The organism is Blastocatellia bacterium, assembly GCA_035573895.1.
GTDB lineage: Bacteria > Acidobacteriota > Blastocatellia > HR10 > HR10 > DATLZR01.
The window spans coordinates 1-42,619 of sequence record DATLZR010000041.1 but is presented as its reverse complement, the minus strand read 5'-3'; the positions used below and the strand labels follow the sequence as shown (position 1 = coordinate 42,619).

Here is a 42,619-nt window from a genome sequence, read left to right as displayed (position 1 = left end):
CACAGCAAACACCCCCCCCGCTAACCCACTCTTGCTCCTTCTATCGAATTCCGCTATAGTTTCAGCCCCTATGACAAATCCCGCCCAAGGACAGGACAAAGAAGGCATGGGGATACTGACAAGAGAACAACTGCTTGAGATTTACTACTACATGAAACTCACCCGAACGATTGAGGAGAGGCTCACACACCTTTACCGCCAGGGGAAGATCGTCGGTGGGCTTTATCGCAGTCTTGGACAGGAAGGCGAATCCGTCGCAAGCGCATATGCCCTTGAACCCGGAGACTTCATCGCCCCGATGATTCGCAATCTCGGGTCACTTCTGGTTCGTGGCGTCAAGCCCTGGGAGATATTCACGCAATATATGGCGCGGGGGACGAGTCCGACACGAGGTAAGGATTCAGTGGTTCACTTCGGCAGTGTGGAACGGGGGATCATTCCCCCCATCAGCCACCTTGGGGACCTCATTCCCGTCATGGCTGGTATTGCTCTTGCCTCGAAAATGAAACGCCTCCGATCGGTTGCACTGACTTACATTGGCGACGGTGGAACGAGTACCGGAGTGTTCCACGAGGGTCTGAACTTCGCGGCGGTTTTCAAACTACCCTTGATTGTAGTCGCAGAAGATAACGGGTACGCGTATTCCACGCCCAAGCACAAGCAAATGGCCATCGAGAATATCGCTGATCGGGCCATCGGTTACGGTATCTTCGGCGAGACTGTTGATGGCAATGATGTAGAGGCTGTTTACGCAGCAACGCGCCGAGCCGTTGAAAGGGCGCGCCAGGGACTTGGTCCAACACTTCTGGAGGTCAAGACATTCCGCATGCGCGGTCATGCCGAGCACGACGATGCCCGGTATGTGCCGGCCGAACTTTTCGAGCACTGGCGGCAAAAGGATCCCATTGATCGCCTCGTCCGCTATCTCAGGGAGAACAATTTGGCTTCAGAAGATGATCTCGCTGGGATTGACTCACGAATTGACGCCGAGGTGGAGCACGACCTCCGGTACGCCGAACAGTCCCCGATGCCTGATCCCTCAATCGCACTCCAGGATGTTTACTATGAGGGGGTTGGTTCTTTTCCCCCATCGCTTGAACGCGAACCAACATACCGGAGGACATAACTGATGGCGGTTCTCACGTATCTGGAAGCGATTCGTCAAGGGCTATGGGAAGAGATGGAACGGGACGAACGGGTATTTCTCCTCGGCGAGGATATTGGGGTCTACGGTGGTGCGTTCAAGGTGACCGAGGGATTCCTTGAGCATTTTGGAGAGGAACGGGTCATAGACACGCCCATCTCGGAAGCTGCCATCGTCGGAGCTGCCATTGGCGCAGCTCTTCTCGGAATGCGTCCTGTTGCGGAGATGCAATTCATTGACTTTATTTCCTGCGCCTTCGATCAGATTACCAACATGGCGGCGAAGTCACGCTACCGTTGGGGTGCTGGTGTTCCCATCGTTGTCCGCGGTCCCTGCGGTGGTGGCGTCCATGGGGGTCCCTTTCACTCGCAGAACGTGGAAGCCTATTTCTTCCATACGCCTGGCCTGAAGATTGTTGAACCGGCGACGGCGTATGATGCAAAGGGTTTGATCAAGGCGGCCATCCGGGATGAAGATCCCGTCCTTTACTTTGAGCACAAATACCTCTACCGAAGGATCAAAGAAGAGGTTCCCGAAGAGGACTATATCGTCCCGATCGGTAAAGCGGCGATTCGGAGGCCGGGAAAGGACCTGACGATCATCAGCTACGGCTGGATGCTCCACAAATCATTGGACGCGGCCCATCAGCTTGCTGCTGAGGGAATAGATGCAGAAGTCATTGATCTCAGAACGCTCCTTCCTTTGGATGACGAAACCATCCTGTCATCGGCAGCGAAGACGGGAAAGGTTCTCATTGTCCATGAAGACACACGAACCGGCGGCATTGCTGGAGAGATTGCCCTACGCATCACGGAGCGCGTATTCGAGTATCTTGATGGCCCTATTCTCCGCGTCACCGCTCCGGATACTCCCGTTCCGTACAGCCCTCCGTTGGAGGAGTTCTTCCTTCCTCAGGTGGAGGAAATCGTGGCGGCAGCCCGGTGGCTGGCGCTCTACTGACAGGCGATCATGCCAGGACATTGTGAGAATTCCGTACTGGACGGGGTCCGACTGACGCGGATCGGCCTTGTGGTCCATGCTAATCTCTATCCATAACCGGAGGGGACTGTGAGAGTAGACGTCATCATGCCCCAGATGGGGGAAAGTATCGCGGAAGGAACCATTACGAAGTGGTTCAAGAAACCCGGCGAACGGGTAAAGCGGGACGAACCGCTATTTGAGATCTCCACAGACAAAGTCGACGCGGAGATCCCATCGCCGGCGGAAGGGATTCTGGCGGAGATTCTCGTGGCAGAGGGAGAAACCGTCCCAATCAAGACAGTCGTGGCCAGACTGGAGACGGAAGCTGAGGTGTCATCAGCAGCAGGTCCCCCTACTGCTTCTTCGATACCGAGACCTGAGCCAAGCACGCATACCGCCGCTACGTTGCCCTCGTCCCCTTCCCTGTCAGCAACGCCGCCCAAACGAGAAACACCAGAGCGCAGGCTCACGCTTGAACCTTATCCCTGGGAGAAGCAGAAAAAGCCAATTACAATTTCCGTCCCGGAACAACCAGCTCCGGTTGGTGTTTCTGCGCCTGGGTTGCGTGCCTCTCCTGTGGTCCGCAAACTCGCACGAGAGTATAACATTGATCTCTCGCACATCCAGGGAACGGGAATGGGGGGCCGCATTACCAAACGAGATGTCTTGAGCTACATCGAAAACCGGAGGGCTTCTGTCAGCCCAGTTCCCGCCGAACCTATCGAGCCTGAGCGGCCTGCTGTGAGCGGGGTGACCTTTGAAGGTGAGCGCGTCGAGGTCGTTCCCATGACCGTCATGCGCAAAAAGATCGCCGAGCACATGATCCTGAGCCAGCGCACCTCAGCCCACGTGACGACGGTCTTTGAGATTGACATGACCCGGGTCGAAGAGCTTCGCCGCCAGTTGCGCGAGGAATTCCAGAAGCGACACGGGATTCATCTAACCTACCTCCCGTTTATCACCCGCGCCACCGTTGACGCGCTCAAGGCCTTCCCCATTCTCAACGCATCGGTCGCCGAGGACAAGATCATCTATCGAAAGGACATCAACATCGGCATCGCCGTCGCTCTGGATTGGGGACTGATCGTTCCCGTCATCAAAAACGCGGATGAAAAAAGTCTCGTGGGCTTGGCCAAAGCCATTTCCGATCTCGCCACACGAGCCCGAGCTAAGCAACTCAAACCGGAGGACGTTCAAGGAGGAACATTCACCATCACCAATCCCGGTCTTTTCGGCTCGCTTTTCGGAACTCCCATCATTAACCAGCCTCAAGTCGCCATCCTCGGTGTTGGTCAGATTGCCAAGCGTCCTGTAGTTATCGAGACGGACAGGGGCGATGCTCTTGCCATTCGTCCCACGGCGTACTTTGCGCTGACGTTTGATCACCGCCTCATTGATGGAGCTGTTGCCGACCAGTTTATGTCTCATATCAAGCGCTTCCTGGAGACTTTCGACATCAGCCGGGAGTAATCGTGGGCATGTGGGATGAAGACGGTCTTCTGGCTGTTCGGAGACTGGGGTTGGTTGAGTACGAAGACGGTTTACTCATTCAACGGCTTGTCGAACAGGAGCGTCAGCGTGGAGCCGTACCCGATACAATCCTGCTCCTTGAGCATCCTCCGGTGATCACAGTGGGCAGAAGTGCCGCTCAGAAGGCATCCCGGCAGATTCTCTGTCCACTTGAGAGGCTGCGCGAACTCGGGATAGATGTAGTTCAAACGGATCGGGGGGGAGCTGTAACATACCACGGGCCGGGTCAGCTCGTTGCCTATCCCATCCTCCAACTTCGGGGCGCGGAGCGGGACGTCCATCATTATCTGCGCTTATTGGAAGAGGTCATCATCCGCACATTGGCGGATTTTGGTATCGAGGCCCATCGAGAGGCAGGTCGAACGGGCGTCTGGGTCCGAGGAGAAAAAATCGCCTCCATCGGAGTTCACCTCAGCCGCTGGATCACGCGACACGGTTTGGCTCTGAATGTTGCCAATGACCTTTCACCCTTTGACCTGATTGTCCCCTGCGGGCTGAGCGGAGTTCGCATGACCTCGATGGAAAGGGTCTGCGGGCAGCACGTCTCCTTCGACCAGGTCGAGTCAGCTCTTATCGGCCACTTCGGCCAGGTATTCAATCGTAGGCCCTTCGTGAAACCGATTGATCGTGAATCTGTCATGGTAATCCTTCGCTCGCTGCCGGATAACCGTTATCTTCTTTTCAAACGGCGTGCTGAAGCGGGAGGATTCTGGCAACCAGTGACCGGATTCATTGAACCGGGGGAATCGCCACCGGCAGCCGCCATCCGTGAAGTTGCCGAAGAAACCGGCCTGAAGGACCAGTGCCCGCCCCTTCATCGGCTGCCCTACATTCATGCTTTTGCCATTGCACCAGAACTTCTGCCGGATTTGTCACTTCCCCAACCGGTTATCGTCCGCGAGCACACGTTTGCGGCGGAGCTCCCGGGTGAGCCAGGAAAAATCGAGCTTGATCCTCGGGAACACACCGAGTACGAGTTTGTACCCTACGACCAGGCCCTCACGCGCGTGGTATGGGCGGGAACGCGACGAGCGCTGAAGCTCGCCGAACAGACGCTCAACCAGCTTTCCGTCCTCAAGCGTCTCCGCACGGGAGCCGACCTTTAGCCCTGCTATGCTTCGCCTCATTGACCGTTCGATCCTCCGGGAGGTCACGTCGTACCTCATTCTGGCAGTCATCATCTCAATGGCCATTCTGCTTGCTGCCCAGATCGCTGATTTCGGCGAGTTATTCATCAAGCGGAACGTTCCTCCGGGGATGATCCGTACGCTGTTAGCCTCGCTCGTACCCCGCGTGTTGGTCATTACGATCCCTCTTTCTCTGCTGGTGGGAGTGATGACGGGTCTTGGTCGAATGACGGCCGATCACGAGACGACAGCTCTTTTCGCAGCGGGCGTCAGCCGAAGCCGGATCGTTCTTCCATTGATCCTGCTCGGTGGGTTGCTGTCGCTCATACTTCTGATACTCCTCGGAGAGGTCTTGCCCCGATCCTACCGCCAATTCCAGCGTATTCGGGCTGAGCTGTTGGTCCAGGGACTGCGAACTCAGATGAAGGCGCGCGTTTTCGACGATCGCTTCGTCAACAAGGTCCTCTACATCGGGGATATTGACCGCCGTTCTGACCGATGGAGCCGCCTTCTTCTCATCATGCGGGAGGGTTCCGAATCTTCTCCGCTTCTGATCACAGCAAAGACGGGTATTCTCCAGCTTGGTGACGTCCCTGAGACGTCGTTGCTCAGGCTGGAGGATGGTATGATCCACCGGCGGACGCTGGAGAACGGGCATGAGCAGTACGAGATCGAGACATTCGACCGTCTCTTTCTCCGATTCGATGCGAAATCCCGTGAGGCCATAAGGAGTAGCGGGCAACCGCCGTCAGTTCGAACCCGCCTCCAACAGATGACCCTGGGAGAGCTGCTCCGTCCCCAAAAAGAAGATCCGGCACTGTCTCAGCGTCGGCAGATTGAACTTCATAAACGACTCGCGTTGTCGCTCTCACCGGTGATCTTCGGTCTTCTGGGCTCGGTCCTTGGGTTGAGACTGCGACGGATGACGCGCGGAGCCGGGTTGACGACGGCCTTGCTTCTTGCTTGCGTTTACTATCTCCTGCTGCTTGCTGGCGAGAATCTATCACGAGCGGGCACGCTCCCACCGGCCCTCGGTCTCTGGATGGCGAATGGAATTTTCCTCGCCCTGGCAACCAGAGTCTATCGGCGCGGTGACGTGCTTCCGGGAGTTCTCATTCGTCTGGTCGAGATAATTGGCGAGTTGCGCTCCAGGGTCCAACACCTCTCCTTTCGGCTGTCGCGCAGGGCACCTCTCCCCCACTCCGTACAAGGGCCTCCCCGAGCGGCTCCTCTCATTCTCGATCGTTACCTCGCCGGGAGGTTTCTCTCGTCTCTTCTTCCCGCACTGGTCGGTCTATGGGTGCTCTTTCTCGTTTTCACGCTCTTTGAGCTGGCCTCAGATATTATCGCCCATCGCATCCCGGCCCATATCGTGGCCGAATACTGTCTCTATCTCACCCCTGTCGTCGGGGTGTATTTACTGCCTCCTGCGGCGCTCCTGGCAACGATGGTGTGCTTCAGCCTACTCAGTCGAACATCCGAGCTGGTGGCTTTTAAAGCATCAGGGATCTCGATCTACCGCACCACGGCACCGGTCATCGCGATCTGCTGCCTTCTCACGGCAGCTGTTTTTCTTGGAGAGAATTCCTTCCTCCCACGGGCTTATGCCCGACAGGATGCGCTGCGATTTTACATCAAGCAGGGTCGCTCGCCGCAGCATGTAGAACTAGCTCCTGCAGGAAGTTCCTGGATCATGTCCGCCGAACCCTGGCAGCAGACCGATCTGGTCCCCCCGACGACATATCGCGTCTATCACTTCCGCTCGTTCGACCGGTGGGCTCAGCGCCTTGATTTCCCCTTTATCGTTGAACTCGATCCGCTCACCTTCGCTCCCCGCGCGCGAATTGAGGCCCGATCTGCCCGCTGGGATAGAGAGTCACAACAATGGATTTTCTCCGAAGGGCGGCGCTGGCAATTTGACGGAAGCCACGTAACCTCTCAGCAATCGTTCTCCTCGCTCGCCTTGCGGCTGCCGGAGCAACCCGAGTACTTCACCCGGGAGCCGCTCAAGCCCGACGCTCTGACAATCTCACAACTGACCCGCTATATTCGCTATCTCGCTCAAACAGGTACCGATACCACTGAGCTTGAAGTTACCCTTCACCGCAAGAGCGCACTGGCAGTTGCATGTCTTGTCATGGGCCTTTTCGGGATTCCCTTCGGCATTGCCACGGGTCGGCATGGTGCCCTCCAAGCCGTGGGCCTGGGTATCGGTCTCGGCCTCACTTACTGGCTCTTACTGGACATTTTCTCCCAGATGGGGAAGTACGGCTACTTCTCTCCGGCGGTGGCAGCCTGGGCTCCCTGTGGATTGCTCGGCGCAGGGGGACTCTATGCGCTCTTTCGCCTCCGAAGTTGATCCCCACGTGCACCCCGATCCACACTGGCCCTGCCAGGGGACGATCTCCCCAGTGCCAGCAAGGCAACGCCCCATTACAATCTCCTATTTGGCGCGCTCCAGGTAAGTCCCATCACTTGTATTGATCCGAACGACATCACCTACCTCGACAAACGGAGGGACCTGTACGACAAGCCCCGTCTCAAGCCGGGCTGGTTTATTCACGGCGCTGACCGTCGCGCCCTTCAACCCCGGTTCCGTCTCCACGACCTTCAAATCGACAGTGGGCGGCAGCTCAATGCCTATCGGGGCACCCTGGTAATACTGCACCCGGATATGCATCTCGGGGAGCAGGTAGAGAACGGCGTCCCCCAGTGCTTCCTGATCCATCGAGATTTGCTCGAATGTCTCCACATCCATGAAGTGGTACATCTCTCCCTCTTGATAGAGATAGATGAACTCTCGCTCATCCAGCACAGCGCGCTCGACCGTGTCGGTGGAGCGGAACCGATGTTCGAAGGAAACCCCCGTCCGCAAATTCCGAAGTTTCGTTTGAACCATCGCCCGCCAGTTCCCCGGCGTCACGTGGCGAAAGTCGAGAACCCGACATGGGTCCCCCTCATGAACGATAATCATTCCCTTGCGAATCTGCGTCGCTTGAATCATCGCTTTGAATCCTCCCTCTCAACCATCAGAACCAAAAACCATAGTATATCCACATGGACGAGGTCAATCATCCCGGCTATAATCCCGCCTTAAAAGTAAGATCCTCACAGATACAGAGAGGACGATGAGTGGCCTGACAGCAGAAGAGTATCAACGTGTTACAGCCCTTCTCGGACGTGAGCCGAACGAGGTGGAGCGCGGGATGTTTTCCGCCCTTTGGTCGGAGCACTGCTCCTATAAGTCATCTAAAATTCATCTCAGGCGCCTCCCCACAACCGGACCGATGGTTCTTCAGGGGCCCGGTGAAAATGCCGGGATCATTGATGTGGGAGATGGGTGGTGCCTGGCCTTTAAGATCGAGTCTCACAATCACCCCAGTTTTATCGAGCCGTATCAGGGAGCGGCAACAGGGGTTGGCGGGATTCTCCGGGATATTTTCACCATGGGAGCGCGCCCGATCGCGCTATTGGATTCCCTTCGGTTCGGACCCCTGGACGACCCTCGGAATCGTTCCTTGCTTCGCGGAGTCGTGAAGGGGATTGGCGATTACGGTAACTGCGTGGGGATACCCACCGTCGGAGGAGAAGTCTTTTTCGCCGATTGCTACTCGACGAATCCTTTAGTGAATGTCATGGCGATCGGCCTGGGCCGAAAGGACCACATCTTCTTGGGCCGCGCAACGGGTCCCGGCAACACAGTCATCTACGTTGGGGCGAAGACGGGACGCGACGGGATTCACGGAGCCGTCATGGCGTCGGCCCAGTTCGACCGGGCACACGCGGCCAATCGTCCGGCCGTGCAGATCGGCGATCCGTTCATGGAAAAACTCCTGCTGGAGGCCTGCCTGGAAGCGATTCGCACCGGGGCTGTCGTCGGCATCCAGGATATGGGGGCTGCCGGTCTGACATGCGCCTGCGCCGAGATGGGAGCGCGCGCGGGAACCGGGATGGAGATATACCTGGACCGCGTTCCTCAACGGGATCCTGCCATGACCCCCTACGAAATCCTCCTCTCGGAATCCCAGGAGCGAATGCTTCTCGTTGTCCGGTCGGGTCGCGAACGCGAGGTCATCGAGACATTCGCTCGATGGGGCCTGGAGGCGTGCGAAATCGGGCGGGTGACCCCTGACGGACACCTGCGCGTGCTCCATCAGGGCCAGATCGTTGCTGATGTTCCCAACCGAGCCCTGGTTGAGGATGCGCCCGTCTACAGGCGCCCCATGCGGAGGCCATCGTCTATTCCGGAGCTCTCCGACATTCCTGAAAGCCCGTACTCCTTGGACGTGACTCTCCGCCGGCTTCTTGCTTCTCCCAACATAGCGTCGAAGGAGTGGATCTATTCGCAATACGACCACATGGTCCGCACGAATACTATCGTCCTGCCTGGAGCCGATGCTGCCGTCCTTCGAATCAAGGAGACGCGCAAAGGCATCGCTCTCACCCTTGACGGCAACGGTCGTTACTGCTGGCTCAATCCTCGCGAGGGTGCTCGGCTGGCCGTGGCTGAAGCTTGTCGAAATCTCGTTGTCACAGGGGCGCGCCCGATCGCCTGCACGAACTGCCTGAATTTTCCCTCCCCGGAACACCCGGAAGTTATGTGGCAGTTCAGCGAGGTTATTGACGGAATGGCCGAGGCCTGTCGCGCCTTTGAGACTCCCATCACGGGAGGAAATGTGAGCTTCTATAACGAAACGGAAGGCCGGGGGATTTATCCAACTCCGGTCATCGGGATGGTTGGGCTGATCGCCGACATCGCGCCCCCGTCAGCGAATAATCATGGCGGCCTGCCCCGGCACGTGGTCACCGCCGGTTTCAAGGCCGAAGGAGATGTCATCTACCTGCTTGGTGAGACGCGAGACCATCTAGGTGGAAGCGAATATCTTGCCTGGATTCACGGGATTGTTGCGGGACCTGTTCCCACTCTCGATCTGGAGCTCGAGCGTCGCGTCCAACAAGCGTGCTTGGAAATGATTCATGCCAACCTGTTGCACTCGGCCCACGACTGTTCCGACGGAGGATTGGCCATCGCTCTCGCCGAATCCTGTTTCTCCAGCCACAAACGACCTGCTATAGGAGCAGTGCTCTCGCTGACGACAGAAGGAGTGCGTTCTCCAACATCCCTTCTATTTAGCGAAACGCCATCTCGGATCGTCGTCACTGTCGCTCCAGGAGACACACGCGAGGTGGAGAAGATTGCAAACGCTTACGGGATTCCTTACCAGCGGATCGGTTATGTCGGCGGGACTCGCCTGCACATCCTGATTGATGGTCACGTCGCTATTGATGATCCGGTTCAGGAACTGGAGCTTATATGGCGCACGGCACTTTCTACTCAAATTGAATCTCAGAAATGACCCGCCATGACACACTGAGGCGGATGGTGATCTCCGGAGCAGCTCATGAGGGGAAATCGTTGGTGGCCAGGGACGGAATTGAACCGCCGACACAAGGATTTTCAGTCCTCTGCTCTACCGACTGAGCTACCTGGCCACACGAGGTCATTAGCCTAATGCCTCGCGGGCATTTTGTCAACACGCAATCTGCAGAGAGCGCAGCCAGGGAATCTTATGCCGCTTAGGGAGAGCGACGCCTTTGTCCTCATCACATATCCTATGGGCGAAGCCGATAAAGTTGCCGTGATGTTTACCCGAGAGTTCGGGAAAATTCGTGCCGTCGCACGAGGGGCGCGGCGACCGAAAAGCCTCTTTGGGGCGAGCTTGGAGCCGTTGAGCGAAGTCCACGTGTCCTTCTTCGAAAAGGAAACACGAGAACTCGTCTCCCTTCGCCGGTGCGAGCTTCTGATGTCTCCCTTTGAGCGCGCTTGCACTCCAGAAGGGGAACTCTTCCTTCACCACATCGGCGAAGTAACCGATCGCTTTCAGCCTCTGTCAGAACCCAACGACCGCATCTATCGCCTTCTCAAAGCCATTGTCGAAACTTTTCGCTCAGCTCCTGACCTCAACCGGCTAAGTGCCTATTTCGACATCTGGATGCTTAAGCTCAGCGGCTTCCTCGGACACTGGGATAGATGCCTCCGCTGTCAGCACCCCTATCGAACAAAAGAAGAAATTCTCGTTGGCGCTGATGGGACGACCTTCTGCCAGAAGTGCCCTCCACCGGTACAGTACCTGACTGTTGGCGAGGATGTGCGGCAGGCCATTGAGCAAATTTCTCGCCTCGATCCGTTGAGCTGGACCGAACAGGAAGTGAGTCCAACGGCGATGCAGAAGATCAAGCAACTCGCCCACCTTTTGATCACCACGATTCTTGAGCATCACCTGAGGACTGAGATAATATTCATTGCTTATCATCGAAACGAGAGGAGAATGGAGAGATGAAAAAGTATGTTTATTTCTTTGGCGACGGAAAAGCCGAGGGATCTGCTCGGTTGCGCGACCTATTGGGGGGAAAGGGAGCAGGCCTGGCGGAGATGACAAACGCCGGCCTCCCGGTTCCACCAGGATTTACGATCACAACCGAGGCATGCCGTGTCTATTATGAGAGAGGGGGTAACCTGACGGACGAGATTGAGCATCAGATGCGTGAAGCCCTTCAACGCCTCGAACAACTGCGCGGTGAACGGCTGGGAGATTCGGAGAGACCCCTACTGGTATCGGTCCGGTCGGGGGCAAAGTTCAGCATGCCGGGAATGATGGATACCATCCTGAACCTCGGCCTCAATGACGAGACCGTGGAGGCCCTGGCGCGGAGAACTTCTGACCGCCGCTTCGCCTTCGATTGCTATCGCCGTTTCATTCAAATGTTCGGTAACGTGGTGATGGGGATAGATAAACAGGCGTTCGAGCATTTGCTCCAAAATCAGAAGGAGAAGCGCGGCGCGATCCAGGACGTTGATTTATCGGCTGACGACCTGCATGAGCTGACTATTGCCTTTAAAAAGCTCGTGGAGGAAAGGACGGGCCGACCTTTCCCACAGGATCCTTACATACAGCTCAAAGAAGCCAGGGATGCCGTCTTCCGATCCTGGAACAACGAACGGGCTGTTACATACCGCCAAATCCACCACATCCCCCATGATCTCGGCACCGCAGTGACAGTCCAGGCGATGGTCTTCGGTAACATGGGTGAGCGCAGCGGCTCGGGTGTGGGATTCACACGAAATCCCGCGACGGGTGAAAAGGCCCTGTTCGGCGAGTTTCTGTTTAATGCTCAAGGCGAGGATGTCGTCGCCGGTATCAGGACTCCCCTTCCCCTTTCTGAACTCAAAACGCGAATGCCCGACGTTTATGACCAGCTTCAGGAGATTGCCGAGCGACTGGAACGTCACTATCACGATATGCAGGACTTTGAATTCACCGTTCAAGAAGGACAGCTCTTCATGCTACAAACCCGAAGCGGTAAGAGGACGGGTTACGCGGCTGTCCGCATTGCTTGTGAGTTTATTGAGGAGGGACTGGTTTCTGAGGAGGAGGCGCTTCGGTTGATCGAGGCTCAGTCGTTGAACCAGTTGCTGCACCCGGCATTTGAGAGGTCGGCGAGGGTTTCGGCTAAGGTTATCGGACGCGGATTACCGTCATCCCCTGGCGCTGCTGCTGGCCGAATTGCTCTCACGGCCAATCAAGCCCTTCGCTTCCGCCGGGATGGCTTCCCCGTTATCCTCGTTCGCACTGAAACATCCCCCGACGATATCGCGGGAATGCAAGCTGCTGAAGGCTTCCTCACCGCCCGTGGGGGAGCAACCTCACATGCTGCCGTCGTCGGTCGCCAGATGGGTAAGCCCGCTGTCGTTGGATGCGCTGATCTTGTCGTGGACGAAACCAATAGAGTAATTCGCCTCAAAGAGACCCTCCTCCACGAAGGAGATGTGATCTCTCTCGACGGGACAACCGGTGAGGTTCTACTGGGCGAAATTCGTAAATCGGATTCGGAAATCCTCCAGGTCATCCGAGGTCAGCTCGACCCCGCATCCTCCCCTCTCTATCAATACTTCAATCGAATCATGACCATCTCAAAAAGAGTCAAGAAACTCGGCGTCCGTGCCAACGCCGATACTCCCGAAGATGCTCGCCTGGCCCGCGCTCTCGGGGCCGAAGGGATTGGCCTCTGTCGTACGGAACACATGTTCTTTGGACCTGACCGGCTCCCCTGGATGCAGTCCATGATCCTGGCCACAACCCCCGCGCAGCGCCGTGAGGCTCTTCAACACCTTTTGCCGATGCAGCGATCCGATTTCGCTGCCATTTTCAGAGAAATGGATGGACTGCCCGTGACGATTCGCCTCCTCGATCCTCCTTTACACGAATTCCTCCCACGGCGAGAGCAGCTTCTCTCCGATATCGCATCTGCTCGATCCAAGGGAGAAACGACCGTCGTCTCCCACCTGGAGAGGATTCTCAGCCGCGTCGAAGAACTACATGAGTTCAATCCCATGCTTGGCCTGCGGGGATGCCGATTGGGCATCCTTTACCCAGAAGTCACCGAAATGCAGGCTCGGGCTATCTTTGAGGCCGCCTGTCAAGTCACTAAAGAGGGTGCTCACCCCATCGTGGAGATAATGGTTCCCCTCGTCAGCACGGCGGGCGAACTCCAACGCCAGAGGGAGATCATTCAGCGGGTCGCTCATGACGTATTCGCCGAGCAAGGAATAACGCTGCCCTACCTCGTCGGGACAATGATCGAACTACCACGAGCTTCTCTGCTCGCCGATGAGATCGCCCGGAGCGCAGAGTTCTTCAGCTTTGGAACGAACGATCTGACGCAAACGACCTTCGGCCTTTCCCGCGATGATACGACGGCCGTCATCGAACACTATTTGAAGATCGGTATCCTCGAATCAGATCCTTTCTCAACGCTCGACTCGAAGGGAGTGGGTGAGCTGATTAAAATCGGAGTCGAACGAGGTCGTCGTACTCGTGCCGATCTCAAAACCGGGATCTGCGGAGAACATGGTGGTGATCCGAAAAGTATCGAACTTTGCCACCACATCGGTCTCGATTATGTGAGCTGCTCTCCCTACCGAATTCCCATCGCTATCCTTGCTGCCGCACAGGCGTCTGTGACCGAGCTTGCTGCCGTCGTCGAGTAGTGCCAGATGATCTTTTGGCTCTACAGCGCGCTCCTTACGTGTGCTGCGGTGCTTCTGGCTCCCCGGGCGCTGCTTCGAGCCCAGCGCCGGAAGGACGCCCTTCCGGATCTTCGTCACCGGCTGGGATTTCTCCCCCCACTCGGGCCCGGGGCCCCAACGATCTGGATCCACGCCGTCTCCGTCGGCGAGGTCCTATCCACGCAGCCGCTTGTGGAAAAGCTTCGCGCCAACCTCAGTCCCCTGCGGCTTGTCATCTCCACCGTAACAGCCACCGGCCAGCAAATCGCACGCAATCTCTACAGCCAGGACGCCATCACCGTCTACTTCCCTTTCGATTGGGCATTCTCTGTCCGACGTGCTCTGGATCGCATTAATCCGGATCTCGTCCTCATCATGGAAACGGAAATATGGCCGCGGTTCCTCCACGAATGCCGACAGCGCGGCATTTCCGTGATCCTGATCAACGGGAGGATCTCTCAGCGTTCATTCAACGGGTACCGCCGGCTCGGGCGGTTTGCGGCGCGGATCCTGAACGACTTCTCCTACCTGCTCATGCAATCTGAAGAAGATGCCAGCCGAGTTCTCGCCTTGGGCGCCGATCCGAAACGGGTGGTCGTCGTCGGCAATATGAAATGGGATGTGTCCGTTTCGCCTGAGGAGGAGAAAAAGCTCGGCGAACTCTCTCACCTCTTCTCCCTCTCTGAACAATCCTCAGTCATCGTCGCGGCCAGCACAGCCGAAGGGGAAGAGGAAATCATTCTCTCGGCCTTCAAGAAGCTCCTGGAGAACTCATCGTCTCTTCGCACTTCACGACTCGTGATTGCGCCACGGCGGCCCGAACGGTTCGACCACGTTGGACGGATCATTCGGGCATCCGGCCTCTCCTTTGCCCGTCGGACTCGCACAACCTCCCCTTCTCCTGATACGACCGTAATTCTCCTCGATACACTGGGAGAGTTACCCGCCTTCTACCACATCGCCTCGGTTGCCGTTCTTGGTGGCTCGCTCCTCGGCTCCGCCCGTCATAACATCGCAGAACCCTTGCTCCGAGGATGCCCCGTCATCGTCGGACCGGGATTTCCAGAATCTGCTATTCCGAAATGGCCGGAGACAGCAGGAGATCTTCCGCCCGTTACCCGACTCGCTCCCGCCAGCCGGTCTCGATCTGAGGATCTCGCAAGCGCGCTCGCAACAGCAATATCTCTCTATTTCCCCGCCTCGAGGAATGGACCGCTCCATCAACTGGCCTGGTTCGCACGGAGGTACTACCAGGGAGCTACGGAAAGATGCCTTGCTTATATAACCGCCGCCCTCACTTCCCGACACCCTTCCGGAATGAATCGCTATAGCTCCGAACCAATGACCAGAGGCTGAAGATGCTCACTACAAAATGTCCCTCACCCATTAACCGACACCTGTCGAGAGAGCAACATGGAAAACGATGCCGGCTCGCCACATTTCGTGCCACTTAATCCTCACCGGTCAGGATCGCTGCTGAACCGTCGTGGACTGCCAGGAGAGCGCGTCGGATGAAGCAGGACAAAGGCCCTGGAGGGAAAATACACCGCTCAAAGAGAGTGCAGAACACGCCGTCACCTCTGCCTTCATTTCAGATGATGGACACCTGGGCACGGTATCAATCCCTCGTCCCAAAGCCAATTCGTGTCTTGCTTTCCCGCCTCTATCAAATAGCCGCGTGCACCCGGCTCAGCCTCTATCAACAGGGGTACCTCAAGTCCAAGCGAGTATCTAAACCTGTTGTCAGTGTCGGCAATCTGACTCTCGGAGGGACGGGTAAGACTCCCTTTGTGGAATACCTTGCACGGTTGTTGCAACAGGCAGGGTACCGAACTGCCGTTATCAGTCGCGGATATGGACGCCAGGGTTCCCACCCCCTGCTCGTCTCCGACGGCTCCCACATTCTCCACCCCGATCCCAATATAAGCGGCGATGAACCCCTGCTCCTCGCCCAGCACCTGCACGGCTCCGTGATCGCCGTCGGGTCAAGCCGCTATCAGACGATCCAGCTTGTTGAAGCTACTTCTCCCTGCGACATCTATCTCCTCGACGATGGTTTCCAGCACCTCCAAATCGAGCGCACTGCTGACATTGTTTTAGTTGATGCCACCAACCCCTTCGGTGACTTCGCTTTTCCGCCACAGGGAACACTCCGGGAGCCAGTCCACAGCCTTGCCCGAGCTAGTGCCGTTGTCATTACCCGCGCCGACAGACCCTTTGACCAATTCAGCCTTGAGCATACAATTCGGACTATCGCCCCTGCTGCCCCCATCTTCTATAGCTACCATGAAATGACAGACGTTTACGATCCGCTTACCGGAAATCGCCTCCCTCCCCAGAAGCTCTCCGGTCTTACCGTCCTCGCCGTTTGTTCAATTGGAAATCCATTCCTGTTTTACGAAGACCTCTGTCACTTTCAAGCTCGCGTCATTCGCTTCGTTTCCTTTCGTGACCATCACCGGTACACTCCGGGTGACGTCAAACATCTTCTACAGGAGGCGGAACGATCTCGCTGTCAAATGATTGTTACAACGGAAAAGGATTGGATTCGTCTCCGACAGGTCATTTCCACACCAGTCCAAGTACCGATTTATGTCAGCCGAATCCAAGCCCACCTTGACGATGAAGCCCGGTTCCGACAGTTCCTGCTGTCCCACCTTCACTCATCAACCAACCTTTTCTCAGTCTGACGACCCGTGTTTCAACGGCAGACATTCCCGGCAAAATGGGTTCAACCTGCAGGTTCTCAACCGAAAAACTTACTACAGGTTTCCCCTTCCCCCTATGAGTATCCTTTCCAGCTGGTCAAGGAAACTAACCTGACCTTTTACGATTTTCCGCCGAGCAACATCGAGCGTGAACCATTCGGCCCTGTCTATCTCGGGAAATTCTGCTATCTTTCCAGACTTCGGTGGCCATTCCATCGTGAAGGTGTTGCTCTTGACTCTCGAGGGCTCCAAATCCATTTCGACAGCCCAGGCATAAACCAGTTTTCCTCCCGGCAGGCGGACCGGTTCCAACGCGATCATGTCTCCGACGACCATACCCCCTACCTCCTCTTCGAACTCACGCCTTGCTGCAACCTGAGGGTCCTCATTACCTTCAATCTCACCCTTGGGAATGGACCACGCGCCTTCGTCCTTCTTCACCCAGAACGGACCCCCAGGATGAACCAACAGTACCTCAATGGTCCCAGAAACTTTCCGGAAAGGAAGTAACCCCGCGCTCCTTTTCTTTGTCGCCATGCCCTTGCCCCGCTTTTTCATCTTCCGCACCCAGATCACACTCGTTCGTTTGCTGAAATGCAAGTAGCATCTACTATCCCTCGAACGCAAGGCATTACCCAACCCAAGATTTCATTATTCCTCCGGCCAGTAGGATTCCGCCACGCAATCCAGAACCACGGAATCTTGGGAACCAATCTGATCCATAACACGATCGTAAGCTCCTTAAGACACGCATATCAAATCCCAGCGGGAGTCGTACTCCCCCACTTTTTGAAAAACCCGAAAGAACTAGCGATAACTCGCTGATCGCCTGACGCTTGTTAATCGGAAGTGCATCCTTAAAGGTCCGCTATTTAGTCAACATTTGAAAATGCTGGAAGTTATCAGACGCACGTCACAATTCCACCAACGAATCATCCAACACGACCACCTGGGGCAAAGCTTCCCTCTTGCTGACCCTGAACGTAGCTTTGCGTAATATGAGAGATTCTCGGGCGCGAGGTTGGTGATGACCCCCATTTTACCCCCCTCATTACATAACCTCGAATAAAATCTCGGCATGACTTCCCCTGTTCTATGAGGAGTGCTTTCCACACGGGACAACCGCTGACTTAAGTCAGCCGCCACCCTTTCCTTCTTCAGCGGAAACCTTCACTTTGAACGAATAATCTCCAGGGCTCTCTTAAGTTGAATATCTTCTGCCTGAGCCGATGGCTGCCGGGGTAAACGTTGCTCCGAAGGAGGCAGTTCCTCACGTTCTTCCAGCTCTTCCGGGCTCATCCCACGATCGGGACGTCGAACTTCGATCGTCGGCTGAACTCCACTTGTCGCCGATGTGGCACCCATGATCGGTCGCCCGGTAGGAGATGCGTACTTAACGGTGGTAATGTAGAGGGCACCTCCATCCCGCAATCGAAAGAGCTCTTGTTCTCCACCGATGCCAAAGGTTCGTTCTCCAACAAGTTCCCCTCTTTTGTTTTCCCCAATGGCTGCAGCCAGAACTTCAGCCGGTCCCGCTGTGCTTCGATCAATGAGAACAATAAGGGGCTTGCGGAAAATGACCTGATGTGGATCTGCCTCGATCGTCTCACGAACACGCCCTTCACGACCAACCATTTTCACCAACACCCCACTTCCCACAAAGAAATTCGCAATTCTCACAGCCTCTGACAGCTTCCCCGTAGCCACACCTCGAACATCTAAAATTAGCCGATCCACGCCACGAGCCTGAAGCGCCATAAGCTCTGACTTGATCAAATCGGCTTCTCCTTCCTCTAGCGATCCAAGCCTCAGATACCCGACGCCGGCCTCCAGAACCTTTCCTTCAGGTCGTCTTGGTCGAAGAGCTTCAAGTTTGAGTTTAAAAGTTTCCGACCGCCCCCCCCGGAAAGCCCTGAGTTCAACCTCAGTCCCCACTGGACCGACAAGCAGATCCTTCGCTTCATAGAGGCTTAAGTCACGAGTTGCTTTTCCGGCAACGAACTCGATGACATCTCCGGCCGATAGCCCAATAGTTGCCGCTGGTGATCCCGGAATCACAGAGACGACGTAGAGATAGCCAGCCACTTTAGACACGATCAAACCACTCTCTCCTTCCCCCGCAGGGACACCGGACGTCATCCGCTTCACCTGAGCGGGAGATAGATAGGCACTGTAGGGATCAAGTCCCTCTGCAAGACCACGCAACGCTCCCAACCGGACCTTCTCCAGATCGGGCTCGTCAACGTAATCGCTCACAATCCGACTCAAAACCTCCTGGAATATCGTGAGCTGAGAGTAGGGATCATTGTTGCTCGCAATCACACCATAGCGCGGCAGTAACCCACCCACGATGATGTAGAATGCCACAATGACGGAAATCACCAGCACGCTGATTTTAATTCTCATCGCCATGTCCTTCGCTCCCTCGCTCTTGGCGCCTTTACGCTTGTCTCATGATCCACCTTCGCGGACTATGTTACACCACTGGTCATCCCCACGCAACCAGCCTCTGTCAGGTATATGGCATCGAAAAGCCACAAACTCGGCCGGAGGCTCACCGGCGCCGTTGCTGAGGTGTGGCTGGTGCGAATATACTTTTCCGTCTTTAATAAAGATGCGTGAGGAGGCGACGCAATGGCCGTGAAGATGAGTCAGTCTGGAACATCACACTCAAGCCGACAGCCTAAGATGTCGCTCGAGACTTTGAACTCCCTCTCCTTCCCTGCCTCTCGAAAGGTCTATATTGAGGGTTCCCTTCACAAGGTCCGCGTGCCGCTCAGAGAGATCCGCCTCACGTCCGGTGCTTCCCGCGGAGGTGAGCATGAGAGTCCTGTCCTACGCGTCTATGATACAACCGGACCCTATACCGATCCGGACTATGTCGTCAATCCCGGTCGGGGACTCAACCCCATCCGCCTTCCCTGGATCATGGAGCGGGATGATGTTATCACTCTCGAAAGGCGTTCCCGCAAGGATTTTGATCCACACCATTACCCCGAGGGCTCCCGTCGTCCTCCCCTGCGGGCAAAGCCCGGAGCACGCGTAACGCAGATGTACTACGCCCGCCGCGGCATCATCACACCAGAAATGGAATTCGTTGCCCTCAGGGAAAACGCCCTGCGCGAGGAGTGGGAGAGACATCCCTTTCGTCGCCGCTCCCATCAAGGAGAATCCTTTGGCGCCATCATCCCTGAAAGAATCACTCCAGAATTCGTACGTGAAGAGGTGGCCCGTGGCCGTGCCATCATCCCCGCCAATATCAATCACCCCGAACTGGAACCCATGATCATCGGCCGAAACTTTCTGGTTAAGGTCAACGCCAACATCGGCAACTCCATCATTCGTTCGTCCATCGAGGAGGAACTCGATAAGTTGCTCTGGGCCATTCGGTGGGGGGCGGACACTGTCATGGATCTCTCGACGGGGAAGGATATTTATGCCACGCGGGAATGGATTCTGCGTAATTCCCCTGTCCCTATTGGGACCGTCCCCATTTACGAGGCTCTGGAAAAAGTCGGCGGTCTCCCCGAAGAGTTGACCTGGGAAATCTATCGGGACACCCTCATTGAGCAAGCTGAGCAGGGGGTGGACTACTTCACGATTCACGCCGGTGTTCGCCTCGCTCACATTCCACTCACAGCCAGTCGGGTGACCGGCATCGTTTCTCGCGGTGGTTCAATCATCGCCAAATGGTGCCTTGCCCACCACCAGGAGAATTTCCTCTACACTCATTTCCGTGAAATCTGCGAGATCGTGGCCGCCTATGATGTCTCGTTATCCCTCGGCGACGGACTACGTCCAGGCTCCATCGCAGATGCTAACGACGCGGCCCAGTTCGCTGAACTGGAGACTCTCGGCGAGCTGACGAAGATCGCCTGGGAGATGGACTGCCAGGTCATGATCGAGGGACCCGGCCACATTCCCATGCATTTGATCAAGGAAAACGTTGACCGTGAGCTTGCCATCTGCCAGGAGGCTCCCTTCTATACCCTTGGGCCTCTTGTGACGGACATCGCCCCGGGATACGACCACATCACCAGCGCTATTGGAGCAGCCATGATCGGCTGGTATGGGGCCGCCATGTTATGCTACGTCACACCCAAAGAGCATCTCGGCCTGCCCGATAAGGAGGATGTTCGTGATGGTGTGATTGCCTATCGCATCGCCGCACACGCCGCCGATCTCGCCAAAGGTCATCCCGGGGCTCAACTGCGCGATGACGTTCTCTCAAAGGCGCGCTTCGAATTCCGCTGGAACGATCAGTTTAACCTTGCGCTGGACCCCGAACGAGCGCGTCAGTTCCACGACGAAACTCTCCCCTCGGAAGCCGCCAAGCTAGCCCATTTTTGCTCGATGTGCGGCCCGAAATTCTGCTCCATGCAAATTACCCAGGAACTTCGTGAATATGCCGCGCAAAAAGGAATCAGTGAAACAGAAGCGCTCACTCTTGGAATGACGGAGAAATCCCAGGAGTTCCTGTCTCGTGGAGGGGATCTCTACATTGCCGAAAGAGTCGGCGAAGGGTCAACCTAACTGGCCCCCTCGTCCGCCCCATCAGCCACCTGGTCATGAAGCGTCACCAGCCGAATGACTTCCAGGTGGCGAACTCGAGCCGGTGTTTGCACCGTTACTTCATCTCCCTCCTGTCTCCCCACAAGGCTGGCCCCGATCGGAGAGGAAATTGAGATCAGCCCCCTTTCAGGATCAACCTCATCCCCGATGACTAGTCGATAGGTGATCGTCTCCCCTGTCTCGATATCCCGCACAGTTACGATCGAACCATACGCCGCCCGATCCCGCGGAAGCTTATTCAGGTTGATCATCGAGAGATCGGAAAGCTGCTTCCGAATCTGAGCGATGCGCGCGCGTACAAACTCCTGCCGCTGAAGGGCCGATTGATACTCTGAGTTTTCCCGCAAGTCTCCGTGCTCCAGGGCTTTTTGCAGCTCGCGCGGGAGGTCGAACTTCAGCTCGTTCTCGAGCGCACGCATTTCTGCTTCCAATTTTTCCCGAATCTTCAAGGTCATGCCCCTCCCTCTTGATGATGATGCGGTATCAAGTATAACCGGACTCGCCGAAATTTCAAGATACCCATCAGTTCTCTATTGAAAAAGGACAGAAGGGACAGCAGAGATCTGACGGTTGCCGCTGGTAGGCTTGCTTTGGTCGTGATTCCGTCTAACCTTCGCGCGATCCAACCATCATCCCGCAAGCGTATGATCAAATCGCCACCCTGGGGCTCGGCTTCACGGTCACGATCGTGTTCGATTCAGCCGGAGAATCGAGGAAACGCTTCGCCCCTCCCTCTGAGGCAAGCGGCCCCGCATGCTCAAATGGCGCCGAGTCGCCGGGCTCGCAGCCAGAAACGATGCTGAATATCGGCGCCAATCTCCTCCCAGGGCGAGTTGCTTGGCCAGAAGTGATCGAGGCGCCACTTCGCTGTGAGCTTGCGGACGCCTGACCGGTTCGGGAGGTTTCGGGATCTCCGCGCCTTCAGGTACAATCCACAGCTCCAGTCTGGGATTCAGCCGCCGCTGTCCACTCGGGTGAGGTCGCGTCGCATCAAATACCCGAATGGTGATGCGATTGGGATTGATCCCTCGTTTTTGCACAAGATATGCCTTGGCATTCTCGGCCCGACGCCGCGCAATCCCCCGAGGTTCTCCCCGATCGGCATGAGCATCAATGATGAGCGTTGCCCGAGGATCCTGGACGAGCCGTTCCGCCACATCATCGAGCACAGCCTTGTGCTGATTGGTCACGCGAGCACTCCCGCGCGGGAACACGATGTCCGGCGCACGGATCGGCTCAGGTTTCCGTACGGCATGAACGATCACGCTTCGCGAGTCGGAATCCGTACCCCCTCGCCCGTCGCTGACCGTAAGAGAGATGGTGATCGTAACCGGTGGAGCACCCGGCCCGGACGTAACCCCGCCGGTATTCAAGCGCACCTGCTCCCCGCTGCCAGTCAGAGAGCCGCTCGTCACTGACCACTGGTAAGTGAGTGGGTCGTTATCGGGATCAGTCGCTCGCCCACGGATCTGGAGAATGTCTCCGTCCGTGAACTGACCTTCGACCTGCGGTGTGCCAACTACACTAACCTCAATTGCCTCGATCCTCGGCGGGCGATTGGGTGGAGGCGGAGGCGGCGGGGGAGGCACCGGAGCTAATACCGAGATGGTCTTGCTTGCCGTTGCCGTCCCTCCTCGCCCATCATCAACCGTCACCGTGACAGTTACTCTCACCGGCGGCGAACCCGTCCGTGGATTAATACCTGTCGTGTTAAGGGTCACGCGCGCTCCGCTCCCCTCGATTCGACCGGCCGTCGTCTCCCAGGTGTAAATGAGAAAATCCCCGTCCGGGTCGGTCGCCCGACAGGTGAATCCGTCGGGTTCCCCATCGTAGACCTCCTCTTTATCTGCTTCGAGCGCCGTAATCACCGGAGGCCGGTTCGGAGGAGGCGGGATAACCTTGGCTTGTCTGCGACCAAATCCCAGCGTGACCACGAACCCATTCACATCACCTTGCCGGAGACGAACCTGCACCGGATCCTCAGAAAAGACGGTGCGATCATCGGCTGCCGTCAACAATCTCCGCCAGCTCCCCCCGAAGTGAATCGAGCCCTCCCGAAGATAGAACCGTGCCCCCAGGACGAGATCCAGCGGGTTGACAGGATTGAGATTCGGCGTTCCACCTCCCACGAAAACCTTGGCATTCAGTTCGCCTGTATAGACGATATTCTTCGTCGCAACAAACTCCAGACCGGCATTCATCAACAACTCATCCCGCCGATCCAGCAAGCGAATTCCGCCGCGCTCGATGTCCCCGGTGAAGATGTAGCCGAGGTTTTGATGAATTCGCATCCGGCCATTGAAGACCTCTTCGCTCGCCAGAATGAAGGGCCCTCCATCAACCGCTCCGGCCCCTCGCCCCTGGGCGAGCGCATGAAAATTTCGCGCCGATGGCAGGCGCACCAATCCACCGGCCCCGAAACTGATCCATTTATCCGGATCCGAAAGTGCATACTTCAGGCCGAGCGTGAAATTCCCCAGTCCAGATGAGGACATCCTCGCCCCCGCATCCGTTGCAAAAGGAAAGAACGGAAAGTCATTGTAATAACTCGGGCGATCAAACGGGCCGAACCCGGGAAAGTCTCCGGCGAACGCCCCAATGGAAGGGAGAATCCCTCCGCCAGGGGCTTGTGTGCGGGGGAAGAAAGCAGTCCCTTCACGGCCGCCGCGGGGCGGTCCAAATGCCTGGATCGGGTCAGCTCCCGGTCCGCCAAATCGAAACCGACCAATGTTAAAGGAACTGCCACTCAAGAGGAACGGCTGCCGCGAGGTTACCTCCTGCATGAGATCTACTGCCCCGAATACCTCCAGCCGATTCGTAAGTCCTAACGTGAGAGTCACCGGGATCTGGTTGACATCTATATCTCCCGGATCCCGATCAAAATTGTTCCAGAGGACGCCAACCGTCCACTCCCCGCGTCGAAGCGTTCGCACGCTCATGGTGCCATACAGACCCGTGCTCGTCGCTCCGAACGTCGAGGAAACGGCATGGTAAGCCGGCTGCTCGATTCGTTCTGTTTGGCGTTGTGCCTGCGGCCAAACCTGCGCCAAAGGATTCACTGCGATAACGACAGTCGCGGCAAGCCATATCCACTTTCTCATGCATCCTCCTCTCACAACAGCACCCATTGTTCGGCCAAGTAACATCTTCGCCCCGAGTTCAACCCCCGTCAGAATGAGATCCTCTGTCAGGGCGCGTTCCTTTTCAGTTAGCTTCTGGGCAGAAACATCAGCTCCTTCCGATCGGGGATGAGCTTCAACTCGAAAGCCAGCTCATAGAACCGGTCGAGACCCGCCTGTTTCTGCGCGTCCAGATCATACACGACACACTGAGCGAAATAACTCCGAAGATAATCAGCGGGCAGCTTCAACTCGTTGACCGCTGCCCGGATGATCTCCGGGATATGCTCAACCCCCTCACGGCGCGCCCGCTCAAAGGAGATTGCCTGCAGTTTCTGCCATCGGTCGCGGCGCACCGCCCAGAGCGCAAAAACCAGCGGTAGACCGGTAAACTCGTACCAAAGACTGGCATAGTCGTAGAACCGCAGCTCCTGTCGGCGAAACCGTACGCTGAGGGCCGGATCTCCTATAAGTAATGCTCCGTCGGCGACCCGCAACATTTCGTCCAGATCGGGATTCCAGGGAAGATAACGAACCTGCCGCCCCAGAAAATACTGGAAAAAGATCCGCGTCAGAGCCGCCGACGTTCGCGACGATATGTCCAGGGCCACCGTTTCGATCTCCTCCAGAGGCTTGAATGAGGCCAGAAAAACGCTTCGTACTTCCCGGTGCGCCGCTACCGCCACCCCCGGCACCAGCGCGATCCCTTCCATGCGCTGGTATTCGATGGCCGGGATTAAGGCGGCATCCACCTCCCCGTCACGCAATAACGCCGCACAAGTCGCCGGTGACGTATTGGGAACGAAGTGGCATAACGGTCGCTGCGCGCCTCGGAGGAAGCTGTAGCAGAGGGGGGCTGAATTGAGGTAGGTCGAACCGGCAATAACTGGTTTGTCCATCGCTGCTCACCATTCTATCATCCGCGTCAGCCTCACTTGAGCCCTGCTGCCCGGCGGCCTTTACCCGCTCTGCATCACTCCGTACGCTGGCTATGGTACGCAAGTCACACCTTTTTGGCAAGCGGTTTTTCAACCAGCAGGTACCACTGTCCTTCCGTCTCATCGTGCAAAAGGGTGAAGTGGTCATCTCCCACCTGCACATCGAAGCGATTTACCAGCCGACCATCCGACGTAAGTTCTCGTACAAGCCCAATCACCGAGGTAATCACATAAACAGTTCCCAGGTAATGAAACGACGCTGGCCTCTCGTCAGCTCGATAACCGGAGTATTCTCGCACATCAACAGGGACTTTGATCACCGATCGCCCCTTGCGAAAAGACTTTCCAGCAAACGCTCTCGTGAAACCCCACGAAATCGAACGCGTTTGATTCGACTCGTCATTCCCGCCATCAGTTCCACATCGGATCGCCGAACCCCTACCATTTTCGCCAGGAAACGAAGGCACTCTTCCGTCGCTCGTCCCTTTACCGGCGGAGCTGCGACGCGCACCTTGAGCACGCCCCCGTGAATCCCTACGAGCGCCGTGGTCGCAGCCCGAGGCTGAACGAACACGGTGATTTCAACCCCCTCCGCCGTCTCCCGAGTTTCAAGGTTCCCACTCATCCAAGAAACACTTGACGCACAAACCATGCTGCAATCATCAGGAGGAAGTATGCGATAACCGGAGTGAAATCAAACACTCCGACCGGCGGAACGTGTTTGTGCAAAAGCTCCAGAAGGGGTCCGCTCATCCTCCGGACAAATCTCGACAATCGCGTTCCATACACGCCCAACCAGGAGAAAATGACGTGAACAATGACGCAGGCCATGAGTAGCGAAATCACTCCCAGCAAAGCATGGCCCACGAACATCCGCAGAGCGGGGATAACGGCCCCTCTCAGCGCAAGAGTCACACTGCGTGCCATTCCCATCACAAACTCATGGAAATCGGCGAGAAGCTGAAGCCCAAAGGCAGCCGCGATAATAAGCAGGATGATCAGAAGCAGTGGGGCGATGTCCACCCGCGATTGCCAGACGAGGGGATTTTTCCTGAGCGGACCAAGGAAGGGTTCGGTCACGCGCCGCAGTGTAAAGGGCAACCATCCGAACGGGTTGAGCCCGATCCACTGGACGATCACCCGCAGGAGTGTGAGTGCAATCACTCCTGCAACCAGAAGAATCACGCCCCATCGTACCAGAGCGATGAACTGAGAAAACCAGATCATCTCTGTCGTTCTCCAAAGATAGCCGTTCCGATTCTCACCATCGTAGCCCCTTCTTCAACGGCGATCTCAAAATCGTGGCTCATCCCCATGGATAACTCCGTCAGCGGCTGCGAGAAGATCGCCTGTTCATTCAAATCTCGCAGTAACTCGGCCAGTTTCCGGAAGTAGGGTCGGACCTTTTGAGGATCCTCGAAGAAAGGAGGAATTGCCATGAGGCCGCGCACATCTAAATGGGGCATCGAAGCCAGCGCTCGGGCAAGCTCTCCGAGATCTTCCGGGGCTATCCCGTGCTTTGTCGGCTCCCGGTCGAGCGCCACCTGAATCAGCACCGGAATCCTGCGCCCAGCTTCAGCCGCCGTGCGATTCAGTCGCTCCGCCAGATGCACGCTGTCTACCGACTGGATCCAATCGAACAGGGGAACGGCCTTCCTGACCTTGTTCGATTGAAGGTGTCCGATGAAGTGCCAGCAAACCTCTTGTGGCAGGTAGGAGATTTTTTTCTCCGCCTCTTGAACCCGATTCTCACCGAAATCCTTCACCCCGTACTCGATAGCCTCTTGAATGCGCTCCACCGGGACCGTTTTTGTCACTGCAATTAAACGCACCTTTTCAGCCTCTCGTCCGGCGCGGTGAAGCGCCTCCGCGATGCGATGTCGCACACTCTCGATTCGCTCCGCCAACTCGTTCATCGTCCGCACTATAGCAAAGCCCACACAACCGGAGCAAGACCATGACTCAATCGTCTCAAAGCTGAAACCTCGATGCGTAAATTGTTGCATCCCAAATGGCTGTTGAGAATCATACGCAGAGCCTTTTTTGCGCCCAGTCCCGGGTCTCGATGTCGGAAGGTGGCTCCCGTGCGCCGCATCATCGCTCCCACTCGGCTTGGGCCCAGTATGCCGGTTGACGCAAGACCTGAAATCTGCCATATATGTTGTCGGAAGGCGCGAGCCTGTCGGAGAAAATGCGACAACGACGTCAAGGACAACGGTCGAGTGCCCTCTCACGTCTAAGGCGTGTGTGAATCCAACGATCAACAACTCGGGCTGGCTGACAGCGAAGGAGGAAACGACAATGGCTGCCGTTCAACCCATCCCGCTCGACCCTGAGCGGAAGCACCCCCAGGCCGAAGAGTTCGAGAAGAAGTTGCTCGAACGCATCGTCGGACAGGAACGGGCTGTTCGCCGAATGGCCAACTTGTTCCAGATCTACCTGGCCGGGCTCACACCACCGGGGCGCCCCATAGGATCTCTCCTTTTCCTCGGACCCACGGGGTCGGGGAAGACCCGCGTGGTCGAAGCAGCCGCTGAGGTCCTCTTTGGCGATCCCAATGCTGTTGTCAAAATTGACTGCGCCGAATTTCAGCATAGCCATGAAATCGCGAAGCTTATCGGGTCGCCCCCCGGTTATCTCGGACACCGCGAGACTCCCCCGCTCCTCACACAAGAAAACCTCGATCGCTACCACACCGAGAATCTCAAGTTGACCTACGTCCTGTTTGACGAAATCGAAAAAGCCTCTGACGCGCTGTGGCAGCTGCTTCTGGGAATCCTCGATAAAGCCTCTTTGACACTCGGGGACAACCGCCGGGTGGACTTTTCCCGCTGCATCATCGTCATGACCTCTAACCTTGGAGCCAAGGAGATGGCCGATCTTATCTCCGGCGGAATCGGGTTCACACCGCGTCAGGGGCAGCAGGACTCGGTCGTTGACCAAAAGATCTACCGGACGGCTCTGGAAGCGGCCAAGCGCAAGTTCTCGCCAGAATTCATGAACCGCATTGACAAAGTCGTCGTCTTCCGTTCGCTCAAGGACGAGCACCTGCGCCGCATTCTCGATATTGAGTTGAAGATGGTACAGGAACGCATCCTCAAGTCCCAGGCGCCGAAATTCATCTTCACCTGTACCGACGCGGCCAAGGAATTCTTGCTGCGCGAGGGAACCGACTATAAATATGGGGCTCGCCATCTCAAAAGAGCCATCGAACGATTCCTTGTGTTCCCCTTGTCCAATCTCGTGGCCACACGACAGGTTGACACGGGAGACCTGGTCACCGTCCATTACGATCCGTCCTCACCCGATCGTATGATCTTCACAAAGGAAGTCGGGGGAGCGCTGGTGGGGAATTATCTCAATCTTTTCGGCGAACACCTTATGCCGCCATCACCCCACAAAGAACGGGGGAAGGCTGCTTCATCGAGCGGGAAAATGTCCTGAGCCGGATTCCAGGATCATCGGCCGAGGATTTCTTCCTCCTTGGCTCGGGCCAGCTCGTTAACCCTGACGATGTGGGCGTCGGTGAGCTTTTGAACCTCCTCGATGGCTTTCCGTTCATCATCCTCGGAGATCGCCTTTTCTTTGAGCAACTTTTTCAAGCGATCATTCGCGTCCCGCCTAATGTTGCGGATGGCCGTGCGGTGCTCCTCCGCGACATCACCAACGATCTTGGCCAGGTGCCGCCGCCGCTCCTCGGTCAGCGGCGGAATCGGGATACGGATGATCCGACCATCATTGGAGGGCGTCAGACCGAGATCCGAAGCAAGGATGGCGCGCTCAATAGCACCCAGGAGAGAAGGATCGTACGGCTGAATGGTCAGCAGTGTCGGCTCCGGCGCATGAAGTTGTGCTACCTGATTCAGTGGTGTGGGAACCCCGTAATATTCCACTGTGATGTGGTCCAAGATGCTCGTAGAGGCTCGTCCCGTACGGAGCGAGGCGAGCTTTCTCCGACAGTCCTCCACCGCCGCTTCCATCCGGCTCCTGGCGTCACGAAGTATCTCCTTAATCATGAGCCGTTTTCCTCCTCTCAGGCGGTTTCTGACAGCTTGGCGACGACGCGGGACCCCACTTTCTCTCCCAGCACGACCCGCTTGATATTTCCGGGAACCCGCAGGTTGAAGACAATAATGGGCATGGCATTATCCATGCACAGCGTGATCGCTGACGAGTCCATGATCTTCAGTCCCCGTTCGAGGACATTGAAATAGGTCAGCTCGTCGAGCTTAACGGCGTGACTGTGGATGGCCGGATCTTCGGTGTAAATTCCGTCTACTTTAGTCGCTTTGAGGATCACATCCGCCCGGATCTCCAAGGCCCGAAGGGCAGCCGCACTATCGGTGCTGAAATAAGGATTTCCCGTACCCGCGGCGAAGATAACGACGCGACCCTTCTCCAGGTGGCGGATGGCCCGTCGCCGGATGAAAGGCTCAGCAACTGCCCGAATTTCGATCGCCGTCTGGACTCGCGTCGGCACACCCATCTTTTCCAGGGCATCCTGCAAAGCCAACGCATTGATGACGGTGGCCAGCATGCCCATGTGATCGGCCGTCGTTCGGTCCATGCCCCGGCCGCTTGCTTCAATCCCTCGGATGATATTCCCACCCCCGATCACAATCCCGATCTGAACTCCAAGATCGTAGGTTTCCTTTACCTCCTCGGCAATCGTGCGGAAGACGTCAGGATCAATCCCGTAGCCTCGGTCACCCATGAGGACTTCTCCGCTGAGCTTCAGCAGGATCCGTTTATAAACCGGTTGGATCGCTGTCTGGTCTCGCACGGTCTTCTCCTTTTTCCGTGCCGTCGTCTTGCGCACGATATAAGAGGCTATTCGTTAGTGGCGGCCGCCGAATCCGGATGTTCTCCCCGATCCGGGCGATCATCTCGGTGAGCAGTTGCCCGATCGTCTTGGTGGGATCCTTGATAAAGGGCTGCTCCAACAGGACCGTCTCAGCATAAAATTTTGCCAATCGGCCCTCGACGACCTTTTCGATCACGTGGTCCGGTTTGCCCACCATCTTAGGATCTTGCAATGCCTGTTCACGGGCGATCTCGCGCTCCTTGGCCAGAATCGCTTCAGGGACGTCCTCCTTTCGCAAATACTTCGGATCGGCTGCACAGATGTGCATGGCCAGATCCTTGACGAACTGCTGAAATTCGGCATTGCGGGCCACGAAATCGGTTTCACAATTGACTTCGACCAAAACCCCGATCTTATTGCCGTGATGAATATAGGCTCCAATGCTCCCCTCGGTTGTGGCGCGCCCTTCCTTTTTCTTTGCTGACGCCAGACCTCGTTTGCGTAATATTTCGATAGCCTTTTCTTCGTCGCCCCCTGCTTCCTGTAAGGCGATTTTACACTCCATGAAGCCAACTCCGGTTTTCTCCCGAAGAGCTTTGACAGCACTCGCCGGTACATCCACCATAACGAGTCTCCTCCTTCTCTATCCCTCCAGTTCCGCGACGATGTCCCGATCGGCATCCAACAGGACCACCGCCGACACGGGCTCGCCTTCGCCTGTCGCTGCACCGACATCAGCGGTATCGGCGGCAGAGGCCGCGACTTTTCGCTCGGCGGCTGCCTGCGCACCTTCGGCTTTCGCTTCAGTTGGCACCTCGGGCAGCTCTTCCTTGGCCATCTGGCGACCCTCAATGATAGCGTCGGCTATCTTGGAGACAAACAGCCGCACTGCTCGCAACGCATCGTCATTGCCCGGGATGGGATAATCAATTCCCTCGGGATCACAGTTGGTATCCACGACGGCCACGATGGGAATGCCCAGCCTTCTGGCCTCTTTAATAGCGATGGCCTCCTTTTCCGTATCAATGACAAACAGCACATCGGGAAGGCGCGTCATGGTCTTAATGCCCATGAAATTTCGTTCGAGCAGCGCGCGCTTGCGTTCCAAGCGAATGGCCTCCTTCTTCGGAAGCTGAGCGAAACGCCCATCCGCCTTCATCTGTTCGATCTCCTGGAGCCGACGGATGGATTTCTGAATCGTCTGGAAATTCGTCAGTAAGCCGCCCAGCCACCGCTGGTTGACGTAGAACTGACCACAACGCTGAGCCTCTTCCGCGATGGCATCCTGCGCCTGCCGCTTCGTCCCGACAAAGAGGAACGTTTTGCCCTCGCGGGCGGCCTCGGTGACAAACTTCACGGCCTCGCGGAAGTATCGCTGCGTCTTTTGCAGGTCAATGATATGAATTCCATTGCGCTCGCCGAAGATAAACTCTTTCATCTTCGGGTTCCATCGGCGTGTCTGGTGTCCGAAATGAACACCCGCCTCCAGCAACTCTTTCATGCTAATAGTCACCACCGCTCAAGTCACCTCCTGGATTGGTTTTTGTACTCGGCCGTCCTCAATTCGGGGAGCCCCGAACAACCAATCAGGGCGACGACCGATGGGATCAAACAGATAACTCTCCTCCCGGCCACGGGGTTCAACAGATCCTGCGCAATTAGCCTGGTACTGCGACTTACCGTTTGGAATATTGGAATCGCTTCCGGGCTCCCTTCTGTCCATACTTCTTGCGTTCCTTGACACGGGGATCGCGGGTGAGCAATCCCGCCTCCTTCAGCGTCCTCCGGAGATCGGAATTGAAATTGGTCAATGCCCGTGCCAGACCATGCCGTATTGCTTCCGCCTGTCCCCGGATTCCTCCTCCCCCCACCGTTGCGAGGACATCGAATTTGTTAACCGTATCCGTCAGCAGCAGCGGCCGGCGAATCTCCGCCACGAGCCGCTCGATAGGGAAATATTCTTCCAGTCGCCGTCCGTTGACGATGATCTCCCCTTTTCCCGGTCGAAGGAAAACTCGCGCTGTCGCCGTCTTCCGTCGCCCCGTCCCGTAATACTGGATCAGTTCTGCCATCTCCCCCTCGCTAATCAAAGGTTAAAATCTCCGGCTTTTGCGCCTGATGCGGATGTTCCGGACCCGCATAGACTTTTAGCTTTCGCGCCATCTTCTTCCCCAGCGGGGTCTTCGGAAGCATCCCTTTAATTGCCAGCTCAACGACTCGCTCTGGATGTTTGGCCATGAGGTGTCGTGCCGTCGTCTCTTTGAGACCTCCCGGATATCCCGAATGCCAGCGATAAACCTTCTGCCGCCACTTTTGCCCTGTAAACACCACGTTCGCCGCATTGATCACAATCACATGATCCCCCAGATCGAGAAACGGAGTGTAGGTCGGCTTGTGCTTCCCCATCAGAAGTGGCGCAACCCTCGACGCCAACCGTCCCACGGTCATCCCGGTGGCGTCAATCAGATACCATTTGCGTTGCTTCTCAAGGTTCTTTCCGCTCGGAACAAATGTCTTCATTCCCCTATGCCTCACGAAGTCACATCACAACAGATGAAGCCTAAGAATAGCCAAACCTCCCAGAGTGTGTCAAGCAACGGCCCCACGCGTGAATCCACGGCGAGAAAGCAAACCCGGATGGCAACATTTCCACCGCGGTTTTTTCGGTCAGCAATTCAGTCCTTCACACCACCGGGTCCCACCCTGTTCATCCCCGATCTCCAGATCCTGGCACCGACTTTTCACCTCAGACTGACTCTTCACCACGACGGTCTTCTGTCACCACGGGTGGGCGAGCCGGTTCATCCAGAAGCTGAGTCGTCCGCTCCGTAACAGACATCGGCACCCCACTCGAGGGAAAACTTGCGATGGGAGGCACTTCTTCCAGCCGACGCTCAAACGGTATGGATTCCGCCGCCTCTTTGGGTCGCAAGCTCCGCCTCAGCTTATAGATCCCCCACCAAAGGGGAATAAATCCCATTATCGCGGAGGCAACTCCAAGCAACGTAGCGACCCGTTCCGGCTTCCCCGGAAGAAGCGCAAAAAGCATCATCGCCACCATGAGCACCACTGCACTCGAGGTAATGGCTTGAAAGGCAACCCGCCCCTGGGCAACAAGGTGCAGCAGTTCAACCTCAGCCGGTGTGGAGATGACCAGAGGGGCACCACATCGCCGACAAAACCGGGCACCGCGCGGATTATCCGAACCACAGGCATCACAGGTGAACCCCTGCAACTCACGCAGGGCGATTGCAGCGACAGCTTCGGCTTCCCGCGCCAGAACAGGTAAATCCCCTTTCGTAATCAATCCCACACCCGAGTGCTTCAAAGAATAACTGAAGGTGACCTGAGTCGCTCGTTCTCCCACTGGCTTGAAGCCGAGAAACAACGAGATCGGGTATTTGAGTACCTCTAGAGAAAAACTTGTCCCTCCTCGCCTGGCCTGGAGCGGCTCATCACTTACGACGTGATAGCCCATCTGCTCCAACGCCGTCGCCAATCGGGGGCGAAGGCTTTCAACCGTCCCCGGAAGTACCAGCTTGAGATCGCACTCCACCGTGTCCAACCCAAACCGGCTACTCATGATGACGGCCTTGAGCTGCATCTCCATTTACTCCCCGGTGATCCGTCTGGAGACTTATACCACAACACACCTGAGCCCACAATGCGATGCTGAAGATATTCCCTCCGTGTCCACCCGTGAAGCACATGATTAAGCTGCCCGTCTCGCCTGGTAGCCTCACCGTAAGGGCAGCGGTAAAATTTTTTCGTATGAACTGGTGGTCGCAACGCAGTGTCACCTTTGCTGACCGCGCGAGCGCCGGCTCTCGCCTTGCTGACCGACTCCTCCACTATCGGGGACTAGATCCGCTTGTTTTGGGGATTGCTCGTGGCGGCGTCGTTGTCGGAGCCCCAATCGCCCGGGCCCTCGATGGTCATCTGGAAGTCATCGTCCCGCGCAAGCTTCCCATTCCCTTCAATCCTGAGGCCGGATTCGGAGCCGTTGCCGAGGACGGTACCGTCTATCTTGATCACAGCCTGATGGAGGCGTGCCACCTCACAACCGAAGATGTCGAACACATCAAGGGCAAGGTCCTTGAAGAAATTCACCGTCGGATCGCGCGCTATCGAGGCAACCGCCCTTTACCTGATATGATCGGTCGAACCGTGATCCTCACCGACGACGGTCTGGCCACCGGATATACGATGATGGCGGCCATCGTCAGCGTCAGAAAAAATCACCCGCATCGCGTCGTCGTCGCTGTCCCCGTGAGTCCGGAACGAACGGCTGAAACTGTCTCTCACATGAGTGATGAGTTCATCTGTCTTCTCACTGTTGACACTCCCGTTTTTGCCGTTGCCTCCTTTTACGAAGACTTCCACGATCTGACCGACGAAGAGGTAATCCAGTGCCTCGCCGCATTCCGGAAACACCAGGAGGGCGGCCTTCGGGATCATAGCAGTTGTTCGTAGCACTGCTCCATCAACCGCACCTGATCCTGAATCCGGAACCTTTCTTCGACGCGGCGTCGCGCGGCGTCACCCAGGCGGGCGCGTCGGTCGGGATTGCGGGCAAGCAGTAGAATCGCCTCGGCGAGCAGATAAGGATCGCCTGGAGGAATAAGAAGTCCATCGTGTCCGTTGACGACGATCTCGTTCACTCCGCCACCGCAAGCAGCGATGACGGGTTTGCCGCAGGCCATGGCTTCGATGATCACCCGCCCAAAGGGCTCCGGTTCGACCGAACAATGCACCACGATGTCAAGGTCCCCAAGGACCGTGGCAATATCTCTGCGAAATCCCGTGAAGATAACACGTCCCTCCAGGCCGAGTTGCTGGACCAGTCGCTCAAGTTCCCCCCGATAGTCACGGTGTCCTGCTGTCGAGTAAATCACATCACCGACGAGAAAGAACGTCGCATCGGGAATTCGGTTAGCGACCTCTGCTGCTGCTTTAACAAAGATGTGCTGTCCCTTCCAGGGCGCGAATGCCCCCACCATCCCGATCCAACAGCCGTCGTGATGCCTGCGCTCTTCCGGTGATGGCCTGAAAGTCTCAACATCCACACCGTTGTAGATGACCGCTATTCTGGATCGCCGTGGGAATTGATCGGCTACCGCCCGCGAATTAGCAATGAGAAGGTCGGGAAAGGCCTCGGCGCAGAGCGCGAACCACGGAAACCCTCTCCGATGAAGATAGAAATCATGAAGATGCCAAACCATCCGGCATCGTACCAGGGGCGACAGGAGACAGGTCAGGATATGGGTTTTCAGGCTGTGGGAATGAATGATTTGAATTTTTTGGTCATTCACGAGTCCAGCAAGTTTCACCAGTCCCCGGACAAGCTGTGGCCAGCCGCTGAGAGCGCGAAGATAATCCCTCGGCTGAGAATAGCGACCGAGAAAACCACCTCTGCCGAAGAGATCCATCACCCTCACCTGTGCTCCGAGGGCCTCCAGTTCCCCGACGAGCGGTCCCGGCCGGGGAACGACGATCCAGGGGTCGTACCGCGTCCGATCCAGAAACCGAATGACATCGAGCATCACGCGCTCGGCTCCTCCAAGTTCTGCGCTCGCGATCAGGGAGAGAACCTTGATCGGTGACGACCCGTTCATCTCAGCTCTCCTCAATGATTCGCCGATAGACCTCATTGGTGAAACGTGCTGTACGCTCCCAGGTTAAGCAGGCTACGCGCTCCCTTCCCCTGCGAGAAAGCGTCTGCTGCTTCTCAGGGTCGCTCAATATCTTCTCTATAGCATCGGCAAACGCCGATGGGGTATTGTCGTCAACGAGCAGACCGGCCTCACCGATCACTTCGGGTAAAGCAGCGGCGCGCAGCCCGACGACCGGAGTGCCTGCGGCCATCGCTTCCACTGCCGGTAGGCCAAATCCCTCATACGTTGAAGGAACGACCACGACATCCGCCGCCACGTAAGCTGCCGCGAGATCTTCTGCCGTCGCGTTGGCGATCAGCCGCAGAGAAGGCTGAAGCCCGTGCTCCTCGATGACCCTCCGGTCTTCCGGCCTGAAGCTCTCTCCAATATGAACCAAGACCGCGTCCCTCCTTCGCTCCCGAACCAGTTCGCTTAAAGCCAACAAGAGAACCCGGATGTTCTTCCGTTCATCGCATCCCCCGACGTGCAGTATCACGCGGTCCCGATTGTCAATCGCATATCGTCGCCGAAAGGCTGCTCCTGCTTCGGGTCCCCTCACCGTGATATGATCTGCCCCCAGGGGAACCACTGCGATTCGATGCTCGGGATAACCGAGAAACTCTACAATCTCCCGCTTGACAAACTGAGAGTCGGCAATCAACCAGGATGCCTGCCGGAGATGATCCATCACCCAGAGGAGGACCTCCCTTCGTATCCATTCCCGAAGAGTTCGTGGCGTTGAGCGGATAACGCGCAGGGGATAGAGGTCATGAACCGTGATGACCGTTCGCTGAGGATTCAGCCGACCCACGACATGCGCATAGCTGTGATCGAGAATATGATTCACATCGGCTGACCACCGCGCCGCCTTCCGGGGATAGACCACATAGCGCCAAAAGTAGCGAAAAACTTCCCTTTGTTCGGACGATCCCTCGCGTTTACGTCCTCTGATTGGGTCAGGCGGGCCCACGCGCACAAGGACAATCTCGTCCTGATGGTTCACACGACGAAGGTGGCGAGCCAGGTGTTCGGCATACAGATTCATGCTCTTCCATCCTTCAAGTTCCAGATCGGGGAAAAGGGAGATTCTCATCGTTTGCGTGCAGTCGGGTCCTCTGGACGTTCACCGTGCAACCATCGGCTTGCCTTCATTCTCCTACCATATGCGACAGGGTGAGGGCACGGCGTTCACTCGCCGTGCTTCGTTCTCACTACTTCGACGAGGAGCGCTTTCAATTGCCTAGCCAGTAGATCGTAGTCAAACATTTCCCGTGCAATCTGACGCAGTCTCATGCCCTCCGCGAGCAATTCCCGCTGGTGAAGCAGTTCACGAATGCGCTCGGCCAGCCGGCGAGGATAATCCGGGTCAATGACGCCCTGACAAGGAACGAGCATCCCCTCCGGGAGAACCCGAGCTGCCTCTCCCACACGTGTAGCCAGAACGAATCGGCCGCAGGCCAGATAGAGTGGCAATTTGCCCGTCGTGCGCACATGACCCACGAGATCGTTTGTCTGCGTTGACAGGCATACGTCCATCGCGTTGATGTACTCAGGCAGTTCCTCGTAAGGGACCCTTCCGACGAAAACCAACCGATCGGCGACCCCGAGTTCCCGGGCTCTCTTTTTCAGGAGCGGCAGGCCATCGCCGTCGCCGACGATGAGTCCTTTGACCGGTTCCCCGATGAGCCACCTCATTGCTTCCACGAGTTCCATCCCATAGCACCAGTTCAATGTCGGACTCCAGCGGCAGGTCCCCACCACTCCCACGACCAGGGCGTCGTTTAACCCGAGATCCGCCCGAAGGCATCCAGCTTGGCGCGGAGTGAAAATTTGCGTATCCACTCCGTCCGGGATCACGACCACATTTTCCACCCCTCGCTCCTTCAAGACGTCCTGAAACGTTGTGCTGCGCACGACGATCCTGTCTGCCACAGCAAAGGCGAGCGATTCCAACCGCTCGGTCAACCACAATCCCACTGCTGTTCGCCCGAGTGATCGCGCCAGTGCTGAAATGACATCCCCCGTTTCAATGATAAGTGGCCTCCTGCTCACCAGCTTGTAAAAAACACCGGCGAGGACTCCCGAATAGCCCATGTCAAAAACGTACACAATTTCCGGTCGCGCATCGGCAAGGTTCACGATGAATCGAAGGATCGCCAGGACCTTTCTCCTCCCCCGGCAAAGGACAATGATGCTGCTGTCCGGTCTCAGCCGATCAGCCAGACTCTCAGCTCGTCGCGCTAAGGCACCACCGGGCTCGTCGTTGACGACAAACGCAACAGTTCGCCTCATGGGCTTCCCTTTCGCCCAACAATTTGCTCGTAGACGGCCAAAGTCTGCTCGGCGGCGCGATCCCACGTATACGAAGAGACTGCCTCGCGCCCGGCCTGCCCCATCTCCTTCCGCCATCGCTCGTTTCGCATCAACTGACCGATGTAGTCCGCCATCGCTGAGACATCCGACGGATCTTCAACGACGATTCCGTTCCGAAGATGCTGGATGACTTCTGCCGCGCCTGCTCGACCTGTCGTCAGCACGGGCAGTTCGCTGGCCATCGCTTCCCAGATCACCATGCCATGCGCATCGTAGATTGTGGGGTAAAAAAAGAGATCGCAGGCTGCATAATAGGCTTCGACAGCGCGCGTCGGCCCTACGAACATCACCCTGTCGCGCACGCCAAGTCGCTCGGCGAAGCGGGCGTACCGGTGCGCAGGCCGCCGGGAGACGCACACGAGCTTCACCTCGGGAACCAGAGCACAGGCTCGAAGCGCTTCGACGCACCCTTTCTCAAGGTCACCGACATAGAGCAACAAAAAGTCGTTGTCAGAATAACCGAGTCTGCGGCGAACGTCCTCCCGGAAAGAGGCTCGATTGCGCGGATGAAACCGCTCACTATCAATTCCCGGTCGGATGACCCGGACGTGCGACTCCCGACCGTATGCGTGGGCAATATCCGTCTTGAGTCGCTCTGAGACGGCGATGACCCACTGTGTTTGTTGTTGGCGGAACATCCGGCGCTCCCAGGGAAGTACAAGGTGTACAAATGCCTTCTCCCTCATGGATTGCGCCTGCTGCTCAGAATGCCGGGCCTTTGCCCAGGCAGACAAACAAAAGTGAGCCGTTACCACATCCTGAGAGAAGGAGGTGAACCCCTGTGCGTGCACGATGTCGAATCCTCGGGCGCACGGGGTGGTGGAAAACAGGGGAAAGGTCAGAATCGTGGTGAGCGCCGTCGCACGCCATGCCATCACGCGATGGTAAGCGAGATTTCCCTTCGCCAATCCGATGCTCTCCGGTTGGTCGAACCGATTGGCGAAAACATGAACCTCATGGTCGCGTGAGAAGCGGCGGGCGAGTTCCACGGTATACCGGCCCTGCCCGGTGGTCTCGGTGAAATCATGGACAACGAGTGCAATTCTCATTGAGGCTCGGAGACGACGCGTCGCCTCTCCCCCCGGACAGACAGGGCGGCGCGTCGCGCGCGGACGATGAGCGCCTGGGCATCCGGCGACCGGGCTGGCGCATACCAGTATGCGTGTCCGCGTCGGCGATGCAGCGCCGAGAGTTTGTAGAGTCCTCCCAACAAAAACCACCACAACATACCGTGAGGGATGCTCAAGAATGGAGACCCAACGAACGTCCCCACTCCGATCATAATCGTCCCGCTGAAAATGCCGAGTGCAATATCCCTCTCGTCAGTCTGATTGAGGTCACGCACCGCCCGCGCTCCCCCTTTGAGCGCGATTCCCAGGATGACCGTCAAAAGGATCAAGCCAATAATTCCCATCTCGACCATAATCCGCCCGAAGTCACCGTCAGCGAAAATCGGGCGAAATGTGGGATACCATTTACCGAGAAAGAGCGGTACCCCGTGCCCGGTCTGTCCCAATCCATGCCCCCAGGGAGATTCCCGGATTGCTTCCCAACCCGCTCGCAAAGGCTGTGAGACCCGACCGAGGAAAAGACCCGGATCGAACAAAGTCGCAAATCGAGCCGCTGCCCGGCCTTCCGTCAACACGATACCCATCCGGATGCCCAGGCCAATGAGAACTGCCGCCAGAATATATATGCGGAGATTTCGCCGATAAGCCCACAGAACGCCCAGACCGATGAAGACCATCACGAATGCCGCCCGCGTTCCCGTCAAAACGAGCGCGACCATCATCGGGATGATCCCCAGAAGAAGGGCCGCCCGAAGGAGCCGCCGGGTTTGAGGGCTCATGGCGAGCATCAGCGCAAGGCACGATCCGTAGGCCATCATAGTCCCAAAGGCGGCTGCCGAGACAAAGGTCGAGAAGATACGAAATTCCACTTCCCCTGTCGGCGTCACGTAGGTGGCGAAGGGGTGACGCTCGGCGACCAGCTCATCTTCGGGGAGAATTCTTTCGGCCCCAACGATGTACTGATAAAGCCCGTAGAAGCCCGTCAGCACCGCCAGGCTCACGATGAGCAACAGGTAAGCTCGCACCTGCCTGCCCGAAACAATCACATCATAGCCGAGTAAGAAAGCCACCGTGAAAAAGCACCATCCCCGGAAGGCCGACAATCCGATGAGAAAAGGGGTGTCAGAAGCAAGTGCGTAGACGAAACAGAGGGCATAAAAAACAAGCAGCACCTTCGTCAGCGGAGTATCCGGCAAAAGCGCCCGCCCCCGTCGCGCTCGCGTCGTCAGCCAGAACACGAGAGCAAGGGCCAGGACGATGTCAAAGAGAAAGTAGCTGAGGGGCGACGGATAGTGATCCTTGATGTAGGCCAGGAAAAACCCGATCACAATCGCCATCGCCAGCGTCAAGTGAATCAGCCGATCCCGCTCCAGCAAGGCTGACAAGTCCCGTCTCATAGCATCGTCGGGGACATTGGTTACCATTGCTGACAATGGATTGTCAACTACCTGCTCAGGCTTTCCGACAATGATAAAAGGCGGTGACGCCGAGCTGCCGTATTCCTGGCAAGGATTCGAGGATCGGTTCCAGAGCGCAATTGAGCGGGAAGAGCCAGTCGGGGAGAAACGAGAAAACGAAAATTTTGACCGAGTGAGAGATGATCTCAAATCCGGACTCCTTGAGAGCGGAGATGAGTTCCCGGCGGCCAAGGAAACGTTCATACAGATCACCCGGCTTCCGGTACTGAGCAAATTGCCGGTCCAGCCGACGCAGCCGGACCCAGGCTCGCTTGAGCCAGCTATGGAAGCCGGCCCGCGTCGGTGTCGAAAGGACCAAATGCCCTCCCGGACGCAGCACCCGATGCGCTTCCGCCAGGAACGTGCGATAGTGAGGCAGGTGCTCGATCAATTCCCACGAAATGACGGCATCAAAGGACCGCGACGGAAATGGGAGTGCCCCCGCTTCAGCCTGAATGAAATGAGCCGTCATCTTATTTGCTGATGCCATCTGTCGTCCCAGGGTCACACACTCCCAGCCGAGATCCACCCCGATCACCCAACGAGGTGATGTGAAGTGGCGCCCTAGCAGAAGCGTCCCATCGCCCGGACCACACCCAACATCGAGGACATCGCAGCCGCTCATCCCTTGCAGAAACCCCAGCACGATCTCGATGCGCCGCCGGCGGATGTGCCGCACCGCTTTTCTCCCAAAGCCGAACTCGGGAGTGAAATAATAACGGTAGGCAAAATTGTCCCGCACCGCCTCAAGGGGTGGCATTCTGAGGCCCAGCGGATGCACGTCCGTCGAAAGTTTTTTTCCGAATGGCACCATCATACTTGGTCTGCGTATCGTCAGGAGAGGGACGGGTGCTCAACCCGCCCTTCCTCTGTTTGGCGAAGGGGCCGGGAGGGATGACGCTTACTCTTACGCCTCGGAAATGATCACTTCTTCGCGCAGTGGGTCCCACCGAACCCGCCGACCCAGTCGGTAGGAGAGGTTGACCATGTGAACCGTGACGGCCGAACGGTATCCGATCTCTACCGGCGCATTCGGTGTCCGTCGGCTGCGGACGCACTCGATGAAGTTTCTCACATGGTTGACATCCGGCGTCGTCCCCGGTTGCTTCAGCCGGTCATTTCGATTGGGATAGTACCAGAGACTATCCTCAACTTTCCCGGTGACGGGATTTGTCGCGCCCAAGAGGCGCTCGATGGTTCCATCGGTCCCCAGGTACCGCTCACCGATTCCGTGAAAGGGGTTGGCGAGCGTACCCGTCCAGCTGACCGTCACCCCCTGAGCGGGAAAATCCATTATGGCGCTCACCGTGTCAGGCACTTCGCGCCCATCGCGCCAGACATAAATTCCGCCGGATGCATAAACCGTCTCCGGAATCGGCAAATCGAGCGCGCGCAGGATGAACGCAACCTGGTGCACCATCAGCTCGGTGACGATGCCGCCGGCATAGTCCCAGTACAGCTTCCAGTTGATGAATCGGAAAGGATCAAACGGTCGTACCGGAGCAGGACCGAGGAAGGCCTCCCAACGAACATGCTCGGGTCGAACATCCGAAGGAACTGGACGAACCCAGGTGATTTTCCGACTCTTCCAGGCTTCAACCGCAGTGACCTTCCCTAACATCCCGCTGGTGACGAATTGCTGAACATCAGTGAGCCATCCCGAACTCTGGTGCTGAAGCCCGATACTGACGATCCGATCGGACATCCTGGCCGCATCACGACATTGTTTGGCTTCTTCGATGCTATAAGCCATCGTCTTCTCACAATAAACGTCTTTACCCGCACTCAGAGCATCGAGGAATTGGCTCGCGTGTAAATGAAGCGGCGTAGCAATCATCACGGCATCAATATCCTGGCGGTCGAGTATCGAGCGATAATCGAAATAGGCGGTAACGCCGGGGACGAGCCTCTGCACCTCTTGATGCCGTGCGTCGTAAACGTCGGCGACGGCGACAACCTCTACGTTATCGTTCCATAATGCCTGGCGAATGAGCTGCTGTCCCCACTCGCCAACCCCAATCACACCCAGGCGCACGCGGTCATTGGCCCCGAGTATCGAGCGTGATCCCAGAGTC

The 42,619-nt window shown here is 56.9% G+C and carries 37 protein-coding genes and 1 tRNA gene; 13 read left to right on the top strand and 25 right to left on the bottom strand.

Annotated elements, in window-relative coordinates; translation table 11 throughout:
* Positions 1–106: 106 nt before the first annotated feature.
* From VNM72_04770 to VNM72_04750, 5 genes are all read left to right on the top strand, one after another.
* The gene (locus VNM72_04770; protein ID HXF04712.1) at positions 107–1,126 is read left to right on the top strand and encodes a thiamine pyrophosphate-dependent dehydrogenase E1 component subunit alpha; all 1,020 of its coding nucleotides are present in this window, start codon (positions 107–109) and stop codon (positions 1,124–1,126) included.
* 3 nt (positions 1,127–1,129) lie between these two features.
* Complete coding sequence (locus VNM72_04765; GenBank protein HXF04711.1) at positions 1,130–2,104, top strand: alpha-ketoacid dehydrogenase subunit beta; 975 nt, start codon at positions 1,130–1,132, stop codon at positions 2,102–2,104.
* 126 nt (positions 2,105–2,230) lie between these two features.
* Positions 2,231–3,595: a dihydrolipoamide acetyltransferase family protein gene (locus VNM72_04760; protein HXF04710.1), complete on the top strand. Its 1,365-nt coding sequence runs from the start codon at positions 2,231–2,233 to the stop codon at positions 3,593–3,595.
* An 8-nt stretch (positions 3,596–3,603) separates the two neighbouring features.
* Positions 3,604–4,761, top strand: a complete 1,158-nt coding sequence (lipB, locus tag VNM72_04755) for a lipoyl(octanoyl) transferase LipB (protein ID HXF04709.1) — start codon at positions 3,604–3,606, stop codon at positions 4,759–4,761.
* Positions 4,762–4,768: 7 nt separating this feature from the next.
* Positions 4,769–7,141 carry an LptF/LptG family permease gene (locus tag VNM72_04750; protein ID HXF04708.1) on the top strand — a complete coding sequence of 791 codons (2,373 nt, stop codon included), beginning with the start codon at positions 4,769–4,771 and terminating at the stop codon, positions 7,139–7,141.
* 84 nt (positions 7,142–7,225) lie between these two features.
* Here VNM72_04750 and efp read toward each other — a convergent pair whose 3' ends face one another.
* Positions 7,226–7,786 (bottom strand): elongation factor P, encoded by a 561-nt coding sequence (gene efp / locus VNM72_04745; GenBank protein HXF04707.1) that lies wholly within the window; start codon positions 7,784–7,786, stop codon positions 7,226–7,228.
* 124 nt (positions 7,787–7,910) lie between these two features.
* On the opposite strand from efp, the gene purL reads away from it, so the two are divergent.
* Complete coding sequence (gene purL, locus VNM72_04740; protein ID HXF04706.1) at positions 7,911–10,139, top strand: phosphoribosylformylglycinamidine synthase subunit PurL; 2,229 nt, start codon at positions 7,911–7,913, stop codon at positions 10,137–10,139.
* A gap of 60 nt (positions 10,140–10,199) precedes the next feature.
* On the opposite strand, the gene VNM72_04735 is transcribed toward purL, so the two are convergent.
* A tRNA-Phe gene (locus tag VNM72_04735) sits at positions 10,200–10,275 on the bottom strand.
* Between the two features lie 77 nt (positions 10,276–10,352).
* Between VNM72_04735 and recO the strand changes: the two genes are divergently transcribed.
* The 4 genes from recO (at position 10,353) to lpxK (ending at position 16,539) form a co-directional block, all read left to right on the top strand.
* Positions 10,353–11,123 carry a DNA repair protein RecO gene (gene recO, locus VNM72_04730; protein HXF04705.1) on the top strand — a complete coding sequence of 257 codons (771 nt, stop codon included), beginning with the start codon at positions 10,353–10,355 and terminating at the stop codon, positions 11,121–11,123.
* Positions 11,120–13,831 (top strand): pyruvate, phosphate dikinase, encoded by a 2,712-nt coding sequence (gene ppdK, locus VNM72_04725; protein HXF04704.1) that lies wholly within the window; start codon positions 11,120–11,122, stop codon positions 13,829–13,831. The genes recO and ppdK overlap by 4 nt, the downstream gene beginning before the upstream one ends.
* Before the next feature lie 6 nt (positions 13,832–13,837).
* The gene (locus tag VNM72_04720; protein ID HXF04703.1) at positions 13,838–15,205 is read left to right on the top strand and encodes a 3-deoxy-D-manno-octulosonic acid transferase; all 1,368 of its coding nucleotides are present in this window, start codon (positions 13,838–13,840) and stop codon (positions 15,203–15,205) included.
* A gap of 239 nt (positions 15,206–15,444) precedes the next feature.
* Entirely contained in the window at positions 15,445–16,539 is a 1,095-nt protein-coding gene (lpxK, locus tag VNM72_04715; GenBank protein ID HXF04702.1) for a tetraacyldisaccharide 4'-kinase, read from the top strand.
* A 72-nt stretch (positions 16,540–16,611) separates the two neighbouring features.
* Here lpxK and VNM72_04710 read toward each other — a convergent pair whose 3' ends face one another.
* Both VNM72_04710 and VNM72_04705 read right to left on the bottom strand, forming a co-directional pair.
* Positions 16,612–17,115 carry an NUDIX domain-containing protein gene (locus tag VNM72_04710; protein ID HXF04701.1) on the bottom strand — a complete coding sequence of 168 codons (504 nt, stop codon included), beginning with the start codon at positions 17,113–17,115 and terminating at the stop codon, positions 16,612–16,614.
* 612 nt (positions 17,116–17,727) lie between these two features.
* Complete coding sequence (locus VNM72_04705; protein HXF04700.1) at positions 17,728–18,963, bottom strand: S41 family peptidase; 1,236 nt, start codon at positions 18,961–18,963, stop codon at positions 17,728–17,730.
* A 282-nt stretch (positions 18,964–19,245) separates the two neighbouring features.
* Here VNM72_04705 and thiC point away from each other — a divergent pair, with 282 nt between their 5' ends.
* A complete protein-coding gene (gene thiC / locus VNM72_04700) occupies positions 19,246–21,090 on the top strand; it encodes a phosphomethylpyrimidine synthase ThiC (GenBank protein ID HXF04699.1) in 1,845 nt (614 codons plus the stop codon).
* Here thiC and greA read toward each other — a convergent pair.
* The 7 genes from greA to VNM72_04665 all read right to left on the bottom strand — a co-directional run bounded on the left by greA (position 21,087) and on the right by VNM72_04665 (position 27,102).
* Positions 21,087–21,584 (bottom strand): transcription elongation factor GreA, encoded by a 498-nt coding sequence (gene greA, locus VNM72_04695; GenBank protein ID HXF04698.1) that lies wholly within the window; start codon positions 21,582–21,584, stop codon positions 21,087–21,089. The genes thiC and greA overlap by 4 nt on opposite strands.
* A 225-nt stretch (positions 21,585–21,809) precedes the next feature.
* Positions 21,810–24,230, bottom strand: a complete 2,421-nt coding sequence (locus tag VNM72_04690; protein HXF04697.1) for an OmpA family protein — start codon at positions 24,228–24,230, stop codon at positions 21,810–21,812.
* A gap of 107 nt (positions 24,231–24,337) precedes the next feature.
* The gene (locus VNM72_04685; protein ID HXF04696.1) at positions 24,338–25,147 is read right to left on the bottom strand and encodes a menaquinone biosynthesis protein; all 810 of its coding nucleotides are present in this window, start codon (positions 25,145–25,147) and stop codon (positions 24,338–24,340) included.
* A 104-nt stretch (positions 25,148–25,251) separates the two neighbouring features.
* A complete protein-coding gene (locus VNM72_04680; GenBank protein ID HXF04695.1) occupies positions 25,252–25,506 on the bottom strand; it encodes a hypothetical protein in 255 nt (84 codons plus the stop codon).
* Entirely contained in the window at positions 25,503–25,811 is a 309-nt protein-coding gene (locus VNM72_04675) for a DUF167 domain-containing protein (GenBank protein ID HXF04694.1), read from the bottom strand. The genes VNM72_04680 and VNM72_04675 overlap by 4 nt, the downstream gene beginning before the upstream one ends.
* Positions 25,808–26,413 carry a YggT family protein gene (locus VNM72_04670; protein ID HXF04693.1) on the bottom strand — a complete coding sequence of 202 codons (606 nt, stop codon included), beginning with the start codon at positions 26,411–26,413 and terminating at the stop codon, positions 25,808–25,810. Before VNM72_04670 ends, VNM72_04675 begins: the two co-directional genes overlap by 4 nt.
* A complete protein-coding gene (locus VNM72_04665) occupies positions 26,410–27,102 on the bottom strand; it encodes a YggS family pyridoxal phosphate-dependent enzyme (protein ID HXF04692.1) in 693 nt (230 codons plus the stop codon). The genes VNM72_04670 and VNM72_04665 overlap by 4 nt, the downstream gene beginning before the upstream one ends.
* 385 nt (positions 27,103–27,487) lie before the next feature.
* Here VNM72_04665 and VNM72_04660 point away from each other — a divergent pair, with 385 nt between their 5' ends.
* Positions 27,488–28,630: an AAA family ATPase gene (locus VNM72_04660; GenBank protein HXF04691.1), complete on the top strand. Its 1,143-nt coding sequence runs from the start codon at positions 27,488–27,490 to the stop codon at positions 28,628–28,630.
* Positions 28,631–28,644: 14 nt separating this feature from the next.
* Here VNM72_04660 and frr read toward each other — a convergent pair whose 3' ends face one another.
* The 7 genes from frr to VNM72_04625 all read right to left on the bottom strand — a co-directional run bounded on the left by frr (position 28,645) and on the right by VNM72_04625 (position 33,594).
* Complete coding sequence (frr, locus tag VNM72_04655) at positions 28,645–29,202, bottom strand: ribosome recycling factor (protein HXF04690.1); 558 nt, start codon at positions 29,200–29,202, stop codon at positions 28,645–28,647.
* Positions 29,203–29,219: 17 nt separating this feature from the next.
* Entirely contained in the window at positions 29,220–29,951 is a 732-nt protein-coding gene (gene pyrH / locus VNM72_04650) for a UMP kinase (GenBank protein ID HXF04689.1), read from the bottom strand.
* Positions 29,935–30,615: a translation elongation factor Ts gene (gene tsf / locus VNM72_04645; GenBank protein HXF04688.1), complete on the bottom strand. Its 681-nt coding sequence runs from the start codon at positions 30,613–30,615 to the stop codon at positions 29,935–29,937. Before tsf ends, pyrH begins: the two co-directional genes overlap by 17 nt.
* Positions 30,616–30,633: 18 nt before the next feature.
* Positions 30,634–31,506, bottom strand: a complete 873-nt coding sequence (rpsB, locus tag VNM72_04640; GenBank protein ID HXF04687.1) for a 30S ribosomal protein S2 — start codon at positions 31,504–31,506, stop codon at positions 30,634–30,636.
* 160 nt (positions 31,507–31,666) lie between these two features.
* Positions 31,667–32,062: a 30S ribosomal protein S9 gene (gene rpsI, locus VNM72_04635; GenBank protein HXF04686.1), complete on the bottom strand. Its 396-nt coding sequence runs from the start codon at positions 32,060–32,062 to the stop codon at positions 31,667–31,669.
* Positions 32,063–32,072: 10 nt separating this feature from the next.
* A complete protein-coding gene (gene rplM, locus VNM72_04630; GenBank protein ID HXF04685.1) occupies positions 32,073–32,510 on the bottom strand; it encodes a 50S ribosomal protein L13 in 438 nt (145 codons plus the stop codon).
* A gap of 226 nt (positions 32,511–32,736) precedes the next feature.
* Entirely contained in the window at positions 32,737–33,594 is an 858-nt protein-coding gene (locus VNM72_04625; GenBank protein HXF04684.1) for a zinc ribbon domain-containing protein, read from the bottom strand.
* A gap of 167 nt (positions 33,595–33,761) precedes the next feature.
* On the opposite strand from VNM72_04625, the gene VNM72_04620 reads away from it, so the two are divergent.
* On the top strand, positions 33,762–34,463 hold the full coding sequence (locus tag VNM72_04620; protein ID HXF04683.1) for a phosphoribosyltransferase family protein: 702 nt from the start codon (positions 33,762–33,764) through the stop codon (positions 34,461–34,463).
* On the opposite strand, the gene VNM72_04615 is transcribed toward VNM72_04620, so the two are convergent.
* From VNM72_04615 to VNM72_04585, 7 genes are all read right to left on the bottom strand, one after another.
* Positions 34,445–35,605 carry a glycosyltransferase gene (locus tag VNM72_04615; protein ID HXF04682.1) on the bottom strand — a complete coding sequence of 387 codons (1,161 nt, stop codon included), beginning with the start codon at positions 35,603–35,605 and terminating at the stop codon, positions 34,445–34,447. The genes VNM72_04620 and VNM72_04615 overlap by 19 nt on opposite strands.
* 1 nt (position 35,606) lies before the next feature.
* On the bottom strand, positions 35,607–36,737 hold the full coding sequence (locus VNM72_04610; protein HXF04681.1) for a glycosyltransferase family 1 protein: 1,131 nt from the start codon (positions 36,735–36,737) through the stop codon (positions 35,607–35,609).
* A gap of 95 nt (positions 36,738–36,832) precedes the next feature.
* Positions 36,833–37,936 (bottom strand): glycosyltransferase, encoded by a 1,104-nt coding sequence (locus VNM72_04605; protein HXF04680.1) that lies wholly within the window; start codon positions 37,934–37,936, stop codon positions 36,833–36,835.
* Positions 37,933–39,066 carry a glycosyltransferase family 4 protein gene (locus VNM72_04600; GenBank protein HXF04679.1) on the bottom strand — a complete coding sequence of 378 codons (1,134 nt, stop codon included), beginning with the start codon at positions 39,064–39,066 and terminating at the stop codon, positions 37,933–37,935. The genes VNM72_04605 and VNM72_04600 overlap by 4 nt, the downstream gene beginning before the upstream one ends.
* Positions 39,063–40,484 carry a hypothetical protein gene (locus VNM72_04595; protein ID HXF04678.1) on the bottom strand — a complete coding sequence of 474 codons (1,422 nt, stop codon included), beginning with the start codon at positions 40,482–40,484 and terminating at the stop codon, positions 39,063–39,065. Before VNM72_04595 ends, VNM72_04600 begins: the two co-directional genes overlap by 4 nt.
* A gap of 55 nt (positions 40,485–40,539) precedes the next feature.
* Positions 40,540–41,304, bottom strand: a complete 765-nt coding sequence (locus VNM72_04590) for a methyltransferase domain-containing protein (GenBank protein HXF04677.1) — start codon at positions 41,302–41,304, stop codon at positions 40,540–40,542.
* A 147-nt stretch (positions 41,305–41,451) separates the two neighbouring features.
* Positions 41,452–42,619 (bottom strand): Gfo/Idh/MocA family oxidoreductase (locus VNM72_04585; protein HXF04676.1); only part of this gene is annotated, 1,168 nt, incomplete at its 5' end.

Coding starts and splice junctions, on each gene's coding strand:
- VNM72_04770 (HXF04712.1), top strand. CDS start 107: ATGGGGATACTGACAAGAGAACAACTGCTTGAGATTTACTACTACATG.
- VNM72_04765 (HXF04711.1), top strand. CDS start 1,130: ATGGCGGTTCTCACGTATCTGGAAGCGATTCGTCAAGGGCTATGGGAA.
- VNM72_04760 (HXF04710.1), top strand. CDS start 2,231: ATGCCCCAGATGGGGGAAAGTATCGCGGAAGGAACCATTACGAAGTGG.
- lipB (HXF04709.1), top strand. CDS start 3,604: ATGTGGGATGAAGACGGTCTTCTGGCTGTTCGGAGACTGGGGTTGGTT.
- VNM72_04750 (HXF04708.1), top strand. CDS start 4,769: ATGCTTCGCCTCATTGACCGTTCGATCCTCCGGGAGGTCACGTCGTAC.
- efp (HXF04707.1), bottom strand. CDS start 7,786: ATGATTCAAGCGACGCAGATTCGCAAGGGAATGATTATCGTTCATGAG.
- purL (HXF04706.1), top strand. CDS start 7,911: ATGAGTGGCCTGACAGCAGAAGAGTATCAACGTGTTACAGCCCTTCTC.
- recO (HXF04705.1), top strand. CDS start 10,353: ATGCCGCTTAGGGAGAGCGACGCCTTTGTCCTCATCACATATCCTATG.
- ppdK (HXF04704.1), top strand. CDS start 11,120: ATGAAAAAGTATGTTTATTTCTTTGGCGACGGAAAAGCCGAGGGATCT.
- VNM72_04720 (HXF04703.1), top strand. CDS start 13,838: ATGATCTTTTGGCTCTACAGCGCGCTCCTTACGTGTGCTGCGGTGCTT.
- lpxK (HXF04702.1), top strand. CDS start 15,445: ATGATGGACACCTGGGCACGGTATCAATCCCTCGTCCCAAAGCCAATT.
- VNM72_04710 (HXF04701.1), bottom strand. CDS start 17,115: ATGAAAAAGCGGGGCAAGGGCATGGCGACAAAGAAAAGGAGCGCGGGG.
- VNM72_04705 (HXF04700.1), bottom strand. CDS start 18,963: ATGAGAATTAAAATCAGCGTGCTGGTGATTTCCGTCATTGTGGCATTC.
- thiC (HXF04699.1), top strand. CDS start 19,246: ATGTCGCTCGAGACTTTGAACTCCCTCTCCTTCCCTGCCTCTCGAAAG.
- greA (HXF04698.1), bottom strand. CDS start 21,584: ATGACCTTGAAGATTCGGGAAAAATTGGAAGCAGAAATGCGTGCGCTC.
- VNM72_04690 (HXF04697.1), bottom strand. CDS start 24,230: ATGAGAAAGTGGATATGGCTTGCCGCGACTGTCGTTATCGCAGTGAAT.
- VNM72_04685 (HXF04696.1), bottom strand. CDS start 25,147: ATGGACAAACCAGTTATTGCCGGTTCGACCTACCTCAATTCAGCCCCC.
- VNM72_04675 (HXF04694.1), bottom strand. CDS start 25,811: ATGAGTGGGAACCTTGAAACTCGGGAGACGGCGGAGGGGGTTGAAATC.
- VNM72_04670 (HXF04693.1), bottom strand. CDS start 26,413: ATGATCTGGTTTTCTCAGTTCATCGCTCTGGTACGATGGGGCGTGATT.
- VNM72_04665 (HXF04692.1), bottom strand. CDS start 27,102: ATGAACGAGTTGGCGGAGCGAATCGAGAGTGTGCGACATCGCATCGCG.
- VNM72_04660 (HXF04691.1), top strand. CDS start 27,488: ATGGCTGCCGTTCAACCCATCCCGCTCGACCCTGAGCGGAAGCACCCC.
- frr (HXF04690.1), bottom strand. CDS start 29,202: ATGATTAAGGAGATACTTCGTGACGCCAGGAGCCGGATGGAAGCGGCG.
- tsf (HXF04688.1), bottom strand. CDS start 30,615: ATGGTGGATGTACCGGCGAGTGCTGTCAAAGCTCTTCGGGAGAAAACC.
- rpsI (HXF04686.1), bottom strand. CDS start 32,062: ATGGCAGAACTGATCCAGTATTACGGGACGGGGCGACGGAAGACGGCG.
- rplM (HXF04685.1), bottom strand. CDS start 32,510: ATGAAGACATTTGTTCCGAGCGGAAAGAACCTTGAGAAGCAACGCAAA.
- VNM72_04625 (HXF04684.1), bottom strand. CDS start 33,594: ATGCAGCTCAAGGCCGTCATCATGAGTAGCCGGTTTGGGTTGGACACG.
- VNM72_04620 (HXF04683.1), top strand. CDS start 33,762: ATGAACTGGTGGTCGCAACGCAGTGTCACCTTTGCTGACCGCGCGAGC.
- VNM72_04615 (HXF04682.1), bottom strand. CDS start 35,605: ATGAACGGGTCGTCACCGATCAAGGTTCTCTCCCTGATCGCGAGCGCA.
- VNM72_04610 (HXF04681.1), bottom strand. CDS start 36,737: ATGAGAATCTCCCTTTTCCCCGATCTGGAACTTGAAGGATGGAAGAGC.
- VNM72_04605 (HXF04680.1), bottom strand. CDS start 37,936: ATGAGGCGAACTGTTGCGTTTGTCGTCAACGACGAGCCCGGTGGTGCC.
- VNM72_04600 (HXF04679.1), bottom strand. CDS start 39,066: ATGAGAATTGCACTCGTTGTCCATGATTTCACCGAGACCACCGGGCAG.
- VNM72_04595 (HXF04678.1), bottom strand. CDS start 40,484: ATGAGACGGGACTTGTCAGCCTTGCTGGAGCGGGATCGGCTGATTCAC.
- VNM72_04590 (HXF04677.1), bottom strand. CDS start 41,304: ATGCCACCCCTTGAGGCGGTGCGGGACAATTTTGCCTACCGTTATTAT.